The organism is Streptantibioticus rubrisoli (assembly GCF_024436055.1).
GTDB classification, from domain to species: domain Bacteria; phylum Actinomycetota; class Actinomycetes; order Streptomycetales; family Streptomycetaceae; genus Streptantibioticus_A; species Streptantibioticus_A rubrisoli.
This window is the reverse complement of record NZ_JANFNH010000005.1, coordinates 227,777-273,795: the sequence shown is the minus strand read 5'-3', so window position 1 is coordinate 273,795 and position 46,019 is coordinate 227,777. Positions and strand designations below refer to the sequence as shown.

Here is a 46,019-nt window from a genome sequence, read left to right as displayed (position 1 = left end):
GGGGCGCCCGGGTCGGTGTCGACGGTGATGATGGGGGTGCCCACGTCCACCGTCGCGCCCTCGTCGAAGCGGAGCTCGGACACCACCCCGTCGAAGGGGATGGGCAGTTCGACGGCTGCCTTGGCCGTCTCCACCTCACAGACGACCTGTCCGTCGGAGACGGTGTCCCCAACGACCACGTACCACTTGAGGATTTCGGCCTCGGTGAGTCCCTCGCCCACGTCGGGCATCTTGAACTCGCGGAAGCGCTGCGCGGACTCAGTCACGGTCACTGCTCTCCTCGGCTCTCAGAAGGCCAGCGCGCGGTCGACGGAGTCGAGCACCCGGTCCAGGTTGGGCAGGTAGTCCTCCTCCAACCTGGCGGGCGGGTACGGCGCGTGGAAACCGCCCACGCGAAGCACCGGCGCCTCAAGGTGGAAGAAGCAGCGCTCGGTGATCCGGGCCGCGATCTCGGCGCCCGTGCCCAGGAAGACCGGTGCCTCGTGCACCACCACCAGCCGCCGGGTCTTCTCCACCGACGCCTGCAGGGTGTCGAAGTCGATCGGTGACATCGACCGCAGATCCACCACCTCCAGGCTACGGCCCTCCTCTTCGGCCGCCGAGGCGGCCTCAAGGCAGGTCTTCACCATCGGACCGTAGGCGGCCAGCGTCAGGTCGGTGCCCTCACGGACCACCCGGGCGCGGTGCAGCGGCGCGGGCACGGCGGAGGTGTCCACCTCGCCCTTGTCCCAGTAGCGCCGCTTGGGCTCGAAGAAGATGACCGGGTCGTCGCACTCGATGGCCTGCCGCATCATCCAGTACGCGTCCGACGGCGTCGCCGGTGAGACCACCTTCAGGCCCGCGACATGCGCGAACAGCGCCTCCGGCGACTCACTGTGGTGCTCCACCGCGCCGATGCCACCGCCGTAGGGAATGCGAATGACGACCGGCAGCTTCACCTTGCCGAGCGCGCGGGCGTGCATCTTCGCCAGCTGGGTGACGATCTGGTCGTACGCGGGGAAGACGAAACCGTCGAACTGGATCTCGGCGACCGGACGGTAGCCGCGCAGCGCGAGGCCGATCGCGGTGCCGATGATGCCCGACTCGGCGAGCGGGGTGTCGATCACCCGGTCCTCGCCGAAGTCCTTCTGCAGCCCGTCGGTGATCCGGAAGACACCGCCGAGCTTGCCCACGTCCTCGCCCATGACCAGGACCTTGGGGTCGGTCTCCAGGGAGGTGCGCAGCGATTCGTTGATCGCCTTGGCGATCGTCATGGACTTCGGCGCCGTCATCGCGCAGCCCCTTCCTCGGAACCCTCGAACTGGGCCTGGTATGCGGCGAATTGTGCGCGCTCCTCGTCCACCAGCGCATGCCCGTCCGCGTAGATGTTGTCGAAGATCGCCATCGGGTCGGGGTTCGGCATGGCGCGTACCCCCTCGCGGACCCGCTTGGCGAGCGCGTCGGATTCCGCCTCGACCTCGGCGAAGAACGCCTCGTCCGCGAGGCCCTCGTTGGCCAGGTAGGTCTTCAGCCGGGCGATCGGGTCCTTGGCCGCCCACTCGGCGGTCTCCTCGTCCAGCCGGTAGCGGGTGGCGTCGTCGGAGGTGGTGTGCGCGCCCATCCGGTAGGTGAACGCCTCGACCAGCATCGGCCCCTCGCCGGAGCGCGCGTGCTCCAGCGCCGCCCGGGTCACCGCGAGCACCGCGAGCACGTCGTTGCCGTCCACCCGCACGCCCGGGAAGCCGAATCCGGCGGAGCGCTGGTAGATCGGCACCCGGCTCTGCCGTTCGGTGGGCTCGGAGATCGCCCACTGGTTGTTCTGGCAGAAGAACACCACCGGAGCGTTGTAGACCGCCGCGAAGGTGAACGCCTCGGCAACGTCACCCTGGCTGGAGGCGCCATCACCGAAATAGGCGATGACCGCGGAGTCCGAACCGTCCTTGGCCGCGCCCATCGCGTAACCGGTGGCGTGCAGGGCCTGCGAGCCGATGACGATCGTGTAGAGGTGGAAGTTGTTCTGGTTGGGGTCCCAGCCGCCGTTGTTGACCCCGCGGAACATGCCGAGCAGGTTCAGCGGGTCAACGCCACGGGTCCAGGCGACACCGTGCTCCCGGTAGGTGGGGAAGACGTAGTCGTCCGGGCGGGTGGCCCGCCCGGAACCGATCTGGGCGGCCTCCTGACCCAACAGCGACGCCCAAAGACCCAGCTCGCCCTGGCGCTGCAGGGTGACCGCCTCGCCGTCGAAGCGCCGGGTGAACACCATGTCGCGGTACAGACCGCGCAGTTCTTCCGGGGTCAGGTCGATGGAGTACTCGCTGTGTTCGACGCGTTCACCTTCGGGGGTCAGAAGCTGTACGAGTTCGGGCTTGCGCCCGGCTCCCCCTCGACGCTTCGCGCCGCCGCGGCTGCTGCGCGCGGCAGTGCTCTTCACGCTCACGTCTGCTCCTCCGTCTGTCCGGCCCCCGGGGTCCGCCGGGAGCCAGTGCGGGCTCACCCGACTCGGCGCGGCGCACGGGGTGTGTGCGGCGGGCCGTGCCAGGAGTGACTTCTGCCCCGGCTGACGGCCTGCAAAAAGCACGTTACCCACAACTCCCGCAAATGCGCGAAGGGGCATCTACCTGCGGTTTTGCTTGGATTTCCTAGTAACTCGGCATTCCGGCAGGCCACCGGGACAACGGCACGCTATCTCGCGGATCGAAACTGCGTAAGAGGTCAGCGGATCCAATTGTGTGCGAGGCTGGTTTGGTGCCTGATGGAGGAAAAATCACGGTATTCCTGGTTGACGACCACGAAGTGGTACGCCGTGGTGTCCATGAGTTGCTCTCCGTAGACGACGACATCGAGGTGGTGGGCGAGGCGGGCACCGCCGCGGACGCGCTGGCCCGCGTCCCGGCCACCCGGCCGGATGTCGCGGTGCTCGACGTGCGGCTGCCGGACGGCAGCGGGGTCGAGGTGTGCCGCGAGGTGCGCTCGGCGCATCCAGACATCAAGTGCCTGATGCTCACCTCGTACGCGGACGACGAGGCGCTCTTCGACGCGATCATGGCGGGGGCCGCCGGTTACGTCCTCAAGGCGATCCGCGGCACCGATCTGCTCTCGGCGGTACGGGACGTGGCGGCCGGCCGGTCGCTGCTGGACCCGGTGGCCACCGCCCGGGTGCTGGAGCGGCTGCGGGGCGGTGACGGCAAGGGCGACGCGCGGCTGGAGAACCTCACCGAACGGGAGCGCAGGATCCTGGACCTGATCGGCGAGGGCCTCACCAACCGGCAGATCGGCGAGCGGCTGCACCTGGCCGAGAAGACCGTGAAGAACTACGTCTCCTCGCTGCTCGCCAAACTCGGCATGGAACGCCGCACCCAGGCGGCCGCGTTCGTGGCCCGCATGCGGACCGGGGACCGGCAGGACGGAACCGATCCGTCATAACTCACCCGTCATAGCTCATCCGTCATAACTCAGGTGAGCACGGCTGCGCGCAGTTGTATCGTTCGGGGAACGTAGGAAATCGCCGCGACAACCCCTGTCACCTGCGCATTGGGCCATCCGCCCGGCTTCGGCCGTCCCTCGTGAGTGGTTGCGCGGATACGCCACGTGAGCTGCGGTGATCTACCATTCGCCGGGTGCCCCCTCCTAGTCCGGCGACGGCGCCGCCGCCCACCGACCACACGCTGGGAGCGCTGCTCCGCCGCTACGACGGTGCCGGGACGCCGCTGTCCTGCGAGCCGGTGGCGCAGGGGCTGCTCAACCGGGGGTACCAGCTCGCCACCACCCGCGGCCGGTTCTTCCTCAAGCACTATCTGCACGATCCGGATCGGGGCACCGACCGGGACACCGCCCACCCCGCCACCATCGCCCGCCAGCACCGCGCCACACTGCGGCTCGGCGCCCTCGGGCTGCCGGTCGCGGCGCCGCTGGCCGACGCAGAGGGCCGCACGGTGGCGGTCATCGGCGGCCGCCCGTACGCGCTGTACCCCTGGGTGGAGGGACGGCACCGGGCGGGCACCGAGCTGACCGAGCGGCAGTGCCGCCACCTGGGCTCGCTGCTCGGCCTGGTGCACACCACGCTGGCCCGGGTGCTGCCCGACGACGCGCTGGCCGCCCACCCGGCCGCGCACTCCTCCGCGGTGCCCGAGGACACCTACGCGCTCATCGACGAACTGCTCCGGCTGGCCCGCGAGCGGCGGCCCCGCGACGCCTTCGACGAACTGGCCGAACACCGCCTCCTGGAGCGCCGGGCACTGCTGGAGCGGCACGCCCACCGCCGTCCCGCCGACGCCACCACCCGGGTCACCGGCTGGGTGCACGGCGACTTCCACCCGCTCAACCTGCTCTACCAAGGGGCGGAACCGGCCGCGATCGTCGACTGGGACCGGCTCGGCGTCCAGCCGCGCGCGGAGGAGGCGGTACGGGCCGCGGTGATCTTCTTCGTCCGGGACTGCGACGGCACCCTGGAGCTGGCCAAGGTGCGTGAGTACGCCCGCGCCTACCGCTCGGCCGCCGGGGTGCCGGTGGCCGAGCTGGCGGCGGCGGTGCACCGGGTGTGGTGGGAGCGGCTCAACGACTTCTGGATGTTGCGCTGGCGCTACCAGCGGCACGACTTCCGCGCCGACCCGCTGTTCCCGGCCGCGGCCGGGCTCGCGGTGTGGTGGACCCGCGAGTACGAGGCCGTACTCGCGGCGTTCACCGGCTGAGCGGCGTCAGCGGGCGGGGCTCACCCGATGCCCTGGATGGTGCCCCCCTGGCTGGTGGTGCCCTTGCTGGTACCGCTGGTCTGACCGTCTGTGGAGCCCTGCGACGTACCGGTGGTGTTACCGGACGACGTACCGCTGTTGCCTCCGGTGCCGCTGGTCGTGCCGCTGTTGGTGCCGCCCTGCGAGGTGCCCTGGTTCGTGGTGCCCTCGGACGTCCCCGGCGAGGACGGCGGCGGCGAGGAGGGCGGCTCCGAGGACGGCGGCTGAGAGCTGGGCTCACGGCTGTGCGTCGGATAGCTCGGCTCGCCCGTGGAGTTGTCGCCGCCCTGGCCGCTGCTGGTGTCCACGCTGGGCTGGTCGCTGGGCGAGCTGCTGTCGCTGGGCGAGTCGCTCGGGCTGGCGCTCTGCGACACGCTCGGCGCGGGGCTGTGCTCGTTGGCCGTACCGCCCTTGCCGCTGCCGTGGCTCATGCTGACCGCGAAGACGACGCCCAGGCTGATCGCCAGGATGGCGGCCAGCACCAGCAGCACGGTGTTGCGCCCGCGGTGGCCACCGCCGCCACGGCCGTCCCGGCCGCCGTTGCCGTGGCCGCCGTCGCCGTAACCGCCGGTGCCCTCGCCGCCGGGCGGGCCCATCAGCAGCGGCGGGCCCAACTCGGCGGTGTGCCCGGCCTGGGCGTGCGGCAGCACCGTGGTGGCCGCGGTACCGGCGGCGGACGCCGCGGAGGCCGAGTGGTCGACGTAGCCGGTGTCCCAGGCGCCGGTCCAGCCGCCCTGTTCATGCAGCATGCGCAGGGCGTACTGCACCAGGCCGTGCATCTCCTCGGCGCTCTGGAACCGGTCGTCGGGGTTCTTGGCGAGCGCGCGCAGCACCATGCCGTCCAGCTCCGGCGGCACCCGGTCGTTGACGTCCGAGGGGATCCGCGGATCGTCCTGGACGTGCTGGTAGACCACCGACAGCGGGGTCTCGCCGGTGAACGGCGGGCGCAGCGTCAGCAGTTCGTAGAGCAGGCAGCCGGTCGCGTACAGGTCGGAGCGGTGGTCGACGGCCTTGCCCAGCGCCTGTTCAGGTGACAGGTACTGCGGCGTGCCCATGACCATGCCGGTCTGCGTCATGGTGGTCGACGCGCCGTGCAGCGCCCGGGCGATGCCGAAGTCCATCACCTTGACCGCGCCCGTGTTGGTGATGATCACGTTCGCGGGCTTGATGTCGCGGTGCACGATGCCGTGCTGATGGCTGTAGGCGAGCGCCTCCAGCACCCCGGAGACGATGATCAAAGCCTGGTCGACCGGCGGTGCCTCGGAGTTGATCAGCAGGTCACGGATGGTGCGGCCCTCGCACAGCTCCATGACGATGTACGGGACGACGTTGTTGCCGACCCGGTCCTCGCCGGAGTCGTACACCGCGACCACCGCGTGGTGGTTGAGCCCGGCGACCGACTGGGCCTCGCGGGTGAACCGGGCCTTGGAGACCGGGTCCTCCGCGAGGTCGCTGCGCAGCAGCTTCACCGCCACCGTACGGCCCAGCCGTACGTCCTCCGCCGCGAAGACCTCGGCCATGCCGCCGCGCCCCAGGCGCCGGGTGAGCCGGTACCGGCCGTCACCCATGAACCCGTTCGCGCCCCACAGCTCCGGTGTGTCGTACGCCTCGGCACCGAGGGCCGAGGACTCCTCGGGGTCGCCCGAGGGCTGCGTCTGGTCCATCAGTCCTCGCCGTCGCTCATCGCCTCGTACAGGTGCTGCATACTCCGCCGGACCCAGGGGGTCCGAAGATGAACGCTACCGCCTTCCCGGTGAACCATGGGACGCGTCACTCGGGACAAGACCGCCCGTACCGCTCTCACCTGCACAAACCGTATTGGGCACAGACTGCTCACAGGCGCGATGAACACGTTGTTCACAGTTCGGGAACGGTTTCCTGGGCATCCGGTGACGGAACGGTCAAGCAACTTGACGCGTCAACCGACTCCGGCAGACTTGGCGGGCAGGATCAAGCAAGCTGAAGATCGGTGTCTTGTGCGTACGGCTCCCGTGCGCCGAGGGGGAAGCGGTTAGATGAGCGGGGACGCACGGGGCGACTTCTCGGGCACTACGGTCGGCGGCGGCCGGTACGAGTTGCGCAGCCTGCTCGGCGAGGGCGGAATGGCATCCGTCCACTTCGGCTATGACACTGTGCTGGAACGCCCGGTCGCGATCAAGACCCTGCACAGCGAACTCGGCCGAGAGGCGTCCTTCCGCGAGCGCTTCCGCCGCGAGGCGCAGTCGGTCGCCAAGCTCAACCACACCAACATCGTCTCGGTCTTCGACTCCGGCGAGGACGAGATAGACGGCCGCTCCATCCCGTACATCGTGATGGAGCTGGTGGACGGCAAGCCGCTGCGGCAGATCCTCGACGAGGACGTGGCACAGCACGGCGCGATGCCGACCGAGAAGGCACTGAAGATCACCGGTGATGTGCTGGCCGCGCTCGCGGTCAGCCATGAGATGGGCCTGGTGCACCGGGACATCAAGCCGGGCAACGTCATGCTGACCAAGCGCGGCGTGGTCAAGGTGATGGACTTCGGCATCGCGCGGGCGCTCCAGTCCGGCGTCACGTCCATGACACAGACCGGCATGGTGGTCGGCACCCCGCAGTACCTGTCCCCTGAACAGGCGCTGGGTCGCGGTGTGGACGCGCGCTCCGACCTGTACTCGGTCGGCTGCATGCTGTTCGAGCTGCTGACCGGGCGGCTGCCGTTCGACGGCGACTCCCCGCTGTCGGTGGCCTACCAGCACGTGCAGGAGGAGCCGCCCGCCCCCTCGTCGATCAACCAGTCGCTGCCGCCCGCGGTGGACGCGCTGGTGGCGCGGGCGCTGCGGAAGAACCCTGCGGACCGCTTCCCGACCGCGGAGGCGATGCAGGACGAGTGCGAGCGGGTCGCCGCGGCCGCCAAGGGCATCGCCACGCCGCTGGTGATCAGCGAGGGGCCGAAGGCCCACCAGCCCACCGCCCAGCCGGACGCCTTCGCGGTCTTCCCCAACGCCACCGGCGACCCGCACACGCCCTCGCCGTACCAGCAGGCGCCCACGCCGCAGATGAACTACGGGCCGCCGACCCCGCCGCCCAACCAGTACCAGCAGCAGCCGTACAGCCCCACCGGCTACCAGACCCCGCCGCCCACGACGCGTCCGACGACACCCGCGTACCGCACCCCGCCGCCCGCGCCGCGCAAGAGCGGCGGCAACTGGAAGCCGTTGCTGATCTTCGTCGGGGTCGCCGCGGTGATCGGCGTGGTGCTGATCACGGTGATCGTGTCGATGAGCGAAAAGACCAAGCAGCACAGCGGCGACAACACCAACACCGTGACGCAGCACACCGATTCGCCCACCGACCAGGGCGGCAATGGCGGCAACGGCGGCAACGGCGACATCAAGATGGGCGACCCGAGCCGCACGGTCGACCCCAGCACCTGCACCCAGGCGTCCGGTGGCTTCACCGACAACGGCGGCAAGATCATCATGCCCGACCTGACCTTCAAGTACATCGACTCGGTCAAGGCCTGCATGGACGCGGCCGGTTGGAAGTACAAGCTCCAGCACGAGGACGAGAACGTCTGGGGCAAGGGCATCGTGATGAGCGAATCCCCGGACAAGTACAACGAGTTCAACCCGAAGACGGACGTCATCACGCTGATCGTGTCGACGGGCAAGAGCAGCGGCTGAGGCGCGAAGACGGGTTTGAGGGCCGGGGCGCCACTTAATGTGCGGCGCCCCTGAGGGGCGGGCGCCCGTTGGTGCGCGCTGCCGCCTGACGCGCGGGCGCCGGTCAAGCGCCGCGCCCCCGACGAGAAGGTCCCGGCACACCGAGTGTGCCGGGACCGTTTCATCCCCGCCGGATCACAGGTACGGGCCGGAGCGCGTGGCGCCCGGATGGCCGCCCTCCTCGTCCTCGTGCCCCGAGACGAGGCCGGGCGGAAGGGCGCGCCGCATCTGCTCCAACTGCGCCCGTGCCGCCATCTGCTGGGCGAACAGCGTGGTCTGGATGCCGTGGAACAGCCCCTCCAGCCAGCCCACCAACTGAGCCTGGGCGATGCGCAGTTCGGCCTCGCTCGGCACACTCTCCTCGGTGAACGGGAGCGAGAGCCGCTCCAGTTCCTCGACGAGCTCCGGCGCCAGGCCGTCTTCCAGTTCCTTGATCGAGCTGTGGTGGATCTCCTTGAGGCGCTGCCGACTCGCCTCGTCCAGAGGTGCCGCCCGCACTTCCTCAAGCAGCTGCTTGATCATGCTGCCGATACGCATGACCTTCGCGGGCTGCTCGACCATCTCGGTGACCGGAGTCTCGTGGGACTCGCTCTCCTGACCGTTCTGGCCGCCGCCCAGGGCCATTCCGTCCGGGCCGACGACCAGCACGTGCGGGGTGTCCTGCTGCGACCGTTCGTTCATCGGCATCTCCATGCCGCCATTCTCTCGCACACCTGGCTCACCCATGGGTGTGCCCCGGCACATCCGTGATCAACCTGCCACGCGGCGGCGGCTTTCAGCGTCGGCGCAGTCGCAGCGCCATGAAGCCGAGCCCGAGGCCGGTCAGGGTGAGGCCGGTGCCGAGCCGCAGGATGTTGAGCGCCGGACCGACGGAGCGACGGGCGGCCGAAGCGGCGCTGAGGTCGGCGGTGCCGGTGGCGGAGACGCTGGGGACGGCGGACGCGGGAGCAGGCGGCGCCGTGGGCTGGGACGGCTGGGCGGGCGGTGCCACGGTCCCGGTGCGGTACGGACGTTCCTCGTCGGCCTGAAATTGGTCGTCCTGATCCGGACGCTGGTCTTCCAGACGCTGGTCTTCCGGACGCCGGTCTTCCGGACGCCGGTCGAGGTCCTGCCACGGGTCGGGCGGTACGGCGTCCTCGGCGTCCACCGGCCGCTCGGTGGGCCGGGGGTGGTGGGGCGGCTGGGATATCCGCTCCGGCCGCGGCCTGCCGGTGGGGACGGGGTCACGGCGGGTGGCGCCAGGGTGCGGTGCCAGCTTCGCCAGGGGAGTCGCGGGCGGGGTGCGGCGGCCCGGGTGCCTGTGCGTCGGCGGTCGCGCGGCCCGGTCACCGGGCTCGGGGCGGGCTGTGGGAAGCCGGTGCGGGGTGCGTGACGCGGCGGGCCGGGCGGTGTGCCGTGTGCCGTGCGGGCCGTGCGCGGCGGCGGGCGGGGCGTGCAGCACGAACGACGTCAGCAGGGCGGAGGCGGCGACGGTGAGGCCCGCGGCTCTTCCGGGCACGCACCGGGTTCGGGCTGCTGGCGTCACGGCACGGCACCTCCGCCTTCCACGGCCGACTCACTGGAGTGCCTTCAGCGTTACACAGCGCGACAAACCCGGCATCTCGGGCTAAGGCCTGCCCGGCGGATGCCGGGACTTCGCGGGACTCGCCCCCAAATAGCTCAGCCGTGACGGCGGGGGCCACGATGACGCGCCCCTGCGGTCGTGCCGCCATCGCGTCCGCGCCACCCGCCATCGCGTCCGCGCCACCCGCCATCGGGCCGCACGCCCCGCCATCGCGTCCGCGCGCCCCGCAATCCGCCGGACAGATCCGGAGCGGAGCGGACGGACCGCCCCGCCCCAAGCCCGCCGCTCAGGCGACCAGTACCACCTTGCCCACGTGCTCGCTCGCCTCGACCACCCGGTGCGCCTCGGCCACCTCACGCATCGCGATCGTGCGGTCCACGACCGGCTTGACCCGGCCGCTCTCGATGAGCGGCCAGACGTGTTCGCGCACCGCCGCGATGATCGACGCCTTCTCGGCGAGCGGTCGGGCGCGCAGCGTCGTGGCCATCACCGCGGCCCGCTTGGCCAGCAGCTTGCCGAGGTCCAACTCGGCCTTCGCGCCGCCCTGTAGGCCGATGATGGCGAGGCGGCCGTTGACCGCCAGCGCGTCCACGTTACGGCTCAGGTACTTGGCGCCCATGATGTCGAGGATGACGTCGGCGCCCGCGCCGTCCGTCGCCTTGCGCACCTCGACCACGAAGTCCTGCTCGCGGTAGTCGATCAGCACGTCGGCGCCCAACTCGGCGCAGTGGTCCAGCTTGCGCCCACCGGAGGCGGTGACCGCGACCCGGGCGCCGACCGCCTTGGCGAGTTGGATCGCCATGGTGCCGATGCCGCTGGCACCGCCGTGCACCAACAGCGTCTCACCCGGCCGCAGATGGGCGACCATGAAGACGTTGGACCACACGGTCGCGGCCACCTCGGGCAGCGCCGCCGCGTGCGCGAGGTCAACGCCCTTGGGTACGGGCAGCAGTTGGCCCGCTGGTACGGCAACCTTCTGCGCGTAGCCGCCGCCCGCGAGCAGCGCGCACACCTCGTCGCCCACCGACCAGCCGGAGACGCCGGGGCCGAGCGCCGAGATCCGTCCGGCGCACTCCAGACCCGGGTAGGGCGAAGCGCCGGGCGGCGGATCGTAGTAGCCCTGGCGCTGCAGCACATCGGCGCGGTTGACGGCGCTGGCCGCCACGTCGACCAGCACCTCGCCCTCGCCGAGTTCGGGATCGGGGACCTCGGTCCACACCAGGGCCTCTGGGCCGCCGGGTTCGGGAATCGTGATCGCGTACATGGCCGCGAGGCTACTCCGCCCGTCCCGTCACATCAGTGACCGTGGGCACCGCATCAGTGACCGTGGGCACCGCCGAAGTCACGGCATTCGCCGCGAAAGCCGGTCATCGCCATCACCTGGACCAGCCGGTGGGACTACTCCCAGTCGAGGTCCAGCACCACGACCTCGGTGCCGCGCTCGGCCGTGCCGCCGGGCGGGATGACGGCCATGGCGTCCGCCGCCGCGATACCGCGCAGCATCGCGGGTCCGTGGTAGCGCAGCGGCTCGGCCGTGCGTCCGTCGAGCGCGACGGGGACGAGCCGGGTGTCCATGGGGTGCCCGGGAACCGCGTCGGCCAACTCCGCCCGGCGTACGGCCGGTTCGGGGCGACCGCCGAGGGCGCGCAGCACCGGCGCGACGAGGGTCAGCACGCCGGAGACCGCGGCCAGCGGATTGCCCGGCAGCCCCACCAGCGGCCGCCCGTCGGGCAGTTGGGCCACCAGCATCGGATGCCCCGGGCGCACCGCCACACCGTCCACCAGCAGCCGAGCGCCAACTCGCCGCAGTACGGGGTGCACGAAGTCGACCGGTCCCGACGCCGTACCTCCGGTGGTGACGATCAGGTCGGCATCGCTGTCGTCGACCGCCCGGTACAGCGACTCGGCGTCATCGCCCAGCCGCCGTACCGCCCCGACCGCGCCGCCGAGTCGGGTCAGCCAGGGCGGCAGCAGCGGGCCCAGGGCGTCCCTGACCCGGCCGTCGCGCGGCAGCCCCTGGCCGAGCAACTCGTCGCCCAGTACCAGGAGTTCCACCCGGGGGCGCGGCACGACGCGCAGTTCGTCGTATCCGGCCGCCGCCGCCAGGCCCAGCACCGCCGGGGTGACCGGGGTGCCGGACGGCAGCAGTCGTTCACCTGCCCGGCACTCCTGGCCGCGTGGCCGGATGTCCTGCCCTGGAACCGGCGACGGCGGCACGCTGAGGTGGAGCCGGTCGTCGGTGACGCGTCCGTTCTCCCTGCGTATGACGGCGGTCGCGCCGGGCGGCAGGGCGGCTCCGGTGGCGATGCGTACCGCCTGGCCTGCCAGCAGTGCGGGGGACGGGTGCTGTCCGGCCAGCGCCTCGCCGACGATCCGCCATGGGCCGGTACCGGCGATCGCCCAGCCGTCCATGGCCGAGGTGTCGAACGCGGGCAGATCGGTCAACGCGTCGAGCGGCCCGTCCAGTACGCCACCGAGCGCCTCGTCCAGTGGCTTTGGCGCCCCCGCCAGCCGCCGTCCCGCGCCGGTCGCGACACGGCGGGCCTCGGGCCAGGGCAGGGCCTCACGCGTTGCCGGGGCAGCGCTCACCGGGTGCCCGGATGCGGCGGAGCGGCTCATCGCGGAGACGTTCCCGCCCCGGGCCCGCCGCTGTCCTCGGTGCCCTCGGCGGCCCAACGCCGGGCCAGCTCAGCGGCCTTGCGGGCGGCCTGCGCGACCGCTTCCGGGCCACCGCCCGCGCGGGCCGCCGCGTAGCCGACCAGGAACGTGGTCAGCGGTGCGGCGGGGCGGGCCACGCCGTGTGCGGCGTCGCGTGCCAGGTCGAGCAGGGTCGCGGTGTCCACGTCGAGGTCGAGGCCGAGTTCGGCCTTGGCCGCGGCAATCCATTCGTCCAACACACGTCCATGCTCCCTGATGCGGGCGCGGGCGGTGCTCAGGGCATCCCAGGTGTCGCAGTCGTAGCAGGCCAGGCCGCCCGGATCGGGCAGCCGCACAAGCTCCAGCTCGGCGGTGAGCAGCCGCAGCGGCAGTCCCGCCAGGGCGCCGCGGTCCTCTTCCAGCGCTTGGAGTCCGCGCCGCAGCGATGCCGTGCGATAGGCGGCGACCAGCGGGTTGTCCTTGCCCTCCGAGTCCACCAGGACGGCACCGTCGGCGTCGCCGGTCACCTGGTCGAGCAGTGCGCCGACGGTGGCCTCGGTGAGGAACGGCAGGTCGGCGGCGAGGACCAGGACCACCGGGGCCGAGGTCTCCCGCAGCCCGGCCGCCAGTGCGGGCAGCGGCCCACCGCCGGGCGGGTCCTCCCGGGTCCACCGGACCGGTCGCAGGGTCGGCCGGTCCGGTGGACCCACGACGACCGCGGCACCCGCCCCCGCGCAGGCGTCCAGCACCCGGTCCAGCAGGGTCGTACCGCCCACCCGCAGCGCGGCCTTGTCCACCCCGCCCAGCCGCCGCGCGGACCCTCCGGCGAGCACGACGGCGTCGAATCCTGTTCTGGTGCCCATGACCGCGAGTATGCCGCCTGGAGGTCCGGGGGCCTTCCCCGGAACACCCACCCGACGACGGCGAGCGGCCTCCGGCGTGAGGTGGCGGTGCGCGCAACCGCCACCCGGCGCCTCCAGCGCGGGCTAAACGCCGCGCAGCAGTACCGCGGGCTGCTCGACGCAATCCGCCACGTACCGCAGGAAGCCCCCGGACGTCCCGCCGTCGCACACCCGGTGGTCGAAGGTGAACGACAGCTGCACGACCTGCCGTACCGCCAACTCGCCTTGGTACACCCATGGCTTGGGCGCTATCCGCCCGACGCCGAGCATCGCCGCCTCCGGGTAGTTGATGATCGGCGTGGAGCCGTCGACGCCGAAGACGCCGTAGTTGTTGAGCGTGAAGGTGCCGCCGGTAAGCTCGGCGGGGCTGAGCGTGCCCGCCCGGGCCGCCTCGGTCAGCCGTGCGATCTCCGCCGCCAGTTCCTCGGTGGTGCGGGTGTGGGCGTCCCGTATCACCGGGACCACCAGGCCGCGGTCGGTCTGCGCGGCGAACCCGAGGTGCACCGCGGGCAGCCGCACCACCTCGTTGCGCTCGGTGTCCACCATGGCGTTGAGCTCCGGGTAGCGGGCCAGCGCCGCGGTGCAGACGCGGGCCAGCAGCGCCAGCACCGAGACCTTCTGGGCACCGCTCGCGGCGTTCATCGCGGCGCGTACCGCCAGCAGTTCGGTGGCGTCGGCGTCCACCCATGTGGTGGCGTCCGGTATCTCCCGGCGGCTGCGGGACAGCTTCTCGGCGACGACTCCGCGCAGCCCGCGCAACGGCACCCGGGTCTCCGCTCCGGTGGAGCGCGGTGAACCGGCGCCCAGCGCGACGCCGTTGGCGACGGCGGCGGGCACCTGCTGCGTCGCGGCGATGGCGCGTTCCACATCCGCCCGCAGTATCAGGCCGTTCTTGCCGCTGCCGTGCAACGCCCGCAAGTCCAGGCCGTGTTCCCGCGCCAGTCGGCGGACCAGCGGGGAGACCACCGGCACCGGCCCCTCGGCGACCGGCTGGGCCGTGGCGCCGCCCGGCTCCGCGCCCAGCGCGCCCGGCCTGGTGCCCGGCTCCGCTCCCGGCCGGACGCGGCGGCGGCGTGGCACCGCGCCGCCCGTCCCGTAGCCGACGAGCACGCTTCCGGAACCCTCGCCACCGGTCTGCGCGGCGGGCCGCTCCACGTCATCGGCCTCCGCTTCCCGACCGCCCACCGCGACCGTCACCAGCGGCTGCCCGACCGGCACCTCGTCGCCCGGCTCGCCGAAGCGCGCGGTGACCACGCCACCGTAAGGGCAGGGCACCTCGACCATGGCCTTCGCCGTCTCGACCTCGACCACCGGCTGGTCGACGGCGACCACGTCGCCGACCTCGACCAGCCACCGTACGATCTCCGCCTCGGTCAGCCCCTCCCCCAGGTCGGGCAGGGTGAACTCCAGTACCTGGGCCATCAGTTCACCTCCCACTGCAGACGCGCCACCGCGTCCAGCACCCGGTCGACACCGGGCAGGTGGTACCGCTCCAGCATCGGCGGCGGATAGGGGATGTCGAAGCCCGCGACGCGCAGCACCGGAGCCTCCAGGTGGTGGAAGCAGCGCTCGGTGACCCGGGCGGCTATCTCCGCGCCCGCGCCGCCGAACCCGCTGGACTCGTGGACCACCACCGCCCGGCCGGTCCTGCGCACCGAGGCGCACACCGTCTCGTCGTCGAACGGCACCAGGCTGCGCAGGTCCACGACCTCCAGTTCCCAGCCCTCCTGCCGCCCGGCCTCGGCCGCCTCCAGGCACACCGGCAGCGAGGGGCCGTAGGTGATGAGCGTCGCCGAGCGCCCGGTGCGGCGCACCACGGCGCGGCCCAGCGGGGGCACGCTCTGCGGCGCGTCGGACGACCAGTCGGCCTTGGACCAGTACAGCCGCTTGGGCTCCAGGAACACCACCGGGTCGTCGGAGGCGATCGAGGCGCGCAGCAGCCCGTAGGCGTCGGCGACGGTCGCCGGGGTGACCACGTGGAGGCCCGGCGTGTGCAGGTAGTACGCCTCCGAGGAGTCGCTGTGGTGCTCCACGCCGCCGATCCCGCCGCCGTACGGGATGCGGATGGTGATCGGCAGCGGCATCGCGCCCCGGGTGCGGTTGCGCATCCGGGCGACATGGCTGATCAGTTGCTCAAGCGCTGGATAGGCGAAGGCGTCGAACTGCATCTCCACCACCGGCCGAAGCCCGTACATCGCCATTCCGACGGCGGTGCCCAGGATCCCGGCCTCGGCCAGCGGGGTGTCGGTGACCCGGTCGGGGCCGAACTCCTTGGTGAGGCCGTCGGTGATGCGGAAGACACCGCCCAGGGTGCCCACGTCCTCGCCCATCACATGGACGTGGGGATCGTCCGCGAGGGCGTCGCGCAGCGCCTGGCGCAACGCCTGGGCCATGGTGGCCGGTTTGCGCGTGGCGGGCGCGGACGCCGGGGCGGTCGCGGTGCTCATCGGTCCTCCTCGGCGTCCAGCTCGGCGCGCAACTGGGCGGCCTGCTCACGTAGTTGGGTGGTCTGCTCGGCGTAGACGTGGTCGAACAGCTCCATCGGGTCCAGCACCGGGTCCGCGTTCATCTCCTCGCGCAGCCGGGCCGCCAGCGCCTCCGCGCCGTCCGCGACCGCCTTCGACTCCGCGTCGTCGATCAGGTTCCGGTCGCGCAACTCGCGCTCCAGCAGGTCGATGGGATCGTGGGCGCACCATGCCTCGACCTCGGCGGCATCGCGGTAGCGGGTGGCGTCATCGGCGTTGGTGTGCGCGTCGATCCGGTAGGTGACCGCCTCGACCAGGGTGGGGCCACCGCCTGCCGCGGCCCGCTCGATGGCCTCGGTCAGCACCTGGTGCACCGCCGGGGCGTCATTGCCGTCCACCAGCCGTCCGGGCATCCCGTAGCCGACCGCCTTGTGGGCGAGGGAGGGCGCGGCCGTCTGCTTCTCCAGCGGGACGGAGATGGCGAACCCGTTGTTCTGTATCAGGAAGACCACCGGGGCCCGCCACACGGCGGCGAAGTTGAGCGCCTCGTGGAAGTCGCCCTCGCTGGTGCCGCCGTCGCCGACCATGGCCAGCGCCACCGTGTCGTCCCCGGCCAGCCGGGCGGCGTGGGCGAGACCGACGGCGTGCGGCAGTTGGGTGGCGAGCGGGGTGCACAGCGGCGCGACGTGCCGGGCCCGCGGGTCGTACCCGGTGTGCCAGTCGCCGCGCAGCAGGGTCAGCGCCTGCACCGGGTCGACGCCGCGGGCGACGACCGCGAGGGTGTCCCGGTAGCTGGGGAACAGCCAGTCCTGGGGTCGCAGCGCCAGCGCCGCGGCGACCTGGCAGGCCTCCTGCCCGGTGCTCGACGGGTACACCGCCAGCCTGCCCTGCTGGGTGAGCGCGGTGGCCTGCCGGTTGTAGCGGCGGCCGCGCACCAGTTCCTCGTACAGCCGGCGCAGCAGCGCGGGGTCGAGGTCCCGGGCCGCGGGCGTGCCGAGCAGCCGGTACGGCTCGGGCTCGGGCAGCAGCGGTGCCGGGTCGATCCGGGCGTGCCAGCCGGGCGGCGGTGTGTGGCCGGATCCGGCGGCCTCCGGCGGCTTGGGGGCGGGCCGCGCGGAGCGCTTCGCGGGACCGGCGGCGGCCGGTGACGGTGGGGACAGGCGGGCCATTGCGCACCTCCTCATGGGCGGTGTCCGCGCACCCGCCGAAGGGCGAGTGCCACACAGGGCGAGTGGGGTTCCACTCGCCTACCGATTGTTCGGTCGTCGGCGGCATTTTGGCCACAGTCGTGTCGAGCCTGTGGACAAACGGTTCTCCACACCCTCTGATGGAGGCAGTACGTCCATGGTAGGGAGGCCCGGGGGGATGGCGACTGAACATATGGCCGAGATCCGGCAGCCCGCGCGTCCGCTGGACGCCATCGACCGGGCGATCCTGCGCCTGCTCCAGGAGGACGGGCGGGCGTCGATACGCTCCGTCGCCGACCGGGTGCACGTCTCGCGTGCCAACGCGTACGCGCGCATCAACCGGCTGGTGGAGGACGGGATCATCCGCGGATTCGCGGCCCGTGTCGACCACGAGCGGGCAGGTCAGGGCGCATCCGCGTACATCACACTCAAGATCGTGCAGAACTCATGGCGCACCGTACGCGAGCAGCTCCTCACACTGCCGGGTGTCGCGCACATCGCCCTGGTCAGCGGGGACTTCGACGTGCTGATGCTGGTGCACACCGCGGACAACCGCACGCTGCGGGAACTGGTGCTGACCAGGATCCAGGCGGTGCCCGAGGTCCTGAGCAGCAGGACACTGCTGGTCTTCGAGGAGACCGACCTGGTGGTGGACGACTACCCACGGTAGCCAGCCCGCGCGGCGGGCTCGTCGCGGCGAAGCCCCGGCCCCCGGGGGCACCGCGGGCACGGCCCGCCGATGCCCCCTTGAGACCGCGCGCCAGCCGCCTTACGTGCGGAGGCCGTCGAAGGCGAGCCGGACCACGGTGTCCGACACCTGATCGCTGACCGCCGGACCGCCAGACGGCGGCCGGTACCACTCCACGATCGAGTTGATCATGCCGAACAGCAGCCGGGTGGCGAGCCGTATGTCCACGTCGGCCCGCAGGTCGCCGTCGGCGACGGCGGCGTCCAGCAGTTCGGCCATCCGCTGGTCGAACTCCCTGCGCCGCTCCAGCGCCCAGCGCTCGGTGTGGGTGTTGCCGCGCACCCGCAGCAGCAGGGTGACGTACGGCAGCTCCGCCATCAGCACGTCCGCGGTGCGGTGGACCACGTACTCCAGCCGCTCCACCGCCCGGCCCTGCAGTGCCCGCGGCTCCTCCAGGATGCCGAACAGGCCGTCCAGCGCGCGCCCGACCGCGCGCTCCAGCAACTCCTCCTTGCCGCGCACATGGTGGTAGATCGACGACTTCGAGATACCGGCGGCGCGCGACAGATGCTCCATGGAGGTCCCGTCGTAGCCGCGCTCGATGAACACCTCCACCGCGACCGCGAGGAGGGTTTCGGGCGTGTAGGTGTCCCGCTTGGGGTCGGAGGTACCGCGCTGTGCCATGGTCATGATGACAGCACACCTCCCGGTGCCATGCTCCAGCGGCTCAGCGCGACGCTGGGTGCGTAGCGGCCGGTGGGGTACGCGGCGTGGAGTCGGTCGAGCACTCCGGCCACCCACTGCGGCGTCAGCCGGCCACCCCACTCCAGCGGTCCGAGCGGGTAGTTGACGCCCAGCCGCATGGCGGTGTCGATGTCGGCGGGCGAGGCGACACCCCGTTCGACGGCGTCCGCCGCGAAGTCGACCAGCATCGCCACGGTACGGGCGACGACCATCCCCGGTGTGTCCCGCACCACGCTGACCCGCTTGCCGAGCGCCTGGAACAGGCCGACCGCCGCCGCCACCGCCTCTGGCGCCGCGCCCCGCGCCGGGGCCAGGGCGACCCGGGTGGCGGTCCGGTAGTCAAGGGCGAGGTCGAACTGGATGGTGTCCGCACCGTGGCTGGCCGCCAGCGAGCCGTCCGCGAGCATCAACTGCCCGGATCCGGGCAGCCCGAGGAAGCCGTACCGGCCAACTCCCGAGCGGCGCACCGCGATTCCCGCCTCCGCCACCAGCTCCACCAACTCGCGGACCGGGGCCGGGCCGTCGGTGAAGACCACCGACTCCGGCGGGTCGCTCGGCGGCGCGGTGTGCGGTTCCGGTTGGCCGTCCTGCGGGCCGTAACGGAACCAGCCGCGGCCGGACTTGCGGCCGTGCAGTCCTGACTGCACGAGTCGGCGCTGGGCGAGCGAGGGGGTGAACTTCGGATCCTGGAAGAAGGACTCCCAAACCGACCTGGTCACCGCCTCGTTGACGTCCTGGCCGATCAGGTCGGTGAGTTCGAACGGGCCCATGCGAAAGCCGCCGCTCTCCCGCAGCACCGCGTCGACGGTGGCCGGGTCCGCGGCCCGCTCCTCATGGAGCCGGAACGCCTCCGCGTAGAACGGGCGGGCGATCCGGTTGACGATGAAGCCGGGGGTGTCGGTACAGCGCACCGGTGTCTTGCCCCAGGCGGCTGCCGTCTCGTACGCGAAGTCGGCCACTGCCTGCTCGGTGGCGTGCCCGCGGACCACCTCGACCAGCGGGAGCAACGGTGCCGGGTTGAAGAAGTGCATCCCGACGAAGCGTCCGGGCAGCCGCAGCGCGCCCGCGATGGCGGTGACGGACAGCGAGGAGGTGTTGGTGGCCAGCACGCAGTCGTCCGCGACGACGCCTTCGAGGTCGCCGAAAAGCCGCTGTTTCACCGCCAGGTCCTCGGCCACCGCCTCGATGACCAGCCCGGCACCGGCGAGGTCGCCCAGTTCGGCCGCGGGAGTGATCGCGGCCACCGCGGCGTCCCGCGCCGCCTGGTCGATCCGGCCTTTTTCCGCCAGCCGGTCCAGGCGGGCGGATATCTCCTGCACGGCCTGCTCGACCCTGCCTGGCACCGCGTCGTAGAGCGCCACCGGGTGGCCCGCTACCAGCGCGACCTGCGCGATTCCCTGGCCCATGGTGCCCGTGCCGACGACGGCGACGGTGGTGTGCGTGACCGGTTTGTCCATCGTGTCCGCTCCCAGAGTTATCCACAGGACCGAAAGCCCCTCTTGCCCCGACCGACCATTCGGTCAAGACTGATCTCGCACACCATATTGCCCGTACCCGCTCGACAAGGAGTGGCCGCATGGCCGAAGAGCTTTCCGCCGCACAGTTGATCGAACGGCATCGAGCCACTTTGGACAAGGCTCTCCAGGCAATCCGCACCCGTGAGTACTGGTCGCCGTTCCCGGAACACCCGAAGGCCTACGGCGACGGCAACGGGCTGGGCCCAGCCGAGGGCAAGGCCGCCTTCGAGGCGGTGCTGGGGCAGCGCTTCGCCCTGGAACAGCCCGGCACCGACGCCTGGACGGGCGCCGAAGTCTCCCCGTACGGCATCGAGTTGGGGGTCAGCTACCCGCACCCGGACGTCGACGCGCTGCTGCCCGCGATGCGTGCCGCGATGCCGCGCTGGCGGGACGCCGGAGCCGAGGCCCGCGCCCTGGTCTGCCTGGAGGTGCTGGCTCGGATCAACGCGGCGAGCCATGAGTTCGCGCACGCGGTCATGCACACCACTGGCCAGGCGTTCACCATGGCCTTCCAGGCGGGCGGGCCGCACGCCCAGGACCGCGGCCTGGAGGCGGTGGCCTACGCCTACGAGGAGCAGACCCGGGTGCCCGGCGAGGCGGCGTGGGTCAAGCCGCAGGGCAAGCGCGACCCGCTGCGGCTGCGGACCACGTTCACCGCCGTTCCGCGCGGGATCGCCCTGCTCGTCGGCTGCAACACCTTCCCCACCTGGAACGGCTTCCCTGGCCTGTTCGCCTCCCTGGCGACCGGCAACCCGGTGCTGGTCAAGCCGCACCCGCGCGCCGTGCTGCCGCTGGCGCTCACCGTCCGGCTGGCCCGCGAGGTGCTGGCCGAGGCCGGGTTCGACCCGAACCTGGTGTGCCTGGCGGCCGAGCGGCCGGACGAGGGGCTGGCCAAGACGCTCGCCGTCCGCCCGGAGATCCGGATCATCGACTACACCGGCTCCACCGCGTTCGGCGACTGGCTGGAGGCCAACGCCCGGCAAGCCCAGGTCTTCACCGAGAAGGCCGGGGTGAACACGGTGGTCATCGACTCCACCGACGACTACCGCGGCATGCTCTCCAACCTGGCGTTCGCCCTGTCGCTCTACAGCGGCCAGATGTGCACCACCCCGCAGAACCTGCTGATCCCGCGCGACGGCGTCGACACAGACGCCGGGCACAAGAGCTTCGACGAGGTGGTGGCCGACCTCGCGGCGGCCGTGGAAGGGCTGCTGGGCGACGATGCCCGGGCCAACGCGCTGCTGGGCGCGATCGTCAACCCGCAGGTGCTGGAGCGGCTTGAGGCCGCGCCGTCGCTCGGCTCGGTGGCACTGGCCTCGCGGACGGTGACGCATCCGGAGTTCCCCGACGCGGTGGTGCGCACCCCGGTGATCGTCTCGCTCGACGGGGCGAAGCCGGACGCGGAGAGGGCCTGTCTGTCGGAGTGCTTCGGCCCGGTCTCCTTCGCCGTCGCGGTGGACTCCACGGCGGACGCCCTCGCGCTGCTGCGCCGCACGATCCGCGAGAAGGGCGCGATGACGGTCGGCGCCTACACCACCTCCCCGCAGGTGGAGCGGGCGATCGAGGAGGTGTGCGCCGAGGAGCTGGCCCAGCTGTCGCTGAACCTGACCGGCGGGGTGTACGTCAACCAGACCGCCGCCTTCGCCGACTTCCACGGCACCGGGGGCAACCCCGCGGCCAACTCGGCGCTGTGCGACGGGGCGTTCGTGGCGAACCGGTTCCGGACGGTGGAGGTGCGCAGGCCGCAGTGACGGCACCGGGCAGGGCGGCCCCCACGCGGGGCCGCCCTGCGGGCGCCGGGCCGGACCGTAGGCTGAGGCCATGAGCGAGGACGAAGCCATGGCCGCGGCGCTTGAGTGGCGCACCACCGCCCCCGAAGCCGTGCTGCTGGACGGCTTCCACGCGCTGAAGCACGCGCTGCGCTTCGACGCCGACGTACGGCTGGTGCTGACCAGCGACAAGGCGGCGCTGAGGGCGCTGGCCGAGAAGCTGGCGGGCGATGTCGCCGACCGCCTTGACGCGCTCGCCCGGCAGGTTCCGGCCGAGGTGCTACGGGAGTCGCTCGCCAAGGCACCCCATCCCACCGGGGTGGCCGCCCTGGCGGTCCGGCCCAGCACCCGCTCAAACCTGGAGACGCTGAACCAGCGGCCCAGGCCAACTCCCCTGGTGGTGCTGGACAATCCGCGCAACCTCGGCAACGTCGGCGCCGTCATCCGGCTCGCCGCCGGGTTCGACGCCACCGGCGTGATCACCACCGGCGACCTCGACCCGTGGCACCCCAACGCCGTCCGCGCCTCCGCCGGGCTGCACTTCGCCACCGCCGTCGAGCGGTTGGCCCCCGCCGATCTCCCCCAGGGCCCGTTGTACGTCCTCGACCCGGAGGGCGAGGACATCCGCTCGACCACCATCCCCGACGACGCGCTGCTGGCGTTCGGCTCGGAGCGCCATGGCGTCTCGGAGCAACTGCGCGCCCAGGCAACGAAGTTGCTGGCCATTCCGATGCGTCCCCAGGTCTCCAGCTTCAACCTCGCGACCAGCGTCGCCATGGGCCTGTACCACTGGCGCTCGACGACGCGGCACGGGTAGTCCCCCGGTCGGCTATCCCACCAGCGTGGACCTCGACGGCTCGTCCGCGGAACGCTGCCGGGGGATGACCGCCGCGCGGGCCGGGCGCAGCAGCCGGACGAGGCGGTCGCCGAGCCAGCGCAGGAACCCGGTGGGCAGGAAGACCGCGTCCGCCGCGATCATCGCCAGGGAGAAGAACGGCAGCCCCAGGATCACCGCGATTCCGGCGTGCTCGCACATCATCAGGGCGAGCAGCACGTTCTTCACCCGGCGGTTGAACAGCGTGAAGGGGAAGGCGACCTGCACGATCACCGTGCCGTAGCTGATCAGCATCACCATCAGGCCGTTGCCCGCGAGCGCGTGGGAGAGCGCGGGCCAGGGGGTGAAGTCGTTGAGGTGCAGCGGGTAGTACAGGGCCGTGCCGTCCTCCCAGCGCGAGCCCTGGATCTTGTACCAGCCAGCCGTCGCGTAGACCAGGCACACCTCGACGACGATGACCAGCATCGCCCCGGCGTGCACCAGGTTGCCGATCATGTCGAGAACGGTGCGCGGCTCACCGGGGGCGTGGCGGCGCACCAGCCACCAGGCGGCCTGCGTCGCCATCGCCGTCCACAGCGCGGCGGTCCACAAGCCGCTGAGGTCGCCGACCGCGGTGACCCAGGCCAGCACGACGGCGGAGCAGATCCACAGGGCGATGCCCACCGGATCGCGGCCGGGCGCGCCGGAGTCGGCGGTGCGGCGGGACCGTCGGCTGTCCAGTGACCAGACCTGTCCGCAGCGGGTGAACGCCAGGTAGATGGCCATGATGTGCAGGACGTTGTCGCCGCCGTCGCCCACGAACACGCTGCGGTTCTGCAACGCCAGCACACCGACCATGAACAGCAGTGACGCGGTGCGGGTGCGCCAGCCGAGCAGCAGCATGACGCTGGCCGCGATGGCGACGGCGTAGACGACCTCGAACCACACCCCGCTGTCGGACCACATCAGTGCGGTGAAGGCGTGGTTGGTGGCGATCAGGGAGCGCGCCATGTTCCAACTCCACGGGCTGCCCGGCCCGTAGAGCTCGTCGCGGTGCGGCCATTCACGCAGCAGGAACAGCAGCCAGGTCAGTGAGAAGCCGATGCGGATGACCGCGGACTGGTAGGGCGCGACGGCGCTGCCGGTGATCCTGGCCAGGCCACGGGCGACCGCGCGGTCGACGCCGCGCAGCAGTCCGACGAACGGCGAGGGGACCGGCGCGGCGGGGCCGGTGGCGGAGCGGGGGGTGGCGGTGGGCTGGTCGGTCACGCGAAGTCCTCGGGGCTTACGGCCCACCACGGAAGGGTGCGGTAGTAGGTCCGGGTGTCGATCTTCTCCGTGCTCCACGGCGGGGCGCCCACCGCCGTGGTCGCCGAGCGCACCTGGATGCGCTGGACGTCGCCGCCGTTGAGGTGCGGGCCGAAGCGGTGCGCCACGATCCGCAGGACGTAGGACTGGGCGAGATCACCGCGCAGCCCGTTGGAGCGGTTCTGGTCGTCGTGCGTGTCGGTGTAGAAGGACCAGGCGCGGCGCAGTTCGTTCTGCTCGGTGTGGCTGGGGATCGGGTTGTGGAGTATCCGCGCGATGTCCATCGCGGTCAGGTCGACCCAGCCGGTGGTGGCGGTGGTGCCGTCCGGTTTGCGCACTTCGGCGCGCGCCTGGACGTCGCTGTTCTCCTGGAGCGGGTTGGGCGCGAACAGCTTCCAGTTCTGTTCGAACTCCGGATAGACGTAGTCGCCGATCGTCCGGGCGTACTTCTGGGAGACGGTGTTCGTCGGGGCTACGTGCAGGAAGACCATCGCGAGGTGGACGGCGGCGCCCACGGTGACGGCCGCCACGGCGAGGGCGACCACGATCCGCGAGGGCACCGACAGGCGGGATATTCCGCCCAGTTCGTCGGCGGCTTCCTCGGTCCCCGCCGCGCCGTCCGCGCCACCCGTGTCGGCCGGGGCGGTTCCGGCGGCGCCGGAGGCCGGGGTGCCCACGGTGTCGGGTGGGCTGCTCGCCGCTTTCTCGTCCGCCGCCCTGTCCTCGGGTGGCTCCATGTCGTTCCCCGTCTCGTCGGTCTCTTCGTTCCGGCCGTTCGCACCGGAACGGTACTCATGCCGCCGCCGGGAGGACAGGCCGTAGAGGTTTTCCACAGGGCGGTGCGGCCCCGGGGTGGGGCTTTTCCACAGCCCTGGATCAGCCTTGACACCCTACGTCGCCGGATCCACCATTGAACCGAACGGTCGGTCGGGAGCAGGGAGGCTTCTGGAATGACCACGGCACCGGCGGCAGGCGCCGCCAACGAGACGGCACCCGCCGAGTTGGTGGCGGAGTTCGACGCGGTGGTGGCCGCGGACGGTCGCATCGAGCCGCGCGACTGGATGCCGGACGCTTACCGGGCCACCTTGATCCGGCAGATAGCGCAGCACGCGCACTCCGAGATCATCGGCATGCAACCGGAGGCCAACTGGATCACCCGCGCGCCCAGTCTGCGCCGCAAGGCCATCCTGATCGCCAAGGTGCAGGACGAGGCCGGGCACGGCCTGTATCTGTACGGGGCGGCGGAGACGTTGGGCGTCAGCCGCGCCGAGCTGCTCGACAAGCTGCACTCCGGCCGCCAGCGCTACAGCTCGATCTTCAACTACCCGACGCTGACCTGGGCGGACGTCGGCGCCATCGGCTGGCTGGTGGACGGCGCCGCGATCACCAACCAGGTGCCGCTGTGCCGCTGCTCCTACGGGCCGTACGCCCGGGCGATGGTGCGGGTCTGCAAGGAGGAGTCCTTCCACCAGCGCCAGGGCTACGAGCTGCTGTACACGCTGTCGCACGGCACCGAGGAGCAGCACGCGATGGCGCAGGACGCGGTCAACCGCTGGTGGTGGCCGTCGCTGATGATGTTCGGCCCGCCGGACGACGAGTCGGCGCACTCCGCGCAGTCCATGGCCTGGCGCATCAAGCGGCACTCCAACGACGAGCTGCGGCAGCGCTTCGTGGACATATGCGTTCCGCAGGCCGAAGCGCTGGGTCTGACGCTCCCCGATCCCGACCTGCGGTGGAACGAGGAGCGCGGCCGGTGGGACTTCGGAGAGATCGACTGGGAGGAGTTCCAGCAGGTGCTGCGCGGCAACGGCCCGTGCAACGAGCAGCGGCTGACCCAGCGGCGCACCGCCCATGAGGACGGCGCCTGGGTACGCGAGGCGGCCGCCGCGTACGCGGCCAAACACCAGACGGACACAGGCCGGGAGGCGACGGCGGTATGAGCACGCAGAACACCGACTGGCCGCTGTGGGAGGTCTTCGTGCGCAGCAAGCGCGGGCTGAGCCACAGCCACGCGGGCAGCCTGCACGCCCCGGACGCCACCATGGCGCTGCGCAACGCCCGCGACCTGTTCACCCGGCGCGGCGAGGGCGTGTCGATCTGGGTGGTGCCCGCCGCCGCGATCACCGCCTCGTCTCCGGACGAGAAGGACCCGTTCTTCGAACCGGCCGCCGACAAGACGTACCGCCACCCGACCTTCTACACGATCCCGGAGGGGGTGAAGCACCTGTGACCACCACGACCGTACCGACCACGGCCGCCCTGTCACTCGCCGATGACGCGCTGGTGCTCTCCCACCGGCTGGGTGAGTGGATCGGGCACGCGCCGGTGCTGGAGGAGGAGGTGGCGCTCGCCAACATAGCGCTGGATCTGCTGGGCCAGGCCCGCTTCCTGTACTCGATGGTGGGCGACGAGGACGAGTTGGCCTACCGCCGGGAGGAACGCGCCTTTCTCAACGTGCAGTTGGTGGAGCAGACGAACGGTGACTTCGCCGCCACCATCGCCCGCCAGCTCTACTTCTCCTGCTACCAGGGCCTGCTGTACGGCGAATTGGCCGCGGCCGACGGCGAACTCGCGGCGCTGGCCGCGAGGGCGGTCAAGGAGGTGGCCTACCACCAGGACCACGCGGTGCAGTGGACGCTCAGGCTCGGCGACGGCACACCGGAGAGCCGGACCCGGATGCAGGACGCGCTCAACGCCCTGTGGCGGTACACCGGCGAGCTGTTCACACCGGTGGAGGGGCTGCCGGTGGACCCCGCCGCCCTGCGCGACCGCTGGCTGGACGTGGTCGGCGGCGTCATACGACAGGCGACCTTGACCATGCCGGACGGGCCGGACCACACCCCGTGGGCGGCCGGTGCCGGACGGCAGGGGATACACACCGAGCCGTTCGGCCGGATGCTCGCCGAGATGCAGCATCTGCACCGCGCGCACCCGGGGGCGTCATGGTGACCACGGTGCTGGAGGACGAGCTACGGCGGATCGCGGGCAGCGTCCCCGACCCCGAACTGCCGGTGCTCACCTTGGACGAACTGGGCGTGCTGCGCGGGCTGAGGGTCACCGGCCCGGGCCGGGTGGAGGTCGAGCTGACCCCGACCTACACCGGCTGCCCGGCGGTGGAGGCGATGGCGGCCGACATCACCGAGCGGCTCAAGGCGCAGGGCATGGCAGAGGTGTCGGTACGGACCGTGCTGTCGCCGCCGTGGAGCAGCGACGCGATCAGCGCCGAAGGGCGGCGCAAACTGGCGGAGTTCGGCATAGCGCCGCCCCGGCCGACCACGGCGGGCGGGCCGGTGCCGCTGACGCTGTCGGTGCGCTGTCCGCACTGCGGCTCGCTGGACACCACGCTGCTGAACCGCTTCTCGTCCACGGCCTGCAAGGCACTGCGGCGGTGCGAGTCGTGCGGTGAACCCTTCGACCACTTCAAGGAGTTCTGATGGTGGCCGGTTCGGTCGCTCGGCACGGTGCGTTCCATCCGCTGCGGGTGGCGGACGTCGAGCGGCTCACCGAGGACGCGGTGGCGCTCACCTTCGAGGTGCCCGCCGAGCTGCGTGACGCCTACCGGTTCGCACCGGGCCAGCACATCGCGCTGCGGCGGTACGCCAACGGCGGGGAGATACGCCGCACTTACTCGGTATGCGATCCGGCACCGGCTCCCGGGTCGGAGGGACCGCGGCGGCTGCGGGTCGCGGTGCGGCTGGTGGAAGGCGGCGAGTTCTCCACGTACGCGCTCAAGGAGTTGCTGGCGGGCGAGACGCTGGAGGTGATGACCCCCGCCGGGCGGTTCGGGCACGCGCTGCCGCTGTCCGGTCCCGGGCACTACGCGGCCATCGTGGGCGGCAGTGGCATCACCCCGGTGCTGTCGATCGTCGCGACGGTCCTTCAGCGGCAGCCCGAGGCGCGTTTCTGCCTGATACGCAGCGACCGGACCGCGGCCTCGACGATGTTCCTGGAGGAGGTGGCCGACCTCAAGGACCGCTATCCGGACCGGCTCCAGCTCGTCCATGTGCTCTCCCGGGAGGAGCAGCAGGCGGGGCTGCCCTCGGGCCGTCTCGACCAGGAGCGGCTGACCGGGCTGCTGCCCGCGCTGCTGCGGCCGCAGAGCGTGGACGGCTGGTTCCTGTGCGGGCCGTACGGGCTGGTCGAGGATGCCGAGCGGGCGTTGCGGGCCCTCGGGGTGGAGCGGGCGCGGATCCACCAGGAGATCTTCCACGTGGACGAGGGCTCGGCGAAGGCCCCCGCCCGAGCTGGAGACGCCACCGGCGCCACGGTCAGCGCGACGTTGGACGGGCGCGCCGGGAGCTGGCCCGCGCGGGAGGGGGAGTCGGTGCTGGAGACGGTGCTGCGCAACCGCGCGGACGCGCCGTATGCGTGCAAGGGAGGGGTGTGCGGTACGTGCAGGGTGCGGTTGGTCGAGGGTGAGGTGCGGATGGACCGCAACTTCGCCTTGGAGCCCGATGAGTTGGCGGCCGGGTATGTGCTGGCCTGCCAGTCGCATCCGGTCACCGAGCGCGTTGCGGTGGACTTCGACGCGTAAAGGGCCAGCCTGCCTGCGGGCGCCAACTCCACGGCGCCAGCGGCCTGTTCAGTTCGTAGAACCTGTTCTAACCTGACGCCCAGTCAGCAAGTGGATGCGGTGGCGGGAGGGACGAGCAGTGGACTTCAGCTTCAGCGAGGAGCAGCAGGCCGCCGTGGAGGCGGCGCGCGCGGTCTTCTCTTCGGTTGCGCCCGACGCGGTACCCAGTCCGTCGCTGACGCCGGGCGCGGTCGCCGCCGACTTCGACCGTACGCTGTGGCACCGGCTCGCCGACGCCGATCTGCTGGGCCTGGTGCTCGACCCCGAGCACGGCGGTGCCGGGCTGGACCCGATCGCGCTGTGCCTGGTGCTGCGCGAGGCCGGGCGGGTACTGGCCCGCGTCCCGCTGCTGGAGACCTGCGCGGCCGCGCTGGCGGTCCAGGCCTATGGCGAGGGCGAGTTGACGACGCGGCTGCTGCCCGCCATCGGGCGCGGCGAGACCGTGCTCACCGTCGCCGCCAGCGGCCGTACCGGGCATGAACCGGCCGAAGCCGCCGTGACCGCACGGGAGTCGAACGGCGCATGGCTGCTGGACGGGGTGCAGACGGCCGTGCCCTGGGCGCAGCAGGCCGATCGGCTACTGGTCCCGGCCCGTACCAGCGCCGACCGTACGGTGATCGCCGTGGTGCCCCGGGCGCACGAGGGGGTGGCCCTGGACGACCAGGTGTCCACCAACGGTGAGCGGTGCGCTCGGCTGCGGCTGGACGCGGTGCGGATTCCGGTCGGTGACATGGTGACCGCTGCCGGGGCCTGGGAGTGGCTGCGCGATCTGCTGGCCACCGGCACCTGTGCGCTGGCGCTCGGGCTGGCCACCCAGGTGATCGCCATGACCAGTGAGTACACCAGCAAGCGCGAGCAGTTCGGGCATCCGCTCGCCACCTTCCAGGCGGTTGCCGTCCAGGCCGCGGACCGCTACATCGACACCCGTGCGATGGAGGTCACCCTCTGGCAGGCCGCCTGGCGGTTGAGCACCGGCACCGCGGGCCCGCTGCCGGTCACCGCCGATGTGTCGGTCGCCAAGATCTGGGCCTCGGAGGGCATGCGCCGGGTGGTGCAGACCGCACAGCATCTGCACGGCGGCTTCGGCGCCGACACGGACTACGCGTTGCACCGGTACCACGCCTGGGCCAAGACGCTTGAGCTGGCGCTCGGCCCCGCGGCGGCCCATGAGGAGCGGCTTGGGGCGTTGCTCGCCGCACACGCGGGGTGAGAGGGAGGCGGCGTCTGGCCGCTGCTCCGCGCCACTCGCGACTGGTTCGAGACCGCCGGGCTCCGCCGTTGCGCGGGGCGCCGTCGCGGTGCGGGAAGTTCAACGCCGCTAGCCGCCCGCGCCCGCCCGGACCACCCAGGCGACCACCGTCAGGCGACCACCGCGGGACCGCCGTGGTCGGTGGTCAGGGGGCGGCCCGCCCGCTCCCAGGCCAGCATGCCGCCGTCCACGTTGACCGCGTCCAGGCCCTGGGCGATGAGGTACTGGGCGACCTGCGCGGAGCGCCCGCCGACCCGGCACACCACATGCACCCGCCGGTCCACCGGCACCTCGCCGATCCGGGCGACCAGCTCGCTCATCGGAATGTGCACCGCCTGCTCGGCGTGCCCGGCCGCCCACTCGTCATCCTCACGGACATCGAGCAGGAACCCGTCGGACGGCACGGCGGCGGCCTGCACGGCGGGCAGCGGGGCGAAGTTCATGGGTGAGCCTTTCTCGGGGTCCTCGGGGTCGGTCCCGCTCCAACGTATCTCGTCGGACCGCGTCAGTCGGCGGCCGGACGCAGCAGTTCCTCAAGGCGCCGCTCGCGCTCCGCGACCTGGGCGAGCAGTTGCTCGGCGATCTCGTTGAGCAGCCCGTCCGGGTCCTCGGGGGCCATCTTCATCATCTGGCCGATCGCGCTGGACCCCAGTTCCGCGGCGAGCGCCGCGAGCGCCTCCTTGCGCTCCGCCAGCCACTCAAGCCGTGCGTACAGCTCCTCCGCCTTGCTGGGTGCGGGCCGCTCCGCCGGTGGCCCGGCCGCCCACTCCTCGGCGAGGGCGCGCAGCGCGGCCTCGTCCCCGTAGCTGTAGGCCTCGTTCACCCGGGCGATGAAGTCGCCCCGCCGCTTCTGCTCCGCCTCGTCCTGGGCCAGGTCAGGGTGGGCCTGGCGGACCAGCTCGCGGTAGAGGCGGCGGGCCTCCTCGCCCGGCCGGACCCGGCGCGGCGCCTGCGGGTCGTCCACCGGCCGTACGCCGTCGGAGCCCAGCAGCCCCTCGAACAGCTCCTCGATGCCCGGCATGGGCATCACCAGGGCGCGGGCCTCCCAGGCCCGCGCGATGTCCTCGCGCTCGCCGGTGTGCGCGGCGACCGCCTCGGCGATCAGCGCGTCCAGCTCGTCGAGCCGGGTGTACATCGGGCCGAGCCGCTGGTGGTGCAGCCGGGAGAAGTTCTCCACCTCGACCCGGAAGGTCTCCACCGCGATCTCGAACTCGATCAGCGCCTGCTCCGCGGCCCGCACCGCCTTCTCCAGACGGTCCTCCGCGCCCTGCTGCTCTGGCTGTACGCCCTCCGGGTTCATCACCCGCCCAGCCTACGAGGAGCCGCGCGCCGACCGTTCCCCGAGCGGCCCGAGCGGCCGCACGACGCGGGTCGGCGGTGCCACACCCCCAGCGGCATCCGGGTCGCCAGACCGCGCCCGCGAACCGTCGGCCGGGCCGCGAAGCGATGCCGTCGGGCGCCGTAGCGTTTCCTCCCACCACGGGTGGCCAAACTCGGTATTTTCCCAAACTCCTGTGACGTTTCATGCTTGCCTTGTCATCAGACGCCGCTCCTTGCGGCCGCCTCCCGCCACGACCCCGGGTGCACGACGTTGGACAAGATGATCAAGCCGCTCGGCGAGCAGTCCCACGACAGACGTCCGCCGCCCGACGGAATCGCCGCCCTGCTACGGCTCGCCGTGGTCTGCGTCGACGCCGACGGGGACGTCTCCTACTGGAACCGGGGCGCCGAGGAGTTGTTCGGCCACCGTTGGGAGGCTGTCTTCGGTCACCGTGCCAGGGGCCTGCTGCCCGCGCCCGCCGAGCCGCCCGCGTCCGGTGAGCGGGACGCCGTCGAGCTGCTGGACGGCCTCACCCGGCCGCGCTGGTGCGGCGCGTTCCCGGTGACCGACCACTCCGGCGCGGTGCGCGACACACTGTGGTGGTCGTACCGGATGGCCGAACCGGCCGACCGCGGTCTGCTCGTCCTGGCAGCGCACGCCAAACCGCTGCGCTCCGGCGCCCTGCGGCTGGCCATCGGCGACCGCATGCTGCCGTACGTGCTCGACGCGGCGGCCGGGGCGGACGGCGTCCGGCTCAGCCCCCGGTTCGGCTCCGCGCCCAACGCGCCCGACGCGGACGCCGAGCCCCGGCTGATCACGCGGCTCGCCGACGTACTGCCCCGGGTCAGCCCCGGGCGGCTGGAGCGGATCACCCGGCGGATCGCCCAACTCGGCGCCCCCGCACTGCAGATCGAGGGCAGCGCACCGCTTGCCGTCCTCCCGTACGAGGCGGTCCGGCCGCCACGCCGCCGTGGTGAGACCACCGTGCCCGCCCGGCGCCGCGCCGAACTCCCCGCGGCGCCACGGCACAGCGCCCGCAGAAGACCGCCCCTGACCCCGGTACCGCCGCCGGGCTTTCCGCCGCCCGCGCCCGGCGGGCTGCTCGACCAGCAGCTCGCACTGCTCCGGGAGACCGGCGCACGGGTCGGCACCACCCTCGAACCCGACACCACGGCAGCCGAGTTGTGTGCGGTCGCGGTACCGCGGTTCGCCGACTTCGCCAGTGTGCTCGTCGTCGACCACCTCTTCTCCGACGCCCCGCGGGACGGCTCGTCACCCGGGCGCAAGGAGCGGACGGTCACCGTGCGCAGGCTCGCGGTGTCCGGCGACTGCTCCGGTGTGTCCTGGGATTCCGTGGTGCCCGAGGGCGAGTTGTTCACGCTGCCCGCCGGGCCGGGCGGGCAGGCGACCGGGCTGGCCGAGCCACTGCTGCTCCCGGTGGTCGATCCGGCACTGGCCGAGGACGTGGCCGCGGACCTGGGCGCTCCGGCCCTCGGCGATCTGCTCGCCGGGCGCTCGGTGCTGGTCACCCCGCTGGTCGCGCGCGGTGTGGTGCTGGGCCAGATGCGGTTCGTACGGGATCCGGACCGGCGTCCGTTCGACGTCAAGGACGCCGCGACCGCGGTGGAGTTCGCGGCGCGCGGCGCCGTGCACCTGGACAACGCGCGGCTGCACCGGCTGGAGTCGCGCGCCGCCGCCACCTTGCAGCGCAGCATGCTGCCGAGCAGTCCGCCGCGCATCCCCGGGGTGCGGATCGCCCACCACTACCGGCCGGGGGACCGCCAGGCGCAGGTCGGCGGCGACTGGTTCGACGCCATCCAACTCCCGGGCGGCCGGGTCGCGTTGGTGGTCGGCGACGTCATGGGGCACGGCCTGCTGAGCGCCGCGGTGATGGGTCAGTTCCGCACCGCCGTACAGACCATGGCCGCGCTCGACCTGCCGCCCGCGCAACTGCTGCGCCACCTGGACAACCTGGCGCACCGGCTCGGCACCACGGACCATCTGGCCACCTGTGTCTACGCGGTCTACGACCCGATCCACCGCACGCTGTCGGTGGCCAACGCGGGCCACATCCCGCCGGTGCTGGCCCGGCACGACGGGCGCAGCGAACCGCTGCGGATCCCCGAGGGCGCACCCATCGGCGTGGGCGGGGTGCCGTTCGAGACGGTGGAGATCCCGGTGCCGGACGGGAGTTGGCTGGTGCTGTGCACCGACGGCCTGGTCGAGGTGCGCGGGCAGGGTATAGACGCCGGGCTGGCCGCGCTGTGCGCCAACGTCATCGAACCGCAGCAGACACCGGAGGACGTCTGCAACCAGATCCTCAGCCAGGTGCACTACGAGGAGCGCGGCGACGACGTGGCGCTGCTCGTCGCGCGGTTCGAGGGCATCCCGCCGCAGGACGTCGCCGAGCTGCGGCTGCGGCTCGACCACTCGCAGGTGCGTACGGCGCGGGCGTTCACCCGCAAGCAGCTCGCCGACTGGGGGATCGGCCAACTCGGCGACCTGGCCGAGTTGTTGGTGAGCGAGCTGGTGACCAACGCGCTGCGGGTGGCCAGCCATGAGGTGCAGCTTCGGCTGATGCGGGTGGGCAAACTGCTGGTCGAGGTCAGCGACGACGACCACAACCTGCCGCAGTTGCGGCGCGCGGACGAGGACGACGAGGACGGGCGGGGGCTCGCCCTGGTCAGCAATCTCTCCCACCGCTGGGGGACGAGCCGCAAGGCGGTGGGAAAGGTGGTGTGGTTCGAACTCCCGCTGCCCCAGGAGTAGTTCGGGCGGCGTTAGGCTCCCTCAGACCGCTACGGCCTGTTCCATTTCCTCCGCTTCCTCCGCTTCTTCCCTTTCGACTGCCCGGGCCACCGGTACGGCCTCGGCCGCCGCGTGACGGCGTTCGGTGAGGGCCGCCGCCGTCACCGCCACCACGCCCACGGCCAGCCATACGGCCAGGACCAGGACGCCGCCGCCCAGACCGTGGCTGCGGAAGTAGACCAGGTCGCGGGCGCCCTCGATGAACCCGGCTCCGTTCCAGAAGGCGTGCAGCGCACCGAAGAACCCGTTCTGCAGCTCGGGCCGGAAGACGCCACCCGAGCTGGTGAAGTTCAGCATGACGAACAGCACCATCACCCCCAGCGTGGTCCACCGCCTGAGGAAGGTGTGCAGACCGGTACCGATCAGCAGGATCCCCGCCGAGTACAGCCAGATCAGCCCCCACACGCCCGGCAGCCCGTGGTCGACGATGCGGAAGACCGGACCGGCGAACAGCGCGCCCACCGCGCTCACCACCAGCGACATTCCGGCGGCCAGCAGCGCCCGTGTCCGCATCGGCAGCACCGCGCCCGCCCCGCCGATCACCGCGACCGAGGCGTACGAGCCGATGCTCACCGCGACCAGCAGGAAGAACAGCCCCTGCCCTGTGGGGTCGTGCGGTGCGGGCGGCACCACGTCGGTGACGTTCAGCGGCACGCCCTGCCGGGCGGCGATGGGGGTGAAGACCTTCTCGGCGGCCGTGGCGTTGGTGTCCGATCCGGCCGAGGCGACCAGCAGCTCCGGTGCGGCGCGGTCGGTTACGTACGCGCCGTAGATCTGCCGGTCCTTCAGCAGCCGCACCGCGTCCTCACGGGACGGCACCGTGCGCACGTCGAGCGCGTCACCCGCCCTGTCCTGCAGGGTCTGGGCCATCACCAGTCGTGCGGGCGCCTGCCCGACGACGGCGACCGGCAGATGGTGCGGGGCCGGATCGCCGAACGCGCCGAGGTAGCCGAGGCCCATGCCGACGCACATCAGCAGCGGGGTGAGCAGGTGGGTGAGGACATGGCGGATCGCGCCAGGCGGTGTCTTCCCGGTCATCGGCGGGCCTCCCGAGGAAGCTGGTTGGCTTTTACAACTGCAGTCACGTTGTACTATACAACCATCCGAGAGGAGAACCACCATGCCGTCCAGCCGGGACCAATCCGTCGAGACGATCCAACGCGAACTGACCGCCTTCGCGCGGCGCGCCCGGGCGACGGCCGCGCGCACGCACCCCCAGCTCTCGCTGGTCTCCTTCACCCTGCTGGCACACCTCGCTGACCAGCGGGGATGCCGGGCGACCGATCTGGCGGCGCACTACATGCTGGACAAGTCCACGGTCAGCAGGCAGGTGGCGGCGCTGGAGAAGCTGGGCTTCGTGGAACGCCGCCCCGACCCGGACGACCAGCGGGTCCAGGTGCTGCATCCCACACCGCTGGGGTACGAGACGCTCGCCTCGGTGGCGGCCAGTCGGCGTGCGGCGTTCCAGGAACGCCTCGCCGACTGGTCAGAGCAGGATCTGGCGCGGTTCGCGGAGTACCTGGTCCGCTACGGGCGCGCCTCGACGCGCCCTCGAAGCTAGGCGCTCCGCTGGGAGTGCGGCGATCTGCCGTCGGTCGGCTGCGGCATCGTCGTGGCTGGTCGCGCCCACGCGGCGGAGCCGCACATGAACACAGCCCCGCGCTCCTTCAGGGCGACATCCCGGGGCGGCCCCAGAGCCGTTAGGCGGCGGGGCCGCGGGGGCAGGGCGGGGCTTCCGGCATGTGCTTGGCGGCCCAGTCGGCGAGTTCGTTCATCGCGGGGGCCAACGCGTCGCCCGCGGGCGTGAGTTGGTAGCTCACCCGCAGCGGCGGGCCCTCGTCCACCTCGCGCACCAGCAGTCCGGCACCGGCGAGTTCGGTCAGCCGGTCCGAGAGCATCCGCTCGCTGATCCCGGGGATGGCCCGGCGCAGCTCAGCGAAGTACGAACGGCCGTTGCTCATCAGCACGGCGATGATCAGGCCGGTCCACCGCTTGCCGAGCAGCGTGAACACCCGCGTGATGCCCTGGTCGATCGCACTGCATTCCCGGGAGACCGCCATGGCCTCATCGTACCCCCCGCCAGCTTAGGGGCTGCAATTTAGTAAGTAGGTGTGCTATCTATAGTGGACGTACGGATTTCAACATCCTTGTTGGAGGCACTCCCATGGCCACCCTGCTGCACCTTGACTCGTCCCTGTACCCGCAGGGCTCGGCATCCCGCGACGTCACCGCCACTTTCCGCAAGGAGTGGGAGGCCCAGCACCCGGACGGCAAGGTCATCTACCGCGACCTGGCGGCCGAGCCGCTGCCGCACCTGGAACTGGACGCCGCTCTCGCCGGTTTCACCGCGCCCGACCAGCGCACCGCCGAGCAGTCCGCCGCCTTCGTGCTGCGCGACCAGCTCGCCGCCGAGCTGGAGGAGGCCGACGCCATCCTCATCGGCGCGCCGATGTACAACTTCACGATTCCGTCGACCCTGAAGGCCTGGCTGGACCAGGTGATCATCATGGGCCGCACCGCGGGCGAGAAGCCGTCCGCCGCCGGAACCCCGGTGGTCGTGGTGGCCAGCCGCGGCGGCTCCTACGCGCCCGGCACGCCGCGGGAGGGCTTCGAGTTCGTCCAGACCTACCTGGAGAAGGTGCTGGGCGGCGGGCTCGGCCTCGACGTCGAGTTCATCGTGCCGGAGCTGACGCTCGCCCGTACCAACCCGGCGATGGCCGACCTGATCGAGCTGGCCGACGCGTCCAAGGCCAAGGCGCACGAGGACGCGGCCACCAAGGCCAAGGCGCTGGCCAGCCGCCTGGCCGCCTGAGCCGCCGGGACACAACGCGGGTCGGCCGTTCCCGTCGCGGGGCGGCCGACCCCGTTCACGTTTTTCCGCGGGTTACAGCTGGACGCCGTAGTCGCTGGCTATTCCGGCGAGCCCGGAGGCGTAGCCCTGGCCGATGGCGCGGAACTTCCAGTCGGCGCCGACCCGGTACAACTCGCCGAAGACCATGGCGGTTTCGGTCGAGGCGTCCTCGGTCAGGTCGAAACGGGCCAGCTCCCTGCCGTCGGCCTGGTTGACCACCCGGATGAACGCGTTGCGGACCTGGCCGAAGTTCTGGGCGCGCGCCTCGCCGTCGTAGATCGAGACCGGGAAGACGATCCGCTCGATCTCGGGGGAGACGGCCGACAGGTTCACCCTGACCGACTCGTCGTCGCCCTCGCCCTCACCGGTGAGGTTGTCACCGGCGTGCTCGACCGAACCGTCCACGCTCTTGAGATTGTTGAAGAACACGAAGTGCCCGTTGGACGGCACCTTCCCGGTGGCGTCCAGCAGCAGCGCGCTGGCATCGAGGTCGAAGTCGCTGCCCGTGGTGGTGCGTACGTCCCAACCCAGTCCGACGGTGACCGCGCCCAGGCCCGGGGCCTCCTTGGTCAGCGAGATGTTGCCGCCCTTGCTGAGGCTGACGCCCATGGATCTCCTGCGCATTCCGGCGCGGGCCACGCCACTTGACGACTGCTTTGCCCTGTAGCCTCAACGGGCGCGCCCGGCAAGGCGTTCCCGGCCACCACCCCTCCTTCGGGAGGTGATCTCCTCAGACCTGCGGCGGTACGCCGGGCCCGCGGTCAACCAGAAGGCGTACACCCCGTTTGCACCACAGGTGGACGCATTCCGGTCAGGAAGCGGGAAGGCTGGAGGTGACCAAGACGCTTCCGTGGACCGCGAAAGGACCCCGCATGCCTCCCAAGGCGAGCCTTGTAACGGCCGTCACCATCGGTGCCGTCGGCCTCGGCAGCCTGGCGGTCGTCGGCGGCCCCGGCGCCGTCGACTGGTTCAGGGGACGGCATGTGCAGCAGGCCTCGTACGACAGTGGCCGGGCGGCCAAGTCGGACCGCGCCTCGATGCCGCGCTGGCTGCCGGACACCGCGACCTCCGTCCACTACCGGATGTCCACGACCGGCGGCGACCGGCTACTGAAGGCCACCCTCCCCGAGCCCAAGCTCCCCCACGGCTGCAAGCCGGGCGGCACCCACGTCCGCGCCCACCTGAAGGCGTCCTGGTTCCCCAAGGGCACCGACCACCAGTCCCAGGCCACCTGCGGCGGCACGTACAACGCCGTCCTGAAGGGCAAGGAGCTCTACGCCTGGCAGGACAACGCCTCCTGGGTCGCCGCCCACAAGGCCAGCCACGAACACCCGCCGTCCCCGGCCCATCACCACCACAAGCAGAAGGACCACTGAGCGCGAGGGGACCGCAAAGGTGTCCGGCGGGCGCGTTCCGCGGAGCGCACCGCAGGCCCATCGCCGCGTCCACCCCCCGCACAACGAAGAACCCCTGGTCCGGATCTCTCCGAACCAGGGGTTCTGATCTGTGCGCGAGGGGGGAGTTGAACCCCCACGCCCTTGCGGGCACTGGAACCTGAATCCAGCGCGTCTGCCTATTCCGCCACCCGCGCATTGGGTGTTGTCAGTTGATTCTGCCACACTCTCCGGGGTGTCCGGTCCGCTGGACCGGTCTTCCGGGGCCGTGTGGAGCGCCTTCCGACATGCAGAACACTAGCACGTGCCGGAGGGTGCGTTCACATCCGTTCCCCGGCCCCGGGAGAGGGGAACCCTCGGTACTTGCGGGACACTGGCCCGGGGCGCATCTACCATCCCTGTGAAGCATCCCCGTGAAGCCACCGGCGTGCGGTGCGGCGGACCGGGCGGAGCGCACCCGAAGGCGGCCCCACCAGGGGTCGGGGAACTCTGTGAGGGTCGACACTGTTGTAGTCGGTAGCCGAGGGGAACCACCCGTTTCCCAGCCGCGTGGATACGATCAGTAAGCAGTACGACAACGCAGACACGTCAACGCATGAGAACGTCGAGGAGGGAGGTGCCCCGTGGGAGTACTGAAGCGCTTTGAGCAGCGTCTCGAAGGCCTCGTCAACGGCACCTTCGCCAAGGTGTTCAAGTCCGAGGTCCAGCCCGTCGAGATCGCGGGCGCGCTCCAGCGGGAGTGCGACAACAACGCGACCATCTGGAACCGCGAGCGCACGGTCGTCCCCAACGACTTCATCGTGGAGCTGAGCACCCCGGACTACGAGCGGCTCAGCCCGTACGCGACGCAGCTCGGCGAGGAGCTCTCCGGCATGGTCCGGGACTACGCCAAGCAGCAGCGCTACACCTTCATGGGACCGATCAAGGTCCACTTGGAGAAGGCCGACGACCTCGACACCGGCCTGTACCGGGTGCGCAGCCGCACCCTCGCCTCCAGCGAGTCCCAGCCGCACGGCGCCGAGCCCCGAGGGCAGTTCGGCGGACCGACGCAGGCGGGCCAGCCCCCGCAGCGTCCGGGCGGTTACGGCTTCCCTCCGGCGCCGCCCGCCGGTGCGCCGCCGATGCCGTCCAGCCCGCCCGGCGCCGGACGCCCCGGTGTGGCCCCGGTCACCAGGCTGCCCGGCACCGGCGACCCCTCCGCGAGCACCCGGCGCTGGATCGAGATCAACGGCAACCGCCACCAGATCTCCCGGCCGACCATGGTGCTCGGCCGCAGCACGGAGGCGGACGTGCGGATCGACGATCCTGGAGTGTCCCGCAGGCACTGTGAGATCCGGGTCGGCACGCCGTCCGTGATCCAGGACCTGGGGTCGACCAACGGAATCGTGGTGGACGGGCAGCACACCCAACGCGCTACGCTCCGCGACGGCTCACGCATCGTCGTGGGCAGCACCACCATCGTGTACCGGCAAGCCGAAGGGTGAAGCGGGGAGAATGTCAGAGCTGACCCTGACGGTCATGCGGTTGGGTTTCCTCGCCGTGCTGTGGCTGTTCGTCATCGTGGCCGTACAGGTCATCCGTAGTGATCTGTTCGGCACCAAGGTCACCCAGCGCGGCACCCGCCGTACCGCGGGCGCGGAGCAGCGGCCGCCGCAGCAGCGCCAGCAGCAGCCGCAGGCCCAGCAGGGCCGGGGCAACCGCCAGCGGCGCGGCGCGCCCACCAAACTGGTGGTCTCGGAAGGGTCGCTTACGGGTACGACGGTCGCACTGCAGGGTCAGACGATCACCCTCGGTCGGGCGCATGACTCGACGATCGTGCTCGACGACGACTACGCGTCCTCCCGGCATGCCAGGATCTACCCGGACCGCGATGGTCAGTGGATCGTCGAGGACCTCGGATCCACCAACGGCACCTATCTGGACCGCACGCGGCTCACCACACCGACGCCGGTCCCGCTCGGTGCCCCGATCCGCATCGGCAAGACCGTCATCGAGCTGCGGAAGTAGTCGCGCAATGGGCGAGCGAATGAGGCAGGGTGGCCTCGGCAGGCTCATCAACGGAGGGTGGGGACGTTGCGGATGTACCCCGAGCCGACCGGCGAGGTGCGCATGAGCCTGTCCCTGCGCTTCGCCGCCGGATCCCACAAGGGCATGATCCGGGAGGGCAACGAGGACTCCGGCTACGCCGGTCCGCGGCTGCTCGCCATCGCCGACGGCATGGGTGGCCAGGCGGCCGGTGAGGTCGCCAGCTCCGAGGTGATCTCCACCCTCGTCTCGCTCGACGACGACATCCCCGGCTCGGACATCCTCACCTCGCTCGGCTCCGCCGTGCAGCGCGCCAACGACCAGCTGCGGGTGATGGTCGAGGAGGACCCGCAGCTGGAGGGCATGGGCTGCACGCTGACCGCGATGCTGTGGACCGGCCAGCGGCTCGGTCTGGTGCACGTCGGCGACTCGCGCGGCTATCTGCTGCGGGACGGTGTGCTCACCCAGATCACCCAGGACCACACCTGGGTGCAGCGGCTGGTCGACGAGGGCCGGATCACCGAGGAGGAGGCCGGTACGCACCCGCAGCGTTCGCTGCTGATGCGCGCGCTGGACGGGCGCGGCCAGGTCGAGCCCGACCTGTCGATCCGCGAGGTGCGCGCGGGTGACCGGTATCTCATCTGCTCCGACGGTCTGTCCGGGGTGGTCAGCCACCAGACGCTGGAGGAGACGCTCGCCAGCTACCAGGGTCCGTACGAGACCGTGCAGGAGCTGATCCAGCTCGCGCTGCGCGGCGGCGGCCCGGACAACATCACCTGCATCGTGGCGGACGTCCTGGACGTGGAGGACGGCGACAGCCTCGGCGGGCAGTTCAACGAGAGCCCGGTGGTGGTCGGCGCGGTCGCGGAGAACCAGCACGCGCTGCACGACCCCAGTCATCTGCAGACCCCGGCCGGCCGAGCCGCCGAGCTCGGCCGTTCCGTACCGCAGCAGTCCCCGGCTCCCGAAGGCGCGTTCGGCCCGCCGGACAGCGGTGAGCCGCTGGCCGCGCCGCCGATGGGCAGCTTCGGGCCGTACGACGAGACGGCCGCCGAGGGGCACGCCAAGCCGAAGCGCAAGCGCAAGTGGCTCAAGCGCTCGGCCATCACCGTGGTGGTGCTCGCGCTGATCGGCGGTGGTGTCTACGGCGGCTACCAGTGGACCCAGAGCCAGTACTACGTGGGCGCCAACGGCGACCACGTGGCCGTTTACCAGGGCATCAGCCAGAACCTGCTGGGGATGAACCTGTCCAAGGTCCACCAGGACTACCCGCAGATCGAACTCAAGTACCTGCCGAGCTACCAGCGCACCCAGGTGCAGAGCACGATCGCCACCGACAATCTGGCACAGGCCACGCAGAAGGCGGACGACCTGCAGAAGCAGGCGACGATCTGCAAGGCGGTGGCCGACGCCAAGTCCAAGCCCGCCAGCGGCGCCTCCGGCAACCCGGAGGGCAAGCCCGGCGGCGCGCCCAGCGCCAGCCCCAGCCACTCCCCGGATCTGCCGCACAACACGACCAACACCACGACAAAGACGTCGCAGACCACCCAGTCCGCTCCGTCGCCCGGCCCAACGCTCTCGGTGGAAGACCAGAACCTGGCCAAGCAGTGCGACAACGGGACGCAGTAGCAGGAGGGGCCGGCCTGCCGTGAGCACTGTCACCAACACCACCACGATCTCCTCGGTCGGGGCGCCGAACCGTCGCAACACCGAACTGGTGCTGCTGCTGTTCGCCGTGGCGATCCCAGTGCTGGCGTACGCCAACGTCGGCCTGGCCAAGGACGGTTCGGTTCCCGGCGGAATACTCGGCTATGGGCTCGGGCTCGGACTGCTGGCCGCGGTGGCGCACCTGATGGTGCGCAGGTTCGCGCCGTACGCGGACCCGTTGATGCTGCCGATCGCCACCTTGCTCAACGGGCTCGGTCTGGTCTTCATCTACCGGCTGGACCTGGAGCCCGCGGTCACCACCAAGGCGCTGGGCGGTCCCAAGGCGCCGGGCCAGCTGATGTGGTCGGCGCTGGCGGTGGCGGTCTTCATCGGCATCCTGGTGCTGCTGAAGGACCACCGCATCCTGCAGCGCTACACCTACATCTCGGGCGCGGTGGCACTGGTGCTGCTGGTCGCCCCGGTGTTCTTCCCGGCGGTGAACGGCTCCAAGCTGTGGATCGTTGTCCCCGGCGTGGGATCGATCCAGCCCGGGGAGTTCGCGAAGATCATCCTGGCGGTGTTCTTCGCGGGCTACCTCATGGTCAAGCGGGACGCGCTCGCCCTGGCCAGCCGCCGGTTCATGGGCCTGTACTGGCCGCGCGGCCGGGACCTCGGCCCGATCCTGGCCATCTGGGCGCTGAGCATGATGATCCTTGTCCTCGAGGACGACCTGGGCTCCACGCTGCTGTACTTCGGGCTGTTCGTGGTGATGCTGTACGTCGCCACCGAGCGGACCAGCTGGGTGATCTTCGGGTTGCTGCTGGCGTCCGGCGGCGCCGCCGTGGTCGGCATGACCTCGGGGCACGTCAAGGTCCGCATCCACAACTGGCTCGACCCGTTCGCGGGCATCGCCCAGCACGGTGCCTCCGAGGCCGCGCAGGTGCTGTGGTCCTTCGGCTCCGGCGGAGTGCTGGGGTCCGGGCTCGGCCAGGGGTTCTCCCGGCTGATCGGCGGCATCGGCGTGAAGAGCGACTACATCCTGGCCACCGTCGGCGAGGAACTGGGGCTGTCCGGGCTGATGGCGGTGCTCCTGCTGTACGGTCTGCTCATCGAGCGCGGAGCGCGCACCGCGCTGGCCGCCCGTGATCCGTTCGGCAAGCTGCTGGCGATCGGGCTGGCCAGTGCCATGGCGCTCCAGGTGTTCGTGGTCGCGGGCGGGGTCACCGGCCTCATCCCGCTGACCGGTATGACCATGCCGTTCCTGGCCCAGGGCGGTTCCTCCGTGGTCGCCAACTGGGCGCTGGTCGCGATCCTGCTGCGGATCAGCCACACCGCGCGCCGCCCAGCGCCCGCGCCCGCCCCGTCCCCCGACGCCGAGCCGACCCAGGTGGTCCGACTGTGAACAAGCCCCTGCGCAGGGTCGCGATCTTCTGCGGCCTGCTGGTCTTCGCGCTGCTGCTCCGGGACAACTGGGTGCAGTTCGTGCAGGCCGACTCGCTCAAGAACAACAAGTACAACCGCCGCGTGATGATGCAGGAGTACGCGCAGCCGCGCGGCGACATCATCGTGGACGGCAAGCCGATAACCGGTTCCACCACGGTCAGCGGCAGTGACTTCAAGTACAAGCGCACCTACACCGACGGCCCGATGTGGGCGCCGGTGACCGGCTTCGCCTCGCAGGCGTTCGGCTCGAACGCGCTGGAGAGCATCGAGGACAAGATCCTCACCGGCCAGGACGACCGGCTGTTCTTCAACCGCACGGTCGACATGCTCACCGGCAAGAAGCAGCAGGGCGGCGACGTGGTCACCACGCTCAACGCCAAGGCGCAGGCCGCCGCGTACAAGGGGCTCGGCGACAAGAAGGGCGCGGTCGCCGCCATCGACCCGCAGACCGGCAAGATCCTGGCGCTGGTCAGCACCCCGTCCTACGACCCGGGCAGCATCGCCGGGATGTCCAACCAGGACAAGCAGAACTGGACGAACCTCAAGCCCAACGACCCCGACAGCGTCATGATCGACAAGGCGCTGCGGCAGACCTACCCGCCGGGCTCCACCTTCAAGGTGGTGACCGCGGCCGCGGCGATGGAGAACGGCCTGTACTCCAGCATCGACCAGCCGACGAGCTCGCCGCTGCCGTACACGCTGCCGAACACCACCACCCAGCTGAAGAACGAGGGGAACATCCCCTGCCAGAACGCCACGCTGCGGGTGGCGCTGCAGTACTCGTGCAACACGGTCTTCGGCAAGATCGGCGCGGACCTGGGCAAGGACAAGATGCTGGCGCAGGCGAAGAAGTTCGGCTTCGACCAGACCATCGACACCCCGGTGCGTGCCGTGGCCAGCAACTTCCCGACCTCGATGGACAAGCCGCAGACCGCGCTGTCGTCCATCGGCCAGTTCGACACCGCCGCCACCCCGCTGCAGATGGCGATGGTCGCCGCCGCGGTGGCCAACGACGGCAAGCTGATGCAGCCGTACATGGTCGACCAGCTGCGCGCGCCGAACCTGAACGTGATCGAGCAGACCCAGCCGAAGGTGTTCAGCCAGGCGATGTCGCCGGCGACCGCGCAGAAGCTCCAGCAGATGATGGAGACCGTGGTCCAGGACGGCACCGGCACCATGGCCAAGATCGACGGCGTGACCGTCGGCGGTAAGACCGGTACCGCGCAGCACGGCATCAACAACAGCGGGCTGCCGTACGCCTGGTTCATCTCCTACGCCAAGACGGCGCAGGGCTCCCCGATCGCGGTCGCCGTGGTGGTCGAGGACGGCAACGCCAACCGGGACGACATCTCCGGTGGCGGTCTGGCCGCGCCGATCGCCAAGAGCGTGATGGAGGCCGTCCTGAACAAGTGACTCCGGTCACGTCCAGCTACCGGGCTAGCTGTGTTTCCGCACGTCGCGGTACCAGTCGTGTATCAGGTTGCGGTGAGGGCCAGGATCGCCTCGGCATGGCCGGTACCGTAAGCCCGAGCAGCACGCAGCCGATAAGGGAGAGGCTGGAAGACTATGGATGAGCCGCGTCGCCTCGGCGGCCGGTACGAGCTGGGCTCGGTGCTCGGCCGTGGTGGCATGGCCGAGGTCTACCTCGCCCATGACTCCCGCCTTGGCCGCACGGTGGCTGTGAAGACGCTGCGGGCGGACCTCGCCCGTGATCCGTCGTTCCAGGCCCGGTTCCGCCGGGAGGCCCAGTCGGCCGCCTCGCTCAACCATCCGGCGATCGTCGCGGTCTACGACACCGGCGAGGACTACGTCGACGGTGTCTCGATCCCGTACATCGTCATGGAGTACGTGGACGGCTCGACGCTCCGTGAGCTGCTGCACAGCGGGCGCAAGCTGCTGCCGGAGCGCTCGCTGGAGATGACGGTCGGGATCCTCCAGGCGCTGGAGTACTCGCACCGCAACGGCATCGTGCACCGGGACATCAAGCCCGCGAACGTGATGCTCACCCGCACCGGCCAGGTCAAGGTGATGGACTTCGGCATCGCCCGGGCCATGGGCGACTCCGGCATGACCATGACGCAGACCGCGGCGGTCATCGGCACCGCGCAGTACCTCTCGCCCGAGCAGGCCAAGGGCGAGACCGTGGACGCGCGCTCCGACCTGTACTCCACCGGCTGTCTGCTCTACGAGCTGCTCACCGTGCGGCCGCCGTTCGTCGGCGACTCCCCGGTGGCCGTCGCCTACCAGCACGTGCGGGAGGACCCGCAGCCGCCGAGCGCGTTCGACCCCGAGGTCACGCCGGAGATGGACGCCATCGTCCTCAAGGCGCTGACCAAGGACCCCGACTACCGCTACCAGAGCGCCGACGAGATGCGGGCCGATATCGAGGCGTACCTCGACGGCCAGCCGGTCGCCGCCACCGCCGCGATGGGCGCGGCCGGTTACGGCTACGGCGGCGGCTCGTACAGCGACGGCGCGCCGACCACCGCGCTGCCGCCGCAGGACGGTGGCCCCAAGACGTCGATGATGCCGCCGCTGAGCGACGACGACGGCTACGGCGGCGGTTACGACGACCGGCCCGGACGGCGCCGCCAGAAGAAGTCCCGCACCTCCACGGTGCTGCTGGTCTTCGCGGGCATCCTGGTGCTGATCGGCGCGATCTTCATCGGCAAGTCGCTGTTCTCGAGCAGCGGCAACACAGGCAGC

43 protein-coding genes and 1 tRNA gene (1 of these 44 cut by a window edge) are annotated in these 46,019 nt (G+C 71.3%); 22 read left to right on the top strand and 22 right to left on the bottom strand.

Going from position 1 to position 46,019, the window contains the following annotated elements; genetic code table 11:
- The 3 genes from NON19_RS09305 to pdhA (NON19_RS09295) all read right to left on the bottom strand — a co-directional run.
- On the bottom strand, positions 1-230 hold a 230-nt coding region (locus tag NON19_RS09305), incomplete at its 3' end, for a biotin/lipoyl-containing protein (RefSeq protein WP_303653524.1).
- A gap of 57 nt (positions 231-287) precedes the next feature.
- The gene (locus NON19_RS09300; RefSeq protein WP_255926205.1) at positions 288-1,271 is read right to left on the bottom strand and encodes an alpha-ketoacid dehydrogenase subunit beta; all 984 of its coding nucleotides are present in this window, start codon (positions 1,269-1,271) and stop codon (positions 288-290) included.
- Complete coding sequence (gene pdhA / locus NON19_RS09295) at positions 1,268-2,416, bottom strand: pyruvate dehydrogenase (acetyl-transferring) E1 component subunit alpha (protein WP_255926204.1); 1,149 nt, start codon at positions 2,414-2,416, stop codon at positions 1,268-1,270. The genes NON19_RS09300 and pdhA (NON19_RS09295) overlap by 4 nt, the downstream gene beginning before the upstream one ends.
- Positions 2,417-2,724: 308 nt before the next feature.
- On the opposite strand from pdhA (NON19_RS09295), the gene NON19_RS09290 reads away from it, so the two are divergent.
- Both NON19_RS09290 and NON19_RS09285 read left to right on the top strand, forming a co-directional pair.
- A complete protein-coding gene (locus NON19_RS09290; protein WP_255926203.1) occupies positions 2,725-3,402 on the top strand; it encodes a response regulator in 678 nt (225 codons plus the stop codon).
- Positions 3,403-3,596: 194 nt separating this feature from the next.
- Positions 3,597-4,667 (top strand): phosphotransferase, encoded by a 1,071-nt coding sequence (locus tag NON19_RS09285; RefSeq protein ID WP_255926202.1) that lies wholly within the window; start codon positions 3,597-3,599, stop codon positions 4,665-4,667.
- Between the two features lie 20 nt (positions 4,668-4,687).
- Here NON19_RS09285 and NON19_RS09280 read toward each other — a convergent pair whose 3' ends face one another.
- Complete coding sequence (locus tag NON19_RS09280; RefSeq protein WP_255926201.1) at positions 4,688-6,370, bottom strand: protein kinase domain-containing protein; 1,683 nt, start codon at positions 6,368-6,370, stop codon at positions 4,688-4,690.
- A 351-nt stretch (positions 6,371-6,721) separates the two neighbouring features.
- Here NON19_RS09280 and NON19_RS09275 point away from each other — a divergent pair, with 351 nt between their 5' ends.
- The gene (locus tag NON19_RS09275; RefSeq protein ID WP_255926200.1) at positions 6,722-8,368 is read left to right on the top strand and encodes a protein kinase domain-containing protein; all 1,647 of its coding nucleotides are present in this window, start codon (positions 6,722-6,724) and stop codon (positions 8,366-8,368) included.
- 174 nt (positions 8,369-8,542) lie between these two features.
- Here NON19_RS09275 and NON19_RS09270 read toward each other — a convergent pair whose 3' ends face one another.
- The 8 genes from NON19_RS09270 to pdhA (NON19_RS09235) form a co-directional block, all read right to left on the bottom strand.
- Complete coding sequence (locus NON19_RS09270) at positions 8,543-9,100, bottom strand: bacterial proteasome activator family protein (protein ID WP_303653483.1); 558 nt, start codon at positions 9,098-9,100, stop codon at positions 8,543-8,545.
- 82 nt (positions 9,101-9,182) lie between these two features.
- Positions 9,183-9,905: a hypothetical protein gene (locus NON19_RS09265; protein WP_255926199.1), complete on the bottom strand. Its 723-nt coding sequence runs from the start codon at positions 9,903-9,905 to the stop codon at positions 9,183-9,185.
- Between the two features lie 352 nt (positions 9,906-10,257).
- The gene (locus tag NON19_RS09260; RefSeq protein ID WP_255926198.1) at positions 10,258-11,235 is read right to left on the bottom strand and encodes an NAD(P)H-quinone oxidoreductase; all 978 of its coding nucleotides are present in this window, start codon (positions 11,233-11,235) and stop codon (positions 10,258-10,260) included.
- Positions 11,236-11,369: 134 nt separating this feature from the next.
- Positions 11,370-12,647 (bottom strand): molybdopterin molybdotransferase MoeA, encoded by a 1,278-nt coding sequence (locus tag NON19_RS09255; RefSeq protein WP_372514050.1) that lies wholly within the window; start codon positions 12,645-12,647, stop codon positions 11,370-11,372.
- Complete coding sequence (locus NON19_RS09250) at positions 12,587-13,471, bottom strand: NTP transferase domain-containing protein (protein WP_255926196.1); 885 nt, start codon at positions 13,469-13,471, stop codon at positions 12,587-12,589. The genes NON19_RS09255 and NON19_RS09250 overlap by 61 nt, the downstream gene beginning before the upstream one ends.
- A 123-nt stretch (positions 13,472-13,594) precedes the next feature.
- Complete coding sequence (locus NON19_RS09245) at positions 13,595-14,932, bottom strand: dihydrolipoamide acetyltransferase family protein (protein WP_255926195.1); 1,338 nt, start codon at positions 14,930-14,932, stop codon at positions 13,595-13,597.
- The gene (locus NON19_RS09240) at positions 14,932-15,957 is read right to left on the bottom strand and encodes an alpha-ketoacid dehydrogenase subunit beta (RefSeq protein WP_255926194.1); all 1,026 of its coding nucleotides are present in this window, start codon (positions 15,955-15,957) and stop codon (positions 14,932-14,934) included. The genes NON19_RS09245 and NON19_RS09240 overlap by 1 nt, the downstream gene beginning before the upstream one ends.
- Positions 15,954-17,144 carry a pyruvate dehydrogenase (acetyl-transferring) E1 component subunit alpha gene (gene pdhA, locus NON19_RS09235; RefSeq protein WP_255926193.1) on the bottom strand — a complete coding sequence of 397 codons (1,191 nt, stop codon included), beginning with the start codon at positions 17,142-17,144 and terminating at the stop codon, positions 15,954-15,956. The genes NON19_RS09240 and pdhA (NON19_RS09235) overlap by 4 nt, the downstream gene beginning before the upstream one ends.
- 196 nt (positions 17,145-17,340) lie before the next feature.
- Between pdhA (NON19_RS09235) and NON19_RS09230 the strand changes: the two genes are divergently transcribed.
- Complete coding sequence (locus tag NON19_RS09230) at positions 17,341-17,832, top strand: Lrp/AsnC family transcriptional regulator (RefSeq protein ID WP_255926192.1); 492 nt, start codon at positions 17,341-17,343, stop codon at positions 17,830-17,832.
- Positions 17,833-17,931: 99 nt separating this feature from the next.
- Here NON19_RS09230 and NON19_RS09225 read toward each other — a convergent pair whose 3' ends face one another.
- Together NON19_RS09225 and NON19_RS09220 are read right to left on the bottom strand one after the other, a co-directional pair.
- A complete protein-coding gene (locus tag NON19_RS09225; RefSeq protein ID WP_255926191.1) occupies positions 17,932-18,540 on the bottom strand; it encodes a TetR/AcrR family transcriptional regulator in 609 nt (202 codons plus the stop codon).
- The gene (locus NON19_RS09220) at positions 18,537-20,051 is read right to left on the bottom strand and encodes a 3-hydroxyacyl-CoA dehydrogenase (RefSeq protein WP_255926190.1); all 1,515 of its coding nucleotides are present in this window, start codon (positions 20,049-20,051) and stop codon (positions 18,537-18,539) included. The genes NON19_RS09225 and NON19_RS09220 overlap by 4 nt, the downstream gene beginning before the upstream one ends.
- A 119-nt stretch (positions 20,052-20,170) precedes the next feature.
- Between NON19_RS09220 and paaN the strand changes: the two genes are divergently transcribed.
- Both paaN and NON19_RS09210 read left to right on the top strand, forming a co-directional pair.
- Positions 20,171-21,862 carry a phenylacetic acid degradation protein PaaN gene (paaN, locus tag NON19_RS09215; protein ID WP_255926189.1) on the top strand — a complete coding sequence of 564 codons (1,692 nt, stop codon included), beginning with the start codon at positions 20,171-20,173 and terminating at the stop codon, positions 21,860-21,862.
- Between the two features lie 70 nt (positions 21,863-21,932).
- On the top strand, positions 21,933-22,697 hold the full coding sequence (locus NON19_RS09210) for a TrmH family RNA methyltransferase (protein ID WP_255926188.1): 765 nt from the start codon (positions 21,933-21,935) through the stop codon (positions 22,695-22,697).
- Between the two features lie 12 nt (positions 22,698-22,709).
- Here NON19_RS09210 and NON19_RS09205 read toward each other — a convergent pair whose 3' ends face one another.
- Positions 22,710-23,888 carry an HTTM domain-containing protein gene (locus NON19_RS09205; protein ID WP_255926228.1) on the bottom strand — a complete coding sequence of 393 codons (1,179 nt, stop codon included), beginning with the start codon at positions 23,886-23,888 and terminating at the stop codon, positions 22,710-22,712.
- 71 nt (positions 23,889-23,959) lie between these two features.
- Positions 23,960-24,739, bottom strand: a complete 780-nt coding sequence (locus NON19_RS09200; protein WP_255926187.1) for a DUF5819 family protein — start codon at positions 24,737-24,739, stop codon at positions 23,960-23,962.
- A gap of 213 nt (positions 24,740-24,952) precedes the next feature.
- Between NON19_RS09200 and paaA the strand changes: the two genes are divergently transcribed.
- The 6 genes from paaA to NON19_RS09170 all read left to right on the top strand — a co-directional run bounded on the left by paaA (position 24,953) and on the right by NON19_RS09170 (position 29,785).
- A complete protein-coding gene (gene paaA / locus NON19_RS09195) occupies positions 24,953-25,942 on the top strand; it encodes a 1,2-phenylacetyl-CoA epoxidase subunit PaaA (RefSeq protein ID WP_255926186.1) in 990 nt (329 codons plus the stop codon).
- A complete protein-coding gene (paaB, locus tag NON19_RS09190) occupies positions 25,939-26,232 on the top strand; it encodes a 1,2-phenylacetyl-CoA epoxidase subunit PaaB (RefSeq protein ID WP_255926185.1) in 294 nt (97 codons plus the stop codon). The genes paaA and paaB overlap by 4 nt, the downstream gene beginning before the upstream one ends.
- Positions 26,229-26,951 (top strand): 1,2-phenylacetyl-CoA epoxidase subunit PaaC, encoded by a 723-nt coding sequence (gene paaC, locus NON19_RS09185; protein WP_255926184.1) that lies wholly within the window; start codon positions 26,229-26,231, stop codon positions 26,949-26,951. The genes paaB and paaC overlap by 4 nt, the downstream gene beginning before the upstream one ends.
- Positions 26,945-27,436 (top strand): 1,2-phenylacetyl-CoA epoxidase subunit PaaD, encoded by a 492-nt coding sequence (paaD, locus tag NON19_RS09180; RefSeq protein ID WP_255926183.1) that lies wholly within the window; start codon positions 26,945-26,947, stop codon positions 27,434-27,436. Before paaC ends, paaD begins: the two co-directional genes overlap by 7 nt.
- Positions 27,436-28,536 carry a 1,2-phenylacetyl-CoA epoxidase subunit PaaE gene (paaE, locus tag NON19_RS09175; protein WP_255926182.1) on the top strand — a complete coding sequence of 367 codons (1,101 nt, stop codon included), beginning with the start codon at positions 27,436-27,438 and terminating at the stop codon, positions 28,534-28,536. Before paaD ends, paaE begins: the two co-directional genes overlap by 1 nt.
- Before the next feature lie 118 nt (positions 28,537-28,654).
- The gene (locus tag NON19_RS09170) at positions 28,655-29,785 is read left to right on the top strand and encodes an acyl-CoA dehydrogenase family protein (protein WP_255926181.1); all 1,131 of its coding nucleotides are present in this window, start codon (positions 28,655-28,657) and stop codon (positions 29,783-29,785) included.
- A gap of 149 nt (positions 29,786-29,934) precedes the next feature.
- Here NON19_RS09170 and NON19_RS09165 read toward each other — a convergent pair whose 3' ends face one another.
- Both NON19_RS09165 and NON19_RS09160 read right to left on the bottom strand, forming a co-directional pair.
- Positions 29,935-30,267 carry a rhodanese-like domain-containing protein gene (locus tag NON19_RS09165; protein WP_255926180.1) on the bottom strand — a complete coding sequence of 111 codons (333 nt, stop codon included), beginning with the start codon at positions 30,265-30,267 and terminating at the stop codon, positions 29,935-29,937.
- Between the two features lie 62 nt (positions 30,268-30,329).
- Positions 30,330-31,124, bottom strand: coding sequence for a J domain-containing protein (locus NON19_RS09160; protein ID WP_255926227.1), 795 nt, complete (start codon positions 31,122-31,124; stop codon positions 30,330-30,332).
- A gap of 300 nt (positions 31,125-31,424) precedes the next feature.
- Between NON19_RS09160 and NON19_RS09155 the strand changes: the two genes are divergently transcribed.
- Positions 31,425-33,914, top strand: coding sequence for an ATP-binding SpoIIE family protein phosphatase (locus NON19_RS09155; RefSeq protein WP_255926179.1), 2,490 nt, complete (start codon positions 31,425-31,427; stop codon positions 33,912-33,914).
- 21 nt (positions 33,915-33,935) lie between these two features.
- Here NON19_RS09155 and NON19_RS09150 read toward each other — a convergent pair whose 3' ends face one another.
- Positions 33,936-34,991: a YhgE/Pip domain-containing protein gene (locus tag NON19_RS09150; RefSeq protein WP_255926178.1), complete on the bottom strand. Its 1,056-nt coding sequence runs from the start codon at positions 34,989-34,991 to the stop codon at positions 33,936-33,938.
- 82 nt (positions 34,992-35,073) lie between these two features.
- On the opposite strand from NON19_RS09150, the gene NON19_RS09145 reads away from it, so the two are divergent.
- Complete coding sequence (locus NON19_RS09145; RefSeq protein ID WP_255926177.1) at positions 35,074-35,514, top strand: MarR family winged helix-turn-helix transcriptional regulator; 441 nt, start codon at positions 35,074-35,076, stop codon at positions 35,512-35,514.
- A 139-nt stretch (positions 35,515-35,653) separates the two neighbouring features.
- On the opposite strand, the gene NON19_RS09140 is transcribed toward NON19_RS09145, so the two are convergent.
- Positions 35,654-36,013: a winged helix-turn-helix transcriptional regulator gene (locus NON19_RS09140; RefSeq protein WP_255926176.1), complete on the bottom strand. Its 360-nt coding sequence runs from the start codon at positions 36,011-36,013 to the stop codon at positions 35,654-35,656.
- 104 nt (positions 36,014-36,117) lie between these two features.
- On the opposite strand from NON19_RS09140, the gene NON19_RS09135 reads away from it, so the two are divergent.
- The gene (locus tag NON19_RS09135; RefSeq protein WP_255926175.1) at positions 36,118-36,765 is read left to right on the top strand and encodes an FMN-dependent NADH-azoreductase; all 648 of its coding nucleotides are present in this window, start codon (positions 36,118-36,120) and stop codon (positions 36,763-36,765) included.
- 72 nt (positions 36,766-36,837) lie between these two features.
- On the opposite strand, the gene NON19_RS09130 is transcribed toward NON19_RS09135, so the two are convergent.
- On the bottom strand, positions 36,838-37,413 hold the full coding sequence (locus NON19_RS09130; protein ID WP_255926174.1) for a TerD family protein: 576 nt from the start codon (positions 37,411-37,413) through the stop codon (positions 36,838-36,840).
- Between the two features lie 263 nt (positions 37,414-37,676).
- Between NON19_RS09130 and NON19_RS09125 the strand changes: the two genes are divergently transcribed.
- Entirely contained in the window at positions 37,677-38,180 is a 504-nt protein-coding gene (locus NON19_RS09125) for a hypothetical protein (protein WP_255926173.1), read from the top strand.
- Between the two features lie 131 nt (positions 38,181-38,311).
- Here the strand turns inward: NON19_RS09125 and NON19_RS09120 are convergent.
- Positions 38,312-38,395 (bottom strand) — tRNA-Leu (locus tag NON19_RS09120).
- 426 nt (positions 38,396-38,821) lie between these two features.
- On the opposite strand from NON19_RS09120, the gene NON19_RS09115 reads away from it, so the two are divergent.
- The 6 genes from NON19_RS09115 to pknB all read left to right on the top strand — a co-directional run.
- Positions 38,822-39,682 (top strand): FHA domain-containing protein, encoded by an 861-nt coding sequence (locus tag NON19_RS09115; RefSeq protein WP_255926172.1) that lies wholly within the window; start codon positions 38,822-38,824, stop codon positions 39,680-39,682.
- 10 nt (positions 39,683-39,692) lie between these two features.
- A complete protein-coding gene (locus NON19_RS09110) occupies positions 39,693-40,205 on the top strand; it encodes an FHA domain-containing protein FhaB/FipA (protein WP_255926171.1) in 513 nt (170 codons plus the stop codon).
- Positions 40,206-40,277: 72 nt separating this feature from the next.
- The gene (locus tag NON19_RS09105; RefSeq protein ID WP_303653482.1) at positions 40,278-41,852 is read left to right on the top strand and encodes a PP2C family protein-serine/threonine phosphatase; all 1,575 of its coding nucleotides are present in this window, start codon (positions 40,278-40,280) and stop codon (positions 41,850-41,852) included.
- 19 nt (positions 41,853-41,871) lie between these two features.
- The gene (locus NON19_RS09100; RefSeq protein WP_255926170.1) at positions 41,872-43,272 is read left to right on the top strand and encodes an FtsW/RodA/SpoVE family cell cycle protein; all 1,401 of its coding nucleotides are present in this window, start codon (positions 41,872-41,874) and stop codon (positions 43,270-43,272) included.
- Positions 43,269-44,726, top strand: coding sequence for a peptidoglycan D,D-transpeptidase FtsI family protein (locus NON19_RS09095; RefSeq protein WP_255926169.1), 1,458 nt, complete (start codon positions 43,269-43,271; stop codon positions 44,724-44,726). Before NON19_RS09100 ends, NON19_RS09095 begins: the two co-directional genes overlap by 4 nt.
- A 153-nt stretch (positions 44,727-44,879) precedes the next feature.
- A protein-coding gene (pknB, locus tag NON19_RS09090; RefSeq protein ID WP_255926168.1) for a Stk1 family PASTA domain-containing Ser/Thr kinase crosses the window boundary here: on the top strand, positions 44,880-46,019 show its 5' portion. The gene runs 855 nt beyond the window's last position; the window shows 1,140 of its 1,995 coding nt (coding positions 1-1,140); the start codon lies at positions 44,880-44,882; the stop codon falls past the right edge of the window.

Coding starts and splice junctions, on each gene's coding strand:
- NON19_RS09300 (WP_255926205.1), bottom strand. CDS start 1,271: ATGACGGCGCCGAAGTCCATGACGATCGCCAAGGCGATCAACGAATCG.
- NON19_RS09280 (WP_255926201.1), bottom strand. CDS start 6,370: ATGGACCAGACGCAGCCCTCGGGCGACCCCGAGGAGTCCTCGGCCCTC.
- NON19_RS09275 (WP_255926200.1), top strand. CDS start 6,722: ATGAGCGGGGACGCACGGGGCGACTTCTCGGGCACTACGGTCGGCGGC.
- NON19_RS09270 (WP_303653483.1), bottom strand. CDS start 9,100: ATGGAGATGCCGATGAACGAACGGTCGCAGCAGGACACCCCGCACGTG.
- NON19_RS09260 (WP_255926198.1), bottom strand. CDS start 11,235: ATGTACGCGATCACGATTCCCGAACCCGGCGGCCCAGAGGCCCTGGTG.
- NON19_RS09250 (WP_255926196.1), bottom strand. CDS start 13,471: ATGGGCACCAGAACAGGATTCGACGCCGTCGTGCTCGCCGGAGGGTCC.
- NON19_RS09245 (WP_255926195.1), bottom strand. CDS start 14,932: ATGGCCCAGGTACTGGAGTTCACCCTGCCCGACCTGGGGGAGGGGCTG.
- NON19_RS09240 (WP_255926194.1), bottom strand. CDS start 15,957: ATGAGCACCGCGACCGCCCCGGCGTCCGCGCCCGCCACGCGCAAACCG.
- pdhA (WP_255926193.1), bottom strand. CDS start 17,144: ATGGCCCGCCTGTCCCCACCGTCACCGGCCGCCGCCGGTCCCGCGAAG.
- NON19_RS09230 (WP_255926192.1), top strand. CDS start 17,341: ATGGCGACTGAACATATGGCCGAGATCCGGCAGCCCGCGCGTCCGCTG.
- NON19_RS09225 (WP_255926191.1), bottom strand. CDS start 18,540: ATGACCATGGCACAGCGCGGTACCTCCGACCCCAAGCGGGACACCTAC.
- NON19_RS09220 (WP_255926190.1), bottom strand. CDS start 20,051: ATGGACAAACCGGTCACGCACACCACCGTCGCCGTCGTCGGCACGGGC.
- paaN (WP_255926189.1), top strand. CDS start 20,171: ATGGCCGAAGAGCTTTCCGCCGCACAGTTGATCGAACGGCATCGAGCC.
- NON19_RS09210 (WP_255926188.1), top strand. CDS start 21,933: ATGAGCGAGGACGAAGCCATGGCCGCGGCGCTTGAGTGGCGCACCACC.
- NON19_RS09200 (WP_255926187.1), bottom strand. CDS start 24,739: ATGGAGCCACCCGAGGACAGGGCGGCGGACGAGAAAGCGGCGAGCAGC.
- paaA (WP_255926186.1), top strand. CDS start 24,953: ATGACCACGGCACCGGCGGCAGGCGCCGCCAACGAGACGGCACCCGCC.
- paaB (WP_255926185.1), top strand. CDS start 25,939: ATGAGCACGCAGAACACCGACTGGCCGCTGTGGGAGGTCTTCGTGCGC.
- paaD (WP_255926183.1), top strand. CDS start 26,945: ATGGTGACCACGGTGCTGGAGGACGAGCTACGGCGGATCGCGGGCAGC.
- paaE (WP_255926182.1), top strand. CDS start 27,436: ATGGTGGCCGGTTCGGTCGCTCGGCACGGTGCGTTCCATCCGCTGCGG.
- NON19_RS09165 (WP_255926180.1), bottom strand. CDS start 30,267: ATGAACTTCGCCCCGCTGCCCGCCGTGCAGGCCGCCGCCGTGCCGTCC.
- NON19_RS09160 (WP_255926227.1), bottom strand. CDS start 31,124: ATGAACCCGGAGGGCGTACAGCCAGAGCAGCAGGGCGCGGAGGACCGT.
- NON19_RS09155 (WP_255926179.1), top strand. CDS start 31,425: ATGATCAAGCCGCTCGGCGAGCAGTCCCACGACAGACGTCCGCCGCCC.
- NON19_RS09150 (WP_255926178.1), bottom strand. CDS start 34,991: ATGACCGGGAAGACACCGCCTGGCGCGATCCGCCATGTCCTCACCCAC.
- NON19_RS09145 (WP_255926177.1), top strand. CDS start 35,074: ATGCCGTCCAGCCGGGACCAATCCGTCGAGACGATCCAACGCGAACTG.
- NON19_RS09140 (WP_255926176.1), bottom strand. CDS start 36,013: ATGGCGGTCTCCCGGGAATGCAGTGCGATCGACCAGGGCATCACGCGG.
- NON19_RS09135 (WP_255926175.1), top strand. CDS start 36,118: ATGGCCACCCTGCTGCACCTTGACTCGTCCCTGTACCCGCAGGGCTCG.
- NON19_RS09130 (WP_255926174.1), bottom strand. CDS start 37,413: ATGGGCGTCAGCCTCAGCAAGGGCGGCAACATCTCGCTGACCAAGGAG.
- NON19_RS09125 (WP_255926173.1), top strand. CDS start 37,677: ATGCCTCCCAAGGCGAGCCTTGTAACGGCCGTCACCATCGGTGCCGTC.
- NON19_RS09110 (WP_255926171.1), top strand. CDS start 39,693: ATGTCAGAGCTGACCCTGACGGTCATGCGGTTGGGTTTCCTCGCCGTG.
- NON19_RS09105 (WP_303653482.1), top strand. CDS start 40,278: ATGTACCCCGAGCCGACCGGCGAGGTGCGCATGAGCCTGTCCCTGCGC.